This window comes from Isoptericola halotolerans, assembly GCF_003003075.1.
Classification (GTDB): Bacteria; Actinomycetota; Actinomycetes; order Actinomycetales; family Cellulomonadaceae; genus Isoptericola; species Isoptericola halotolerans_A.
On record NZ_PVTX01000001.1, the window covers coordinates 615,946 to 671,585 of the forward strand.

Consider the following 55,640-nt stretch of genomic DNA (forward strand, 5'->3'; position numbering starts at 1 on the left):
AGCACCTGTTCGAGGTGCGCGAGAGCGTCGAGGTGCTGGCCTTCCGGCTGGCCGCGCTGCGGCGTTCCGCGGCGGACCTCGCCGCGATGTCCGCCGCCGTCGACGCCGCCCGGGACGCCCTCGCCCGCCGGGACGACGCCGCGACGGCGGCGGCGAACGCCGGGTTCCACGCCGTGGTGGTCCAGGCGTGCGGCAACCCGCTGCTGCAGTCCATGCTGGCGCCGCTCGACGCCCGGGTGCGGTGGTTGTTCCACCTGACCAAGCGCCGGGACACGCGCGAGCAGTGCGAGGAGCACGCGGCGATGCTCGCGGCGATCGAGGCGCGGGACGCGGACGGCGTGGGCGCGCTCGCGCACGCGCACGTCGCCTCGGGACGGGAACCGAGCCTGGCCCTCGCCGAGACGTGGGCGTCCTCGCCGATCGACCCCGTCGCGGTGACGCGCACGCGCAACCGGGGGCGGCACGGCTCCTGACCCGGGCGCGCTCCTGACTCGGGCGCCGGCCGGACGGTCACGCAGCATTTACGGCCGCTTGATGCGTCGGAAACACTCGGCCAGCAGACTCCTCGATTAGTGGTATACCGCTAACTCGACCAGGAGGACACATGCGCACCAGCCGCCCCACCCCCGTCTCCGGCTCGTCCGACCGCCCCACCCGTCTCCGTGCCGCCGCCGGCGCCCTGATCGTCGGCGGGCTCCTGGCGGCCTGCAGCACCGGCACGGCCGACGCCGACACCGAGGCCGGCGACGACGCGGCCGCCACGGAGGAAGCACTGACGGTCGGGGTGTTCCTGCCGGGCTCCACCTCCGACACCGGGTTCATGGAGTCGGCCTACCTCGGCTACGAGCGCCTCGAGGAAGAGCTCGGTGACGAGGTCGAGCTGTCCTTCGTCGAGGAGGTGGCCTCCGCCGACTACGAGCAGACCCTCGTGCGCTTCGCCAGCTCCTCCGACCTGGTGATCTCCGTGGGTGGCCAGACGGACGCCGACCTGCGCAAGGTCGCCCCGCAGTTCCCCGACGTGAAGTTCGTCGAGATCGGCGGCCCCGCGGACGCCGAGCCCCTCGAGAACCTCGCCTACTACGACCCGCAGCAGGCCGAGGCGGAGTACCTGTCCGGAGCCGTCGCCGCGCTCTCCTCGGAGTCCGGCAAGGTCGGGTTCATCGGCGGCGTCGAGCTGCCCGCCATCGTCAACGCGTCGTCCGCGTTCGCCCGCGGCGCCGAGGCGGCCGTGCCCGGCACCGAGGTCGTCACCCCGCAGTACCTCGGCGACTTCAACGACCCGGCCAAGGCCAAGCAGGCCGCCGCCGCCAACTACGGCGTGGGGGTCGACGTGATCGGCCAGATCGTCAACCTCGGCAAGCAGGGCATCGAGCAGGCCGCGCAGGACGCCGGCGCCGCGATGATCGGCGGCCCGATCCCCGGCGAGTGCGCCGAGGGCAGCCCCTACGTCGGCTACGTCCGCACCGACATCGGCACCGAGGTCGAGCACGCCGTGCACTCCGTGCTCGACGGCACCTGGGAAGCCGCACAGGTGCCGTTCGGCCTGACGTCCGACCTCGGCGGCACCGAGTTCGTGCTGTGCAGCGAGGACCCGGAGACCGTCGCCGCCCTCGACGAGATCACCGCGTCGGTCGCCAGCGGTGAGGTCGCGCCCTACTGACCGGGGCCGACACCAGCACCCCCACGACACCGAGAGGAGCCCCCATGCCGACGACCCTCCCGCCGGCCCCGGCGGCGCACGACGTGCAGGACGGTGCGACGGCTGCGCCCGCCCTCGCACTGCGGAACGTGACCCGGGTCTTCGGCGCCCACACGGCGCTCGACGGCGTCGACCTCGAGATCGCCGGCGGGGAGGTGCACTGCGTGCTCGGCGAGAACGGCGCGGGCAAGTCCACGCTGTGCAACATCGTGTTCGGGTCGATGCCGCCCACGTCCGGGCAGGTGCTCCTGGGCGGGGAACGGTTCGCACCCGCCTCCCCGGCGGACGCGCTCGCCCGCGGCGTGGCGATGGTGCACCAGCACTTCTCGCTGGTGCCGACGCTCACCGTCGAGGAGAACATGCTGCTGGGTCGGGGCGTGCGTCGGCTGCGCCCCGACCGGGCAGGGCTGGCCGCGCGGCTCGCCGCGATCGCCGAGACGCTCGGCCTGCGGGTCGACCTCGACGCGCGGGCCGAGGACCTCAGCGTCGGGGCGCGCCAACGGGTCGAGATCGTCAAGGCGCTGCTCGACGACCCGAGGATCCTGCTGCTCGACGAGCCGACGGCGGTCCTCGGTCCCGAGGAGGTCGACAGCCTGCTGGCCACCTGCCGTCGCGTCGCGGCGGCGGGCACCGCCGTCGTGCTCGTCACCCACAAGCTCGGCGAGGTCATGCGGGTCGGCGACCGCGCCACCGTGCTCCGCGGCGGCCGGGTCGCCGGGAGCGGGCCGCTGGCCCGCGACGACGCTCCGGACCGCCCGGGCGGGCTCGGCGCCGCGGACCTCGTCGGTCTCATGGTCGGCCGAGACGCCTCGAGCCTCGACCCGGTGCTCGCCGCGAGCGTCGGCGTCGTCGGCCAGGGACCCGCACCGCAGGGCAGGCAGGAAGCAGCTCGGACCGCCGACCGGACCGTCGCCCAAACCTCCGTGAGGGACACGACCGACGGCCGGGACGCGGGGACGCCGCCCGTGCTCGTGGTGTCCGGGCTCTGCGTCGACGACGCCGACGGTGCCCGCCGGGTCGACGACGTCGACCTGGCGGTGCGGCCCGGCGAGATCGTCGGCATCGCCGGGGTGGAGGGCAACGGCCAGAGCGAGCTCGTGGCCGCGCTGTCCGGCGCGCTGCGACCGTCGCGAGGGACGGTCCGGCTCGGTGGCACCGACATCACCGGTGCGGGACCGCGCCGCCGCACCGCGCTCGGGCTCGGCGTCGTCCCCGAGGACCGCCACCACGAAGGGGTGGTGACCGGGCTCAGCGTCACCACCAACCTGCTGCTGGGCCGGCTGCGCCGGTTCCGCCGGTTCGGGCTCCTCGACCGCCGGGCGATGCAGGCCTCGGCGGCGGACCTGGCCCGGCGCTTCGACGTGCGCACCGCGAGCCTCGACGCCCCCGTGTCCTCCCTGTCCGGGGGCAACCAGCAGAAGGCCGTCCTCGCGCGCGAGCTCAGCCTCGACCCGCTGCGCTGCGTCGTCGCCGCCCAACCGACCCGGGGCCTCGACCTCGGCGCCGTGGACGACGTCGTGGGGCACCTGCGGGCCGCCGCCTCCGCCGGGGTCGGCGTGCTCGTCGTCTCGAGCGAGCTGTCCGAGCTGCTCGTGCTGTGCGACCGCGTCCACGTCGCCTACCGGGGAGGCCTGCGCGGTCCCGTCCCCACCGATGCACCCGACGCGCGCGACCGCGTCGCCCACCTCATGACGGGAGCTGCGGCATGACCGCCCCGACCTCCGCACCCGGTGCGGCCGCCGACGTCGTCGCCGGCTCGCCCGGCCGTGACGCACCAGCCGACACCGGACGCCCGCCGGGCGCGCAACGTTCCGGCGCCCCCACCACCGCGTGGCGCGACCGCCTGCTGGACGCCCGGCCCGTGCTCGTCCCCGTCGCGGCCGTCCTCGGCGCCCTGGGCGTCAGCACCGGCCTCGCCGCGCTCGCCGGGGCGACCCCCGTCGAGGCCGCGACAGCCCTGTGGGAGGGCATGGTCGGCACCCCGTACGCCATCGGCTCCTCCCTCAACGTCGCCGCCGTCCTGCTGCTCGTCGCCACCGGATTCCTCGTCGCGCACCGGGCCGGCCTGGTGAACGTCGGTGGCGAGGGGCAGATCGCGGTCGGTGCGGTCGCCGCCACCGCCGTCGGCACCACCCTGCCGCCCGCGGTCCCGGCCGCCGTCGCCCTGCCGCTGCTGCTGCTCGCCGCGGCGTTCGGCGGTGCCGCCTGGGCGTCGATCGCGGCGTGGCTCGCCGTCCGGCGGGGGGTCAGCGAGGTCATCACGACCCTGCTGCTGAACTTCGTCGGCGTCGCCGTGCTCGTGCTGTCCATCCACGAGGAGGCGCTGCTGCGCCAGCCCGTCACGAGCTCGGAGACGCTGCCGCAGTCCTCCCCGCTCGTGGACAGCGCCCACCTGCCGTTGCTCGGCCTGCCCGACTCGCCGGCGACGACGGCGGTCGTGCTGGCCCTGGCGGGCGCCGTCGCCGGCTCGCTCGTCCTGCGCCGCACCGCCACCGGTGTCCGGCTCGCCGCCGTCGGGATGTCGCGGCCCGCCGCGCTGCGCCTCGGGCTCCCGGTGGACCGGCTGCGCTTCTCCGCCCTCACCACGGCCGGTGCGGCGTCCGGCGTCGCCGGCGGCGTGCTCGTCGCCTCCGTGCCCTACGTGCTCGACGAAGGGCTCGCCTCCGGCTACGGGTTCTCCGGGCTGGTCGTCGGGCTGCTCGCCCGCGGCTCCTTCACCGCGGCCGTCGGCATCGCCACCGCCCTCGGGTTCCTCGTCTCGGGCGGGATCAACCTCCAGCTCGCGGCGGGCGTCCCGGCGTCGATCACCCAGATCGCCGAGAGCCTCATCATCCTCGGCGTCGCCGGGACCGCGATCTGGACCGTGCGCCGCACGGCCCGCCCCACCCGCACCCGGCCCTGGCGTCCGTGGCGGCGCCCGGCCACCCCCGACCGCACCGGCACGGAGGCCACCTCATGATCCCTACCCTCACGGACCTGCTCGTCGCGTCCGTCGCGCTGGCCGTCCCCGTGCTCGTCGCCGCCAGCGGTGAGCTCGTCGGCGAACGCGCCGGTGTCCTGACCATGAGCGTCGAGGGCATGATGCTCACCGGTGCGTTCGCGTCCGTGGTCGGCGCGACCGCCAGCGGGTCGGCCTTCTACGGGGTCCTGTGCGGCGCCGTCGCCGGTCTGCTCGTCGGGGTGCTGCAAGCCGTCCTGAGCGTCCTGCTCCGCGCCGACCAGATCGTCACCGGTCTCGCCGCCAACGCGCTGGCGCTCGCCGGCACCACCTTCGGTGCGCGGCTCCTGCTGGACCGCGGCACCACCGTCCCCGGCTTCGCCCGGATCGAGATCCCGTTGCTGGCGGACATCCCCGTGCTGGGCCCGGCCCTGTTCCGCCAGACCGGCCTGGCCTACGCGCTCGTCGCCGCCGTCGTCCTGCTGGCGATCGTGACCTCGCGCCGCACCGGCTGGGGCATCGCTGTCGACGCCGTCGGGCAGGACGCCGCCAGCGCGGACCGCTCCGGCGTCCCCGTGCTGCGGGTGCGATTCACCGCGGTGCTCGTCGTCGGGCTGCTGTCCGGCCTGGCCGGGACACAGCTCGCCCTGTCCGAGGTGCACACCTTCACGGACAACATGACGGCCGGGACCGGCTACCTCGCCGTCGTGGCCGTCATCGCGGGCAGCTGGCGTCCCGTCGGCGTCGCCGTCGCGGCCGTCGTGTTCGGCCTGGCCCAGGCGCTGCAGTTCACGCTGCCCGCGCTCGGGGTCGACGTGCCGTTCGCGCTGCTGGTCATGCTCCCGTACGTGCTGGCGCTGCTCGCCGTGGCGGGCTTCGTCAGCCACAGCCGGCCGCCCGCCGGTCTCAACACCGCGTTCGTGCGGCAGGGGCGGCTGGCGTGACGGCGTCCCGCACCGCGTCGCTCGCTGGTCTTCCCGTCACCGCTCGCACCGCCCGCCCCGCCCGCCCCGCCCGCACCGTCCGTCTCCTGGAGGTCCCGTGCCCCTCGTCCTGACCCGTTCCGACCTGATCGGGCTGGTGCAGCCCGCGGAGGTGGTCGACGCCGTCGAGCGGGCCTTCGCCGACCTGTCCGACGGCACGGCCGCGCAGGCCCCGCTCGCCGTCGCAGCGCTCGACGACGCCGCGCACTTCCTGCCGATGACGGCCGTCTCGCGGCGGGCCGGGCTCGCCGGGTCGAAGCTGCTCGCCGACGTCCCGGGCAACCGTGACCGCGGCCTGCCGGCGCAGCGGTCGGTCCTGGTGCTGGTGGACGCCGACGACGGCGGACCCGTGGCGGTGCTCGACGGCGGTCTGCCCACCCGGCTGCGCACCGCGGCGGCGAGCGCGGTCGCGACCCGGTGGCTCGCCCCGCCGTCGGCCCGGGTGCTCGGCCTGGTCGGCGCGGGTGGCCTCGCGCTGGAGCACGTCAGTGCGCTGGCCACGGTGCGGCCGCTGGAGCAGGTGCTCTTCTGGACGCGCTCCGACGCCACCGCGGCGACGTTCGCGGAGCGGACGGCGGCCCGTCACCCCGAGATCAAGGTGACGCGCGTGGGGTCGCCCGAGAGCGCCGTCGGGTCCGCCGACGTCGTGTGCACGCTGACGCCGTCGCGCGAGCCGGTGGTGCACGGGGAGTGGTTCCACCCGGGGATGCACGTCAACGTCGTGGGCGCGCCCCCGCGCCCGGACCACCGGGAGGTCGACGGCGCGGCGATGGCACGCTCGCGGGTCGTGGTGGACTCGGTGTCCACCGCCCTGGGGGAGTCCGGCGACGTGCTGCTGGCGATCGCGGACGGCGCCGTCGACGCCGCGGCCTGCCGGACGGAGCTCGGCGACGTGGTCACCGGGCGGGCATCCGGTCGCCGGGCGGCCGCGGAGATCACGGTGTTCAACTCGGTCGGCCTCGGGCTGCTGGACGTGGCCGTCGGGCGGTTGCTGCTCGACGCGGCCCGAGCCGCGGGCCGCGGTCTGACCGTCGACCTGTCGGCATGAGCGTGCCGACGTCCGCGGCGGACCGCGAGCACCTGGCCGAGGCCCTGCGGATCGCCCGGGAGACGCTCGCCGACGGCAACAAGCCGTTCGGCGCGGTGCTCGTGGCGGCCGACGGCCGGGTGCTCGCGACGGGTCGCAACACGGCGGCGCAGACCGGGGACCCGACCTCGCACGCCGAGCTCGACGCCGTGCGTGCGGTGGCCCCGGCCGATCGCGGGGCCGTCGTCGGCGCGACGATGTTCGCTTCCGGTGAGCCGTGCCCGATGTGCGCCGCGGCGCTCGTGTGGTCCGGCGTCGCCCGGATCGTCTTCGGCACCGCCGCGGCGGACATCCGTGCCGTGACTCCGGGGCCACCCGGGTTCCGGTTGCGCTGCGCCGAGGTGGTCGCGTCGTCCGACGCCACGATCGAGGTGGTCGGCCCGGCGCTGGGCGACGAGGGTCTGCAACCCTTTCGCGAGCTCCCCGCGAGGTAGTGCACCACCCGCCGAGGTAGTGCTCCGCGCGCCGAGGTAGTGCACGGCACGCCGAGGTAGTGCACCGCCCGCCGAGGTAGTGCACGGCACGCCGAGGTAGTGCACCACCCGCCGAGGTAGTCGACTGGTCCGCGAGGTAGTTGAGGCACGCGCGTGCCGGCCGTCGACGCCGCTACGTCGTCGTGCCGTGCTCCCAGGCATCGAGGCGCACCGTCCACGGCCAGGGCAGGGCCGCCTGCAGCGCCTCGCGCAGCCGCTCGCCCTCGGCGCGGTGCTCCGTCGCCACGGCGTCGTCGTCCCAGCCGTCGACCGGGTCGTAGTGCCCCTGGAACGTCGTCGCCCAGGCGTGGAGCCGGTTCCGGAGGTCGGCACCGAGTCCGGCCACGATGCGCGGCGGAACGTCCCACAGCGGCCGGTCGCAGGCGTACTCGTTCATCAGCCGAGCCTCGTACGGCGGCCGCGGCGCGGGCGTCGCGGCCGGGCCGTCGTCGGAGAACCTGGCGCGGACGGTGGGCGTACGGTCGACGTCCGCCGACCGCTTGTCGCCCGGGAAGTACAGCTGGCCGGACAGCGGGGCGTAGGCGAACCAGCCGGGTGACCGGTCCGTCTTCTCGCGCTCGGTGAGCGGACCGCCGCGGGCGTCGAGGCGGTCCAGCAGCGTCGCGAACACGTCGCCGGCGCGCAGGCCGTCGTGCTCGAACTCGTTGGTGACCCAGGCACGGGCGTTGCCGACGCGGTCGGCGGTGTCGAGGGACAGTCCGGCGTCGACGAACATGTCGTCGTGGTACACCGCCGCCTCGAGCGGGACCTCGTTCGCGGCCAGCACGTCGAGGTCGTAGAGGTCCCGCCAGTCGTCGCGGGCCGCGAGCGCCTCCGCAGCGGCCCGGAACGGACGCAGCGCGGCGACCTGGTCGAACATCCAGGGGTAGATCATCTCGCCCGTGAACAGCAACGGCCGGGCGTCGACGGCGAAGTCGGGGTCGCCGTCCCGCACCCGCTGCGCCGCCCACGCCGTCGGGCCGGTCGCGGCCTGGGCGTAGATCGACTCGTGCAGCACGGCGTACAGCGGGTTGGTCGCGAACCCGGTGGCGGCCTCCACCTCGGCGAGGAAGGTGTCGGTGAGCGTGTCGTCGGCGCCCGGTGCCGACGGGTCGTCGAACGCCTCGTCGACGATCCAGTGCACCCGCTCGAAACCCGGGCCCATCCCGAACGCCATGCCGAGCGTCTGGAAGCGCTCGACGCTCAGCAGGTCCCCGCCCGGCAGGCGCACGTCGCCGACGGCGATCCGGTCGGCGATCCGGGCGATGCGCCCGACGTCGTCCGGGTAGCGCTCGCGGTAGAGCGCGTTCTTGGCGACGACGCGCTCCTGCGTGCGTCCGTAGACCTCGTCCGCGCTCGCGGACAGGCCTGCCAGCCCGCCGGTGACGTACGACGCCGCGACGCCCTCGGGTGCGAGCGACAGGTACGTCAGGGTCAGGAATCCGCCGTAGGACTGCCCCAGCGTGGACCAGCGCCGCGCGCCGTAGACCTCGTGGCGGACGTGCTCGGCGTCGAGCACGATCGAGTCCGCACGGAAGTGGCTCAGGTACTCGGCCTGGGCCGCGCCGTCGCCGAGCCGCTGCAGCGCGCCCGCCCGGACCGCCGTCGACCGCCCCGTGCCCCGCTGGTCGAGCAGCACCACCCGGAACCGCTTCAAGGCCTCGCCGAGCCAGCCGTCCGGGCCGGTGGGCCGCGGGCCCTTGCCGCCCGGTCCGCCCTGGAGGAACACCAGCAGCGGCAGGTCCTCGCCGCGACGCCGGGGTGCGACCACCTCGCGCACGAACAGCGAGAGCGTGCGGTCGTCGTCGGGCGCGGACCAGTCGAGGGGGACCGTGAGGGTCCGGTCGGTGACGTGCGCGCCGGGGATCGTGTACTCGGAGGTCGAGGTGAGGCTCACCGCACCACCCTAGGTCGCCGTCACGCCGGTGGACGCCATCCGAGGATGCTCTCGAGCCCCTTCGCGGCCCGCGGCATCGCCCACCGGCCTACCGTGCGCAGGCCAAGGTCGCGCAGGCCCACGGCCACGGGCGAGCGCCACCGGGTGACGGCGCCGACGCGCGCGGAGGTGCGCGCGATCCTGCGGGTCCGGTCGCGGCGCTGGTCGGTGTAGGACGCCAGGGCAGCCTCGACCCGGTCGGGTCCCGCGGCGTCCACCGTGGCGGCCAGCACCACCGCGTCCTCGATCGCCTGGGCGCCGCCCTGCCCCAGGTTCGGGGTCATGGCGTGCGCCGCGTCCCCGACGAACGCCACGCGCCCGACGTCGTAGCGCGGCAGAGGGGTCCGCAGCCACCGCAGGTCGTGGTGCAGGACCTGCCCCGGCTCCAGGGCGCCGAGCAGCTGGTCGAGCGGGTCGTGCCACCCGGCGAACCGCCGGCGCAGCTCCGCGGCCTCGTCGTGCGAGCGGGTGCCCGGCGGCGCGGTGGCCGTGAGGTACCCGTAGACCCGCCCGTCGGCGAGCGGCATGAGGCCGACGACGGCGCCGCGCCCCCAGGTCTCCGCCAGCTCGACGGGGGCGGGCTCGGCGCTGACGAACCGCCACGCGGTCACGCCGGTGTACGCGGGGCCGGGATGGTCCGGGAAGAGCACCGCACGCATGGGGGAGTCGATGCCGTCCGCGGCGACGACGAGGTCGGCGTGCCAGGTGTGGTCACGGGTCGTGACCGTCGCGGTCTCGGTCGGGCCGCCGGCGACCACCCCGGTGACCTCGGCCCCGAGGCGGAGGGCCGCGCCCGGGAGCTCGTCGGTGAGCAGCGACACGAGCTGCGCGCGGTGCAGGAGCACGGTCGACCCGGCCCCTGCCATGGTGGTGTCACCGCGGACCAGCCAGGCGCCGTCGGGCCGGCGGATGCCGACCGCGCCCTGCAGGGACGCCAGCCCGTGCACGCGGTCCCCGGCCCCGACGGCCTCGAGCGCCCGCAGGGCGTTGGGGGCGAGCGCGATCCCCGCACCGACCGGCTCGAGCGATGCGGCCCGCTCGAGCACGCTCACGTCCCAGCCGCGGCGCCGCAGAGCGACCGCGGCGGTGAGGCCACCGATGCCGGCGCCGACGACGACGGCGCTCCTCGTCGTTGTCATGGTCCGATCATCGGGCACGGGCGGCGTGGGGTCGACGCCCGGTCGTGCGACCTTCGTGCCACGGTCGAGGGGACGCCGAGCGCGGCGTCCCCTCGACCGGTCGTGCTACTCGCCGGAGTCCTCGTCCACCCAGTCGAAGGTCTTCGTGACGGCCTTCTTCCACTGCCGGTAGAGGCGCTCGCGCTCGTCCTCGGGCATGGACGGGGTCCAGCGCTTGCCCTCGACCCAGTTCTCGGTGACGTCGGACTCGCCCTGCCAGAACCCGACCGCGATGCCGGCCGCGTAGGCGGCGCCCAGCGCCGTCGTCTCGGCGACCTCGGGGCGGACGACGTCGACGCCGAGCTGGTCGGCCTGGAACTGCATGAGCAGCTCGTTGGCCACCATGCCGCCGTCGACCTTGAGCTCGGTGAGGTCCACCCCCGAGTCCGCGTTCATCGCGTCCATGACCTCGCGGGTCTGGTACGCCGTGGCCTCGAGGGCCGCGCGGGCGATGTGGTTGCGGTCGACGTACCGGGTCAGGCCGACCAGCGCGCCGCGGGCGTCCGGGCGCCAGTACGGGGCGAACAGGCCGGAGAACGCCGGCACGAAGTACGCGCCGCCGTTGTTCTCGACCTTGCGCGCGTAGTACTCGACGTCCGGAGCGTCGGAGAACAGCCCGAGGTTGTCCCGGAGCCACTGGACCAGGGACCCGGTCACCGCGATGGACCCCTCGAGGGCGTAGACGGCGTCGGCGTCACCGATCTTGTAGCAGACCGTGGTGAGCAGCCCGTTCTCCGACGGCACCTTCTCGGTACCGGTGTTGAGCAGCATGAAGTTGCCGGTGCCGTACGTGTTCTTGGCGGTGCCGACCTCGAAGCACGCCTGCCCGAAGGTGGCGGCCTGCTGGTCGCCGAGGATGCCGGCGATCGGCACGCCGGGCACCATCCCGCGCGGACGGCCCCGGCCGTACACCTCGGACGAGGAGCGGATCTCGGGCAGCATCGACAGCGGGATGCCCATGTCGGCAGCGATGTCCTCACGCCAGCTCAGGGTGTCGAGGTCCATGAGCATGGTGCGCGAGGCGTTGGTGACGTCGGTGACGTGCACGCCGCCTTCGGTCCCGCCCGTCATGTTCCACAGCACCCACGTGTCGGTGTTGCCGAACAGCAGGTCCCCGCGCTCCGCGGCCTCGCGCGCCCCGTCGACGTTGTCGAGGATCCACTTGATCTTGGGCCCGGAGAAGTAGGTCGCCAGCGGCAGGCCGACGACCGACTTGTACTTGTCGGGGCCCTCGTCGCCGCCGAGCTCGTCGACGATCGCCTGGGTGCGGGTGTCCTGCCAGACGATCGCGTTGTACACCGGCTTGCCGGTGTTCTTGTCCCACACGACGGCGGTCTCGCGCTGGTTGGTGATGCCGACGGCCGCGAGGTCCTCGTGGGAGATGTTGCCGCGGGTCAGGGCCAGGCCCACGACCTCACGGACGTTGTTCCAGATCTGCTCGGCGTTGTGCTCCACCCAGCCGGCCCGGGGGAAGATCTGGTCGTGCTCGATCTGGCCCGTCGAGACGCTGCGGCCCGAGTGGTCGAAGATGATGGCACGCGAGCTCGTCGTGCCCTGGTCGATGGCGAGGACGTAGTCCGCCATGGTGTGCTCCTTTGCTTGACGTGTTCAGGGGAAGAGGCTGCGCGGCGGGTCAGCCGAAGGCCACCGCGGGGGCGAGCAGGCCACCGAGGACGCCGCCGACGATCGGGCCGAGGACGGGGACCCAGGAGTACCCCCAGTCGCTGGACCCCTTGCCCTTGATGGGCAGCAGGGCGTGCGCGATCCGCGGGCCGAGGTCACGTGCCGGGTTGATGGCGTACCCGGTGGGGCCACCGAGGCTGGCGCCGATGCCGACCACGATGAGGGCCACGGCGAGCGGTCCCATGTCACCCGGCCAGTTGCCGAACGACAGCACGAGGAAGACGAGGAAGAACGTGCCGACCACCTCGGTCACGAAGTTCCACCCGTAGGAGCGGATCTCCGGCCCGGTCGAGAAGACCGCGAGCTTGGTGGCGGGCGGCGCCTCCTCGTCGAAGTGCTTCTTGTAGGCGAGGAACGCCACGGCGGACCCGACGGCGGCGCCGGCCATCTGGGCCGAGATGTAGATGAACCCGTTCGCCGCGTTGACCGGGATGCCGGGGCCGAACTCGGAGGCGCCGCTGGCCCAGATCCCGAAGGTCACCGCCGGGTTGATGTGGGCACCGGAGCTGAAGGCCACGAACACACCGGCGAACACCGCGAGGCCCCAGCCGAAGTTGATCAGCAGCCAGCCACCGTTGAACCCCTTGGTCTTGGGCAGGATGACGTTGGCGACGACGCCGGCACCACCCAGCAGCAGGATCATCGTGCCGAGGAACTCGGTGATGAAGAGCTCACCTGACGACATTGTCGTACTCACCTTCTGTCGGACTTCGTTGTCGTGGCCCCGGCGGCGCCGGGGCCGTACGAGTGGGTGGAGAGGCCGCGCCGTGGCGGGCGGCCGGTCAGCTGCCGCGCAGCGGCTGCATGGGAGCCACGTCGGGAGCCTGGGCCCGTGCCTGCTCGGCGGACCCGTCGTCCGGCTGCCGCGCGGCGTCGTCCTCGGCGTCGGCGCGGGCCCGGTACGCCTCGATCTCGGCCTGCTTCTGCTCCTCGTCCCAGCCGAGCAGCGGTGCGACGATCTCGGCGATCTCGTCGAGGGCGGCCCGGCCCTTGTCGGCCACCTCGTAGACGAGGCGCGTGCGGCGCAGGAGCAGGTCCTCGAGGTGCAGGGCGCCCTCGTGGCTGACGGCGTAGTGGATCTCCGCGCGCAGGTACGCCGGGGCGTGCTCCAGCGGCCGGGCGAGCGACAGGTCCTCCTCGCAGAGGGTGACCAGCTCGCGCAGCGCCGAGCCGTAGCGGTGCAGCAGGTGGTCGAGCATCGCGGGGCTCCAGCGGTAGCGCTGCGACCAGGCCCGCGCCTGCCGTCGCACCGCGGAGAGCCCGACGGCCCCGACCAGGGGGATCTGGTGCGTGACCGACGGCAGCGCGTGCGCCCGCTGGCCGATCGCGAAGTCGACCGCGTCCTTGGCCATCACCCGGTAGGTGGTGAGCTTGCCGCCCGCGATGACGGTCAGGCCGGGGGCGGGGGACGCCACCGTGTGCTCACGGGACACCTTGGAGGAGCCGGTGCCCTCCTTGGTCCCGGGCTGCAGCAGGGGCCGCAGGCCGGCGTACGTGCCGATGATGTCCTCCCGGGTCAGCGGGTGGGCCAGCACGGCGTTCGCGTGGTCCAGCACGTAGTCGATGTCGGCGGCGGTGGCCACGGGGTGCACGGGGTCCTGCTCCCACGGCGTGTCGGTGGTGCCGATGATCCAGTAGCGCGACCACGGGATGATGAACAGCACCGACTTCTCGGTCTGCAGGATCAGACCCACCGTGCCCTTGATGCGCTCGCGCGGCACCACGATGTGGATGCCCTTGGAGGCGAGCACCCGCAGGCCGCCCTCGTCGCCGGCGAGCGCCTCGGTGTCCTCCGTCCACACGCCGGTCGCGTTGATCACGTGCCGGGCGCGGACGCTGATCTCGCGGCCCGTCTCCAGGTCGACGACGACGGCGCCGTTGACGGCGCCGGTGCCGCTCTTGGTCAGGGCCACCACCTGGGTGCGCGACGCGGCGTGGGCGCCGTAGTCGACGGCGGTGCGCACGAGCGTGCTCACGAGGCGCGAGTCGTCCACGGACGCGTCCCAGTACTGCACGGCGCCGATGGCGGCCTCGTGCGCCAGGTCGGGGAACTTCTGGGCGATCTGCCGGCGGCCGAGGTGGCGGTGGAGCGGCATGGCCCGGCGACCGGGCGCGATCGCGGCCAGGGTGTCGTAGAGGGCGATGCCGGCGCCGACGTAGGCCCGCTCCCACACCCGGTGCTCGAGGGGGTAGAGGAACGGCACGGGCTTGACCAGGTGCGGAGCGATCTGCTTGAGGAGGAGGTCGCGCTCGGTCAGGGCCTCGTGGACCAGCGAGAAGTCGAGCATCTGGAGGTAGCGCAGGCCGCCGTGGACGAGCTTGCTGGACCAGCTGGAGGTGCCGGCCGACCAGTCCTGCGCCTCGACGATCGCGGTGGACAGCCCGCGGGTGACGGCGTCCAGGGCGATGCCGGCGCCGGTGACGCCTCCGCCCACGACGAGCACGTCGAGCTCGGTGGCGGGTTCCTGCGAGCTCTCCAGGGCTGCCAGGGCCCGGGTGCGTGACTCTGCGGTGAGGCGGGAGGCCATCGGTCGTGCTCCTCTCGGTGGGGACGACACCAGAGCAGCACTGCGGGAACGTTCTCGCAACCTGGGTGCACGAACGTGCAAAAAGAAGGTTCCTGCGTCACCCTGGGAAGGTGACGGTCACCCGGGAACGCGACATGGTCATGGCCGCGACCATGTACTACCTCCAGGACATGAAGATGGAGTCGATCGCGCGGCACCTGCGCACGTCGCGGTCGACGGTGTCGCGGCTCCTCAAGCGCGCGCGGGACACCGGCGTCGTCGAGATCACGCTGCGCCCCGCCCACTCCCGGGCCCCCGGGCTCGGGCGCGAGCTGGTCTCGCGGTACGGCATCGAGGCGTACGTGGTGCCCGTGGCGGACTCGGCCGACGACGCCGAGCGGCTCGGCCAGGTCGCCCGCACCGCCGCGCGGCTCGTCTCGCGCTGGTACGACTCCGACATGGTGCTCGGCGTCGCCTGGGGTACGACCCTGGGGGCGGTGGCCCAGCACCTCACGCACAAGGCGACCCGCGGCTCCTCGGTGGTGCAGCTCAACGGCGCGGCCAACACCCGGACCTCCGGCGTGAGCTACGCGGGCGGCCTGATCGACCAGATCGGAGCGGCTTTCGAGGCCAACGTGCACCACTTCCCGGTACCGGCGTTCTTCGACTACGCCGAGACCCGCGCCGCCATGTGGCGCGAGCGGTCCGTGCGTCGCGTCCTCGACTTCCAGTCCCGCACGGACCTGGCCGTGTTCTCGGTCGGGGCGCTCACCGGGGTGCCGTCCCACGTGTACTCGGCGGGCTACCTGGACCCCGAGGACGTCGCCACGCTCGACCGCGCCGGGGTGGCCGGGGACGTGTGCACCGTGTTCCTGCGGCCCGACGGCACCTACCGCGACATCGCGATCAACGCGCGGGCGACCGGGCCGACGCCGGACCAGCTGCGCCGGATCCCGCGCCGGCTCTGCGTCGTGGCCGGGGACAACAAGGTGGGTCCGCTGCGGGCGGCGCTCGCGGCCGGCGTCGTGACCGACCTGGTGATCGACGAGATGACGGCCGTGCGGCTCGCCGACGCCGAGGGCATGCCCTGAACATTCGTGCGTGGCGGTCATAGGGTGGGCGCGTGCCCGAGAGCTTCGCGGTCCGCCCCGCACTGCCCGCCGACGTCCGCGACGTGCGCCGGCTGGTCGAGCCGTACGCCACCGAGCGGATCCTGCTCGCCAAGGAGATGGTCGGCTACTACGAGGCGGTCCAGGAGTTCGTCGTCGCCGACGGCGGGCCCGACCACGGGGTCATCGGCTGCGGCGCGCTGCACGTCATGTGGGAGGACGTCGCCGAGATCCGGACGCTGGCCGTCGACCCGTCCTGGACGGGACGCGGGGTCGGGCACGCGCTCGTCACCGAGCTCGTCGGACGGGCCCGCGCGATGGGCCTGCGCCGGCTGTTCTGCCTGACGTTCGAGGTGGGGTTCTTCGCCGCGCACGGCTTCCAGGAGATCCAGGGGACCCCGGTCTCGCACGAGGTCTACGCCGAGCTGTTGCGCTCCCACGACGACGGCGTCGCCGAGTTCCTCGACCTGGCCCGCGTGAAGCCGAACACTCTGGGCAACACCCGGATGCTGCTCGAGCTCTAGGGAATCATGCCGGCAGCAGGTAGCGCCCGGCGTCGTCGGTCTCCGCCAGGCCGTCCTCGACGAGCCCGGCCAGGCAGCGGTCGAGCTGCCCGGCCGGTCCGGCGTCGGCCAGCAGCGCCCGGGGCACGGGAGCGTCAGCGCCCCGCAGCGCCGCCATGACGCGGCCCCGCACCTGCCGGTCGGTGCCCTCCCAGGCCTGGGTCCGCCGTCGGGCAGCGTGCTCGTCGGCCGGGAACCCCGCGAGCCGCCAGGCGCACACCGCCCGCAGCGGGCACGCGTCGCAGCGCGGGGACCGCGCGGTGCAGACGAGCGCGCCGAGCTCCATCGAGGCGGCGGCCCAGGCGGCAGCCGCGGCGTCGTCATCGGGCACCAGGGAGGCCGCGAGGGCGCGCTCGGCCGCCGTGTACGACGGCGCGGGCAGCGCGACGCCGGTGACGGCCCGGGCCTGGACCCGGCGCACGTTCGTGTCCACGACGACGGACCGCCGCCCGAACGCGAACGCCCGCACCGCGCCGGCGGTGTACTCGCCGACGCCGGGCAGCGCGCGCAGCGACTCCTCGTCGGCGGGGACCTCGCCGTCGTGCCGCTCGACGACCGCCCGGGCGCAGTCCGCGAGACGCAGCGCACGGCGCGGGTAGCCGAGCCGGCCCCAGGCGCGCAGCACCTCCGCCGTGGGTGCGGCGGCGAGGTCCGCCGGGGTCGGCCAGCGCTGCATCCACGCGCGCCACACCGGCTCGACCCGGACCACGGGCGTCTGCTGCAGCATGACCTCGGAGACCAGCACGCCCCACGGCGTCCGGTCGGCGGCGCGCCACGGGAGGTCCCGGGCGGCGTCCTCGTACCACGCGGTGACCCGCTCGACCAGCTCCTGCACGGCAGCCATTGTGCCTGGTCCGCACCGGTGCCCGGGCACGCCGCCGACCCGGCGCGGCTGCGTGTCCCGGTACCCCGGACGACGTACCGTGGCGCCGGGAAGAGATGTCCAGGAGGCGGGGCGCAGTGGCGGCAGCGAAGGACCGGGGTCGAGCGGGCTCCTCCCGCGGGGGAGGGGCGTCGTCCTCGTCGCGGGCTTCGTCGTCGTCGCGTTCCTCGCAGCGCACGACGGCGGCCCGCGGGTCGGCGGGTTCGGCCTCGGCCGCACGCCAGCAGGGCGCCAGGAAGCCCGCGGCCTCGCAGCCCGCCGCAAAGAAGTCGGCCGCCACCAGCAAGCCCAGCACCAGCAAGACCACCGCCAAGAAGCCCGCACCGAAGAAGTCCGCGCCCACGAAGCCGGCCCCGAAGAAGTCCGCGCCGAGCAAGCCCGCGGCGAAGAAGCCGGCCCCGAAGGCGTCGTCCGGGCAGCGGTCGGGAGGCCGGCAGCAGCCCCGGACGTCCACGGGCTCGCGCAAGGCGGCACCGCAGGGGGGTGCGCGGCGGTCGTCGGCCGGTCGCTCGACCGGAGGTTCCTCCGCCCGCACGGTGACCACGAACGGTCTCGTCGCCCCCGGCTCCACGCCGCGCCCCCGGCAGCGGCCGGCACCTCGCCAGGCACCGCAGCGGCGGCCGAGGAAGCCGACGGCGGCCCAGCTCCGCCGTCGGCGCTCGCTGCGCAACGGCGCGCTCCTGGTGCTGCTCTGCGCCGGGCTCCTCGTCGGGCTGGGAACGGCCGCCGGCTACGGCATCGGCCGGGCGGTCGACGGCGTGCGCGACCTGTGGCCCGACCCGCGCCCGGACCTCACCGCGGACAAGGCGGCACCGCCTGAGCCGCTCAACCTCTCCGGGCCCGCCGACACCTGCACCGCGAGCGCCGTCGCCCTGGACCTCTCCGCGGGGGCGACCACGCTGGCCGACGGGGACGTCGTGCCGTTGACGCTGCGCGTGACCAACGAGGGCCGCATGCCGTGCCTGCTGGACGGCCGCTCCTCCAGCATGCAGGTGGTGGTGAGCGACGCCGAGGGGGAGCGGGTGTGGTCCTCCGCCGACTGCGGTGGTGGTGGCGGTGCCGACCTGCTGCTGGGGGTCGGTGACCCCTGGGACACGACGGTCCGCTGGAGCGGCTCGACGTCCGCTCCCGGGTGCGAGGGCAAGCGCGAGCGCGTGCCGGCCGGCGACTACACGGCCGAGATCGTCCTGGGCGACGTCCCCGAGGCGGCCGGGGAGCCGGTGACGCTGACGGTGGCGGAGCCGCCCGCGGAGGAACCTGCTCCCGAGGCGTCCGGGAAGGCGGACGAGCAGGCCGACGAGCCGACGGACGAGCAGGCCGACGGGCCGGCGGACGAGAAGAAGACCGAGAAGAAGGCCGACGAGACGGACCCGGCGGCCGAGGACCACGAGAAGAAGGACTGAGTCCTACACGTACCGCTCGAGGATGCTCGACTCCGCGAGGCGGGACAGGCCCTCGCGCACCGCGCGGGCCCGCTGGTCCCCGACGCCGTCGACGCCCATGAGGTCCTCCGCGCTCGCCGCGAGGAGCTTCTGCAGCCCGCCGAAGTGGGCGACCAGCCGGTCGATGATCGACGTCGGCAGGCGGGGCACCTTGGACAGCAGCCGGTACCCGTGCGGCGCGACCGCGGCGTCGAGCGCGACACCGCCACCGGGCAGGGCGAGGACGCGGGCGATCTGGGACAGGTCGAGCAGCTGCGCCGAGTCGAGCGCGGCCAGGTCCGCGTGGACGTCCTGGATGCTGCGGCCCGAGCGGTCCACGTCCACGTAGTCGCGCACGACGAAGTCCCGGTCGGCACCGATGCCGCCGAGCAGCTCGTCGAGCTGCAGGGCGAGGAGGCGGCCGTCGGTGCCGAGCTCGACGACGTAGCCGTCGATCTCGTCGGAGATCCGGCGGACCATCTCCAGGCGCTGCACCACGGCGCAGACGTCGCGGATCGTGACCAGGTCCTCGATCTCCAGCGCGGACAGGGTCCCGGAGACCTCGTCGAGCTGGGAGCGGTACCGCTCCAGCGTGGCGAGGGCCTGGTTGGCGCGGCCCAGGATCGTGTCCGAGTCCTCGAGGACGTGCCGCATCCCGCCGATGTAGATGGCGACGATGCGCATCGACTGGCTCACCGAGACGATCGGCAGGCCGGTCTGCTTGGCCACCCGTTCCGCGGTGCGGTGACGCGTGCCGGACTCGCTGGTCTCGATCGTCGGGTCCGGCAGGAGCTGCACCGCGGCACGGCGGATGCGGGTGGCGTCACGGTCGAGCACCACGGCGCCGTCCATCTTCGACAGCTCGCGCAGGCGGGTCGCCGAGAACTCGACGTCGAGCTCGAACCCGCCGGAGCAGATCTCCTCGACCGTCTTGTCCAGCCCGAGGACGATCAGCGCACCGGTGCGGCCCCGCAGGATCCGTTCCAGGCCGTCGCGCAGCTCGGTGCCGGGGGCGACGGCGGCGAGGGTCTCCCGCAGCAGGGCGTCGGGGTGCGCGTTGGAGGGAGCCACCTGGGCATTCTACGACGGATGGTCCCCGCGGCGCGGGGCCGTCCGCGCCGCGTCCCCCTGGGCCGCGAGCTCCACGGCCTCGGCGATGTGCCGGGCCTCGGCCAGGCGGAGCCCGGCCGGCGCCTTGGCGGCCGTACCGGCGGGGACGACGGCCCGGGTGAACCCGAGGCGTGCGGCCTCGGTGAGGCGGCGCTCCAGCCCGGTGACGGGGCGGATGTCACCGGCGAGACCGACCTCGCCGAGCGCGACGGTGCCCGCGGGCAGCGCGTCGCCGGTCCGGGCCGAGACGATGGCCAGGGCGGTGGCCAGGTCGGCGGCGGGCTCGGTGACCCGGGCGCCGCCGATGGTGGAGGCGTACACGTCGGAGTCGGCCAGCCGCAGGCCGGCGTGCCGGTGCAGCACGGCGAGGATCATGGCGAGCCGCTGCGACTCCACGCCGCTGGTGGCGCGGCGCGGGTTGGCCAGCGGTGAGGGCGCCACGAGCGACTGGATCTCCAGCGCGAGCGGGCGCCGGCCTTCCAACGTCACCGTGACGCAGGTGCCGGGGACGCCCGCGCCCAGGTGGGACAGGAACAACCCGCTCGGGTCGCTCAGCCCCACGATCCCGGACTCCGAGAGGTCGAAGCAGCCGACCTCGTCCGTGGGGCCGAACCGGTTCTTCACCGCGCGCACCATCCGGAGCCGCGAGTGCCGGTCGCCCTCGAACTGGCACACCACGTCGACCAGGTGCTCGAGGGTGCGCGGACCGGCGACGGTGCCGTCCTTCGTGACGTGGCCGACCAGGAGGACGGGCACCTGCCGTGCCTTCGCGGCGGCGATGAGGGCACCCGCGACCTCGCGCACCTGGCTGACGCCGCCCGGCGCCCCGTCGACCTCCGCGGACGCGATCGTCTGCACCGAGTCGACGACCAGCAGCGCAGGGTCCGCCGCCTCCAGGTGCCCGAGCACCGTCGCGAGGTCCGTCTCCGCCGCCAGCAGCAGGGTGTCGGCCAGCGCGCCGATCCGCTCGGCGCGCAGCCGCACCTGACCGGCCGATTCCTCGCCCGTCACGTAGAGCACCGGACGCGCCACGCCGTCCGCCCCCCGAGCCGCGTTCGAGGCGACGGAGAGCAGCAGCGTCGACTTGCCCACACCGGGCTCCCCGGCGAGCAGCACGACCGCTCCCGGGACGAGCCCGCCGCCGAGGACCCGGTCCAGCTCCTCCACACCCGTCGGGGTGGCACGGGCCGCGTCGACGTCGATCTCCGCGATCGGCCGGGCGGCCGAGCGCACCGGGTTGACCGCCGTCGTGCGCGGACCCGCCGAGGCCGGGCCCTCCTCGGCGACCGTGCCCCACTCCTGGCACTCGCCGCAGCGACCGACCCACTTCGCGGTGGTCCATCCGCACGCGCTGCAGCGGAAGGCCGGACGGGAGGACTTCGAGGCGCGCGTGCGCGCAGAGGTCGTGGAGCTCACGGACGTCACGCTAGGCGCCGCTACCGACACCGGGCGGCACCAGGCCGTAGGCTGCTGCGCGACGCCGCCGTCGGCAGCGCCGGAGGTGGCGGGAGCAACCAGGAGGACGTCGATGGTCGACCAGAGGCCCGGGTACATGTCCCCGGGATTCCGGACCCCGGGGGACAAGGTGCATCAGAGGAGCTCGCGGGCCGCCGCCGTCCGCCGCCGCAAGATCGGACTGGTCGTCGCGCTGGTGGTGATCGCCGCCGTCGCCGTCGTGACCGCGTTCGTGTGGCCCGGTTTCGCCCGCCAGGAGGCGGAGCCGCTGCCGGACGTCACCGTCACGGCCGCCCCGCCCACCCCGACGGCCGAGCCCGCCGACCTGCCCGAGGACGCCACCGAGCTCCTGTCCTCCATGCCGGGCTCCGTGCTGCAGCTCGTGCGTCTCGAGGCCGCCGAGGACACCGGGTTCGAGGAGGACACGGAGGCGGTCGAGGCGTGGGGCCTCACCTACGGCGACGGGTCCGACGGCGGCGCGGAGGTCGCGTTCCGGGTCGGGCAGTGGGCCGACGCCGACGCCGCCGGCGAGGTGCACGGTGCGCTCCTGGAGGCCGCGGGGGACACCACCGCCGAGGGCGACGTGACGGTCGGCGGCGAGGTCGTGGGCACGTACGCCGTGACCCCCGGCGAGCAGCCCGGCACGTCCGTCGTCACCTGGCGCAACGACACGGTCGTCCTCCAGGCGCGCGGTCCGGAGCAGCTCGTCCAGGACTTCTACCAGGCCTTCCCGCTGTGACAGGAGAGCACATGACCACGCAGATCGCCGGAACCAGGGTCGCGTTCCTCGGCACCGGCACCATGGCCGAGGCCGTCCTCGCGGGAGCCCTCGGCTCCGGGCTGGCGCCGTCCGACGTCGTCGCCACCGCCCGGCGGCCCGAGCGTGGCGCCGAGCTCGCCGAGCGGTACGGGGTGACCACGACGGCGGACAACGCCGAGGCCGTCACCGGGGCGCGCGTCGTCGTGGTCGGCGTCAAGCCGAAGGACGTCGCCGCGATGCTCGACGCCGTGGCGGGAGCCCTGGAGCCGGACGCCGTCGTCGTGAGCGTCGCCGTCGGGCTGCCGCTGTCGCTCTACGCGCGTCACCTGCCCGCGGGGCAGCCGGTGGTGCGGACCATGCCGAACACGCCCGCGCAGGTGGGTGCCGGGGTGACCGCCGTCGTCGCGGGCCCGACGACGGCGGAGGCGGACGTCGCGCTCGTCGAGGCGCTGCTCGCCGGCACCGGCGAGACCGTGCGGATCGCCGAGAAGGAGATCGACGCGTTCGGGGCGCTCGCCGGGTCGGGGCCCGCGTACGTGTTCTACGTCGTCGACGCGATGGCCGAGGCCGGGGTGCTCATGGGCCTGCCGCGCGACGTCGCGCGGCGGCTGGCCGTGCAGACCGTGCTCGGCTCCGGCCGGCTCCTCGCCGAGACGGGTGAGCACCCGGCGATCCTGCGCGAGAAGGTCTCCTCGCCCGGCGGCACCACCGTCCAGGCGCTCAAGCGGCTGGACGACGGCGGGGTGCGGTCCGCGTTCCTCAACGCCCTGGAGGCGGCGCGCGACCGGTCCCGCGAGCTGGCCGCCGAGCTCGGCTGAGGCGGGTCCCCGTGACCGATGACGACGCCCCCCGGCGCGGGCGGCGCCCGGCCGGTCAGGAGACGCGTGCCCAGGTGCTCGACGCGGCCCGGGCGGAGTTCCTCGAGCGCGGCTACGACGCGGTCTCGGTGCGGGGGGTCGCGCGGCGGGCGGGCGTGGACCCGGGCACGGTGCGGCACTGGTTCGCCGGCAAGCGGGAGCTGCTGACGGCCACGCTGGGCATCGCGCCCGTCGACCCGGCCGCGATGGTCCACCAGGTGCTGGCCGGACCGGTCGAGGGGCTGGGGGAGCGGCTGGTCCGGGGCGTGCTGGGGCTCTGGGACGGCGACGAGGGAGCGACGGTGCGGCTCGTGCTGCCGGCCGTGATGGCCGACCCGGGGCTGCGCGGCCTGCTGCCGGGCTTCCTGGGGGCGGAGGTCCTGGGCCCCATCGTCGAACGGCTCGGGGTGGCGGACGCCCGCCGGCGCAGCTCCCTGGTCGCCTCCCAGGTCGCCGGCCTGCTCCTCACGCGCTACCTGGTGCCGATCGACCCGCTCGCGTCGATGCCGGCGGACGAGGTCGCGCGCCTGGTCGGGCCGAACGTGCAGCGCTACCTCGCCGGGGATCTGGCCTGACCTCTTGCGCCGGCGGGCCGGCAGGAGCAGAATTCACCACATGGAGAAAAACTGGACCGGGCCGGCGCTGCGGACGCGCGGACTGGTCGTGGAGCGCGGCGGGCGCACGGTCGTCGACGGCCTCGACCTGGAGGTCCCCGCCGGGCAGGTGATCGGCCTCCTCGGCCCCTCCGGCTCCGGCAAGACCACGCTCATGCGTGCCCTCGTCGGCGTCCAGGACCACGTCGCGGGCGAGGTGACCGTGCTCGGCGAGCCCGCCGGGACCGCGGCGCTGCGACGGCGCGTCGGGTACGTGACGCAGGCCGCGTCCGTCTACACCGACCTCACCGTCGCCCAGAACCTGCGGTACTTCGCGCGGTTGTCCGGGCTGCCGCCGTCGGACGCTGAGGCCGCCGTCGCGGGGGCCGTCGCCACCGTGGACCTGGGCGGGCACGAGAGGCAGGTCGTCGGGACGCTGTCCGGCGGGGAGCGGTCCCGCGTGTCCCTCGCCGCCGCGCTGGTGGGCGACCCCGACGTGCTCGTCCTCGACGAGCCGACCGTCGGCCTCGACCCCGTGCTGCGCCGCGACCTGTGGGCCACGTTCCGCACGCTCGCCGCCGAGGGCCGCACCCTGCTGGTCTCCAGCCACGTCATGGACGAGGCCACGCAGTGCGACCGCCTGCTGCTCCTGCGCGACGGTGCGCTCGTCGCCGACACCACGCCGGACGAGCTCCTCGCCACCACGGGGGCACCCGACGCCGAGCGCGCGTTCCTCGTGCTCATCGACCGTGCGACCCAGGAGGCCCGATGATGCTCACCACCGCCGGGCGCGTGCTCGGTCAGCTGCGCGGCGACCGCCGCACCGTCGCGCTGATCCTCGTGCTGCCGTGCCTCCTGCTCGGGCTGATCGCCTGGATGTTCGAGGGCACGCCCGTGCTCGACCAGTTCGGGCCGCTGCTCGTCGGGATCTTCCCCCTCATCGTCATGTTCCTGGTCACGAGCGTCGCCACGCTGCGCGAACGGCAGTCCGGCACGCTGGAACGGCTCATGACCACGCCGGTGCGCAAGGGCGACCTCGTCGGCGGCTACGCGCTGGCGTTCGGCGGCCTCGCGCTCCTGCAGGCGCTCGTCGTGGTCGGCTTCGCGCTGCTCGTCGGGATGGACGTCGCCGGACCGCTCTGGCTGGTCGTGGTGGTCGCGCTGCTCAACGCGGTCCTGGGATGCTGCCTCGGCCTCGCCGCGTCCGCGCTCGCCCGCACCGAGTTCCAGGCCGTGCAGCTGATGCCCGCGACCATCTTCCCGCAGCTCATCGTGTGCGGGCTGCTCATGCCGCGCGACGAGATGCCCGAGGTGCTCGAGTGGATCTCGCGAGCCTTCCCGCTGACCTACGCGGTCGACGCCATGCAGCAGATCGCCGTGGGCGCCGAGTGGGCGGACGTCGCCGGGTCCGTCGGGGTGACGGCCGCCTTCATCGTGGGCGCCGTCGTGCTGGGCATCGTCACGCTGCGCCGTCGGACGCCGTGAGCCTCCCGCGCGGCGCCGCGGCGGGCAGGCCGCCGCGGCGCCGCCGGGCCGACGGCGTCAGGACCGCGCCGAGAACCGTTCCAGCAGGTCCGCGTGCCCGGAGCAGACCAGCAGGTCGTTGGCGCTGACGCGCGTCTCCGGGGTCGCGTAGGTGAAGTCGATGCCCGGGGACTTCACGCCGATGACCGTGACGCCGTACTTCTTGCGGATGTCCGACTGCGCCAGCGTGAAGCCCTGCATCTCGCGCGGGGGGCGCATCTTGACGATCGTGAACCCGTCCTCGACCTCGATGTAGTCGAGCATCTTGCCGCTCACCAGGTGCGCCACGCGCGAGCCCGCGTCCGACTCCGGGAAGACGACGTGGTGCGCGCCGATGCGCGTCAGGATGCGGCCGTGCTCCGCCGACACCGCCTTGGCCCAGATCTGCGGCGTGCCGAGGTCCACGAGGTTGCCCGTGATGAGCACCGACGCCTCCAGCTGGGTCCCCACGCCCACCACCACGACGCCGAAGTCCCGTGCGCCGAGCTGCTCGAGGGCCTCCGGGTTGGAGGCGTCCGCCTCCACGACCGGGAGCCGCCCGGACCACTGGGCCACCAGGCGGTCGTCGCTCTCCACCGCCAGGACGTCCTGGCCGAGCCGGTCGAGCGTCGTCGCGATGGACGAGCCGAACCGGCCGAGCCCGATGACGAGCACGCCGGCATCTCGCTCCGATGCCTTCTTGTCTGCCACGGTTTCCTCTCTCGTTCCCGTCACCCGGTCGCCCCGACCGGTCTCACCCGATCCTGCTGTCGGGTGAGCCTGCGGCTCCGCTGCGGGCGGTGCCTCGTGCCTCGGACCCACCCTCCGCTGCACCTCCGTCTCACCCGATCACGGGGCGCTCCTCGGGGAAGCGTACGACGCGCCGTCGGTCCCGCAGGGCGATCGCGCCGAGCACGGAGATCGTCCCCACACGACCGAGGTACATGAGTGCGCACAGGACGTACTTCCCGGCGTCGGGCAGGTCGCCGGTGATCCCGGTGGACAGGCCCACGGTGGCGAACGCCGAGATCACCTCGAACAGCACCTCCGACAGCGAGAAGTCCGTGATGCGCAGCAGCGCGATGCAGGCGCCCAGCACCATCGTGGCGCCGATGAACACCACGGCGATGGACAGCCGGAGCGTGTCGCGCGGGATGCGTCGGCCGAAGACGTCGATGTCCCGGTCGCCGCGGGCCTCGGCGAGGATCGCCAGGAGCATGACGGCCAGGGTGGTCACCTTGATGCCGCCGGCCGTCGACGCCGACCCGCCGCCCACGAACATCAGGGCGTCGGTGACCAGCCACGTCTCCGGGTTCATCGCGCCGGTGTCGACCGTGCTGAAGCCGCCGGAGCGCGGCATGATCGAGGCGAACGACGCGGACAGCAGCTTGGTCGCCAGGTCCTGGCCGCCGAGGGTGCGGGGGTTGGCCCACTCCATCGCCCCGATGATCACGAACCCCGCCGCGAACAGGGCGACGCTCGTGGTCACGGTGAGCTTCGTGTGCAGCGTCAGGTGGCGGTACCAGCGCCGGCCGTACCGGCGAGCCTGCAGGACGTTCGCCATGACCGGGAAGCCCAGCGCCCCGACGAAGACGCCCAGCCCGATCGGCACGACGACGAGCCAGTCGGACGTGTACACCGAGAGACCCTCGGTGGTCGGGACGAAGCCCGCGTTGTTGAACGCCGAGATGCCGTAGAAGACCGCGTGCCACAGCGCCGAGCCGAAGCTCTCGCCCAGCGCGAGGAACCGGGGGAGCAGGACCAGGGCGACCGTCGCCTCGATCGTCACCGACACCACGATGATGAGCCGGATGAGGTAGCCGACCTCGCCCAGGCTGCTGGTGCGCACCTTCGCCTCGGACGCCGTGAGCAGCTTCTGGGTCAGCCCGATGCGCCGCGAGACCGCCATGCCGAGCAGCGAGGCGAGCGTCATGACGCCGAGCCCGCCGATCTTGATGCCGACGAGGATCACCGCGTGGCCGTAGTCGGACCAGTAGCTGCCGGTGTCGACGACGACCAGCCCGGTGACGCAGACGGCGGACACCGCGGTGAACAGCGCGTCGACGAACCGCGCGCCGTCACCGGACGCCGTGGCCCACGGGGGCAGCAGCAGGATGGTGAAGAGCGCGATGACGGCACCGAACACGGTCATCGCGAGGCGCGCCGGGTACTCCCGCGCGGTGCGGTCCACCCACTCGCGCACCGTCGCACCGCGATCGCGCCACCTCGTCGCCACCGACCGGATCCTCCGTCGTCTCAACCGCCAGTCGTCGGGCCCAGCCTGCCACGGGTTCCGCTACGGTGACGGGATGTCCGTCGCCCGGCTGCTGTGGAGCCCCGAGCTCCTGACCTACGACTTCGGGCCCGGGCACCCGATGGCGCCCGCCCGGCTCGACCTCACCTTCCGGCTCGCCGACGCGTTCGGTCTGTTCGACGAACCCTCCCTCGAGGTCGTGCGCATCCCGCCGAGCACCGACGACCTCGTGCGCACGGTGCACGACGGCGACTACGTGGCGGCGGTCCGGCGTGCGGACCGCACGGGCGAGCCCGACCTGGTGCGCGGGCTCGGCACCGAGGACAACCCGGTCTTCGCCGGTATGCACGAGGCGGCCTCGCGACTCGTCAGCGCGTCGGTCGCCGCCGCCGAGGCGACGTGGACGGGTGCGGCGGAGCACGCCGTCAACATCGCGGGCGGGATGCACCACGCACGGCGTGCGGCCGCCTCCGGCTTCTGCCTCTACAACGACGCCGCGGCCGCGGTGCAGCGGTTGCTCGACCTGGGCGCCCGGCGGGTCGCCTACGTCGACCTGGACGCCCATCACGGCGACGGCGTCGAGTCGATCTTCTGGGACGACCCCCGGGTCCTGACGGTCTCCGTGCACCAGGACGGTCGCTCCCTCTTCCCGGGCACGGGCAACCCCGCGGACACCGGAGGCACGGCGGCCGACTGCACCGCGGTGAACGTCGCCCTGCCGCCCCGCACCGACTCGGCGCGCTGGCTGCGTGCCGTCGACGCCATCCTGCCGCTCGTGCTGCGGGAGTTCCGGCCGGATGCGATCGTGTCCCAGCACGGCACCGACGCCCACGGCAACGACCCGATGGCCGACCTGAACGTGGGGATCGACGCACAGCTGACGGCGGCGTCGTGGGTGCACGACCTCGCGCACGAGCTCTGCGAGGGGCGGTGGGTCGCACTCGGCGGCGGAGGGTACGCCGTCGTCGACGTGGTGCCGCTGGTGTGGACCGCGCTGGTGGCCCTGGCCGCCCACGTGCCGCTCGCCCCGGCGACCCCGCTGCCCGAGGTCTGGCGCACGGCGGCGGAGGAGATGTCAGGGCTGACCCCCGCGAGGGCGCTCGGCAAGGCCCCGGTGGTCTGGCGGCCGTGGAGCGAGGGGTACGACCCGTCCGACGCCGTGGACCGCGCCGTCCTGGCGACCCGGCGGCACGTCTTCCCCGGGCTGGGCCTGGACCCGTTCCTCGACTGAGCCGGGCGTGCGGCCGCGGCGGCGATTCGGGGCACGCGTCCGTGTCGGGTACTCTGGGAGACGGACTTTTTCGCGTTGGTCGGCAGTGCTTGGTCCCGGGAGTCTTCCAGGGAACAGGATCGTCGGGACCAACCGGCCTCCACCACCGATCAGCATTGTGAGGACCTCATGGGCTCCGTCATCAAGAAGCGCCGCAAGCGTATGGCGAAGAAGAAGCACCGCAAGCTGCTTCGCAAGACGCGTCACCAGCGTCGCAACAAGAAGTGACGCTCGGCCCGTCTGACGACGGGCCGCACGCACCGAGCCCGGACCTCGCCAGAGGTGCCGGGCTCCTTGCGTCCTGCGGGCGGTCTCGGCCGGCCGGCTCAGTACCGCCGGAGCCGCTTGCGCACGCTGCGCTGGGCGGCGCGCAGCACGAGGCCGAGCACCCAGGCCGCACCCGCCCGCGACGCCGTGCGCACGCCGCGTCCGGCCGCGCGCTGACCCCGGCCCCGGAACTCACGGATCGGCCAGCCGACCTCCTTCGCGTGCCGGCGTAGCCGCGCGTCGGGGTTGATGGGGCAGGGGTGGCCCACCGACCGCATCATCGGCAGGTCGTTGAGCGAGTCGCCGTACGCGTAGGAGGACTCCAGGTCGAGTCCTTCGCGCTCGGCGAGCTCCCGCACGGCCGCCCCCTTGGCCTCGCCGTGCATGAGGTCGCCCACCAGCGCGCCGGTGTAGTAGCCGTCGGAGTGCTCGGCGATCGTGCCCAGGCAGCCCGTCGCCCCGAGCCGGCGCGCGATGAGTCCGCCGATCTCCACGGGCGTCGCCGTGACCAGCCAGACCTCGTCGCCTGCCGCCAGGTGCTCGTCCAGGAGGCGCTTGGTCCCGGGGAAGATGCGCAGCTCCAGGACCGTGTCGTACACCTCCTCGCCCACGGCGGTGATCTCCGCGACGGACCGTCCGGCGATGAGGGACAGCGCCCGCGACCGGACCGTCTCGATCTGGGACCGCGACTCGCCGAACACCAGATACTTCGCCTGGATCCAGGCGAAGCGCAGCAGGTCGGAGGTGCCGAAGAACTTCCGCTGGTACAAGGCCCTGGCCAGGTGGAACGCGCTGGCGCCGCGGATGATCGTGTTGTCGACGTCGAAGAACGCTGCCGCCGTCGGTCCGGCCGGGGGTGCAGCATGAGACGACATGCCGCCCACTGTAGTAGCGCCGATACGCTGTGCTCGTGAGCAGGCCTGCGATCCGACCAGACGCGACGTCCAGGGTCGTCGTGTACAGCAGGGCGGACTGCCACCTGTGCGACGAGGCACGGGCGGTGGTCGCCGCGGTGTGCGCGGAGGCGGGGGAGACCTGGCAGGAGATCGACATCGATGCCGAGCCCGCTCTGGTGGAGCGGTACGGCGAGTACGTGCCCGTCGTCGAGGTGGACGGCGTGCAGCAGGGGTTCTGGCGGGTGGACGCGGCACGGTTGGCGCGTCGGCTCGCACGGCCCCCGGGAGGGAAGAAGAAGACGTGATCGAGATCGGTGAGGTGACGGTGCCCGCGGCGACGGTGGCGCGGCTTCCGTTCTACCTGCGTGCACTGCGCGACCTGACGCGCGAGGGTGTGGCGACGACGTCGTCGTCCGACCTGGCGGAACGGTCCGGCGTCGGCTCCGCGCAGCTCCGCAAGGACCTGTCCTACCTGGGGTCGTTCGGCACCCGGGGCGTGGGGTACGAGGTCGAGTCCCTGTCGTCGTACATCGCCGCCGCGCTGGGCCTCGGCTCGGAGCACCGGCTGGCGATCGTGGGCGTCGGGAACCTGGGCCACGCGCTGGCCAACTACTCGGGCTACGCGGCGCGCGGGTTCCAGGTGGTGGCGCTGCTCGACGCCGACCCCGCCGTCGTCGGCGGCCGGGCGGCCGGGATCGAGGTCGAGCACGTCGACCACCTGGAGCGGATCATCGTGGAGCGGCACGTCTCGATGGTGGTGCTGGCGACGCCCGGACCGCCCGCCCAGGGGATCGCCGAGCGGGTCGTGTCGGCGGGCGTGCGCGAGATCCTGTCGTTCGCCCCGGTGGCGCTGCACCTGCCCGACGACGTGGTGGTGCGCAGCGTGGACGTGGCGGGGGAGCTGCAGATCCTGGCGTTCCACGCGGCGGCGCGCCACGCCAACGGTGTCGCGGCACCCGGCGCGGACGTCCCGGCGTCCTGACCCGGCCGCAGGGCCCTATCGCGCACGCCGAGGTAGTGCCGCGCACGCCCAGGTAGTGCCGCGCACGCCGAGGTAGTGCCGCGCACGCCGAGGTAGTAGCTACCAGCGCGAGGTAGTAGCTGCCAGCGCGAGGTAGCAGCGCTCGGGCCGCGGTCGTGGGGACGACGGCGCCCCGACGCCGGGCGCACGGCCTGGCGTCGGGGCGCACCGCCCCACGGCGGGATCAGTTCTGCGAGATCGCCGACACGTCGAGCGCGATCTTCACCTTGTCGCCCACGAGGAAGCCGCCGGTCTCCAGCGTGGCGTTCCAGGTGAGGTCGAAGTCCCGGCGGGAGATCTCGAGCTCGGACTCGAAGCCGGCGCGGTCGTTGCCGAACGGGTCCTTGGCGGTGCCGGCGAACTCGGTGGGCAGGTCGACGGTCTTGGTCACACCGTTGATGGTCAGGTCACCGGTGATCACGTAGGCGTCGCCGTCCACGGAGATGTTCTTGGACGCGAAGGACCAGACGGGCTTCTCCTCGGCGTGCCAGAAGTCGGCGCTCTTGAGGTGGCCGTCGCGGTTCTCGTCGCCGGTGTTCACCGACGCGGCGTCGAGCTCGGCGGACACCGAGGTGGAGTCGAGGTCGTCACCCACGGTGATGGTGCCCGTGGTGATGCCGATGGTGCCGCGGACCTTCGAGATGCCCGCGTGGCGGACGGTGAAGGACGCGGTGGAGTGCGCGGCGTCGATGACGTAGGTGCCGGTGGTCAGGCCCGTGGGCAGCGGCGTAGCCATGGAAGTGCTCCTCGTGTTGGCGGTTCCGAACGTGGTGCGGACGCAGGAGGCGGGACCGCCGTCGGCGATCCTGACTCCATCGGAATGCATGAACCGGGGTGGTGCGCGGACTATTCCCCGGCCCCGCGGCACGCGTCGACCGGCGGCGTGAGGCTGGTCACGGCATGGCTGTGGCGCTGCTGGGGAGCACCTGAGGACGCTCCCGATCTGGGACACTGGGGGCCATGGCCACCACCACCGTCCATCTCCTGCGGCACGGCGAGGTCCACAACCCCGACGGCATCCTGTACGGACGCATCGCCGGGTACCGCCTGTCCGAGCTCGGCCAGCGGATGGCCCGGCGCGTCGCCGACCACCTGTCCGAGGGTGACCGGGACGTCGTCGCCGTCGTCGCGAGCCCGCTGCAGCGCGCCCAGGAGACGGCCGCGCCCGTGGCCACCGCGTTCGGCCTCGAGCTCGCCACCGACGACCGGCTCATCGAGGCCGGCAACAGCTTCGAGGGCACCTCGATCGGCAAGCACCCCGGCCAGCTCGCGCACCCGCGGTACTGGACCCGGCTGTGGAACCCGCTGCGGCCGTCGTGGGGGGAGAGCTACGCCGACCAGGTCGTCCGGATGCGTGCCGCCGTCGACGACGCGCGCCGCGCCCACCTCGGCCACGAGGTCGTGCTCGTCAGCCACCAGCTGCCCGTCTGGGCGACCCGGCGGTCGTTCGAGGGACGCACCCTGGCGCACGACCCGCGCCGGCGCGAGTGCGCCCTCGCGTCCCTGACCTCCCTGACCTTCGACGACGACCGGTTCGTCTCGCTGCACTACACCGAGCCCGCCGGCGCCCTGCTGGCCGGTGCCGACCCGGTGCCGGGCGCCTGATGGCACGCCGTCCCGCCACCCGCCGGGCTGCAGCGACCACCGTCCTGGTCGCCACGGCCGGGCTGCTCGCCGGCTGCGGCGCGGCCGACTCCGGCGCGAGCGACGTCGTCGGCCAGGGCTTCGTCTCCGGCGATGGCTCCGTGCAGCAGTGGGAGCCGGGCGAGCGCGGCGACGCCGTCGTGGTCGAGGGCACGTCCTTCGAGGGCGACGAGGTCTCCACCGCCGACTGGAGCGGCGACGTCGTCGTGCTCAACACCTGGTACGCGGGCTGCGCCCCCTGCCGCGCCGAGGCCCCCGACCTCGTGGCGCTCGCGAACGACCGCGCGGACGACGGCGTGCACCTGCTCGGCATCAACACCGAGGACGACGCCGGCACCGCCCTGGCGTTCCAGCGCACCTTCGAGGTGCCGTACCCGTCGATCGAGGACCGCAGCGGCCAGGTCGTGGCCGGGCTCTCCGGCGTCGTGCCGCTGCAGGCCGTGCCGTCCACCGTGGTGCTCGACGGCGAGGGCAGGGTGGCCGCGCGGGTCGTCGGCCAGGTCGCGGGCTCCACGCTGGAGGGCATCGTCGACGACGTGCTCGCGGACGGGAGCGCCTGAGGTGGGTGAGGCCTTCGCCACCACGGCCGTGAGCGGCTCGCTGCTGCTCGCGGTCCTGGTCGCGCTGCTCGCCGGCCTGGTGTCGTTCGCCTCGCCGTGCGTCCTGCCGCTCGTGCCCGGCTACGTGGGCTACGTCGGAGGCCTGGCCGCGGCCCACGCGGGCCCGGCCGGCACGGCGCCCGGGGGCACGGCGCCCGGGGGCACGGCGTCCGGGACGACGACGGCGGCGCCGGCGCGCGCACCCGGCCGGGGCCGCGTCGTGGCCGGGGTGGCCCTGTTCGTGCTGGGGTTCACGGTGGTGTTCGTGGCCCTCATGGCGGCCGCCGGAGCCGTGGGCTCGTACCTGGTGCGGTACGAGGACGTGCTCGTCCGGGTGCTGGGCCTCGTCGTGATCCTCATGGGCGTGGCGTTCCTGGGCGGTATCGGGTTCCTGCAGCGCGAGCGCCGGCTGCACGTCAGCCCGCGGGCCGGCCTGTGGGGTGCGCCGCTGCTGGGCGTCGTCTTCGGTCTCGGCTGGACCCCGTGCCTCGGCCCGACGCTGGCCGCGGTGCAGTCCCTCGCGCTCAACGAGGCGTCCGCGGGCCGCGGGGTCGTGCTCGGCATCGCGTACTGCGTCGGGCTCGGCGTGCCGTTCCTGCTGGTGGCCCTGGGGCTGCAGTCCTCCGAGCGCATGCTCGGGTTCCTGCGCCGGCACCGGCTGGCGATCATGCGGTGCGGCGGAGGCCTGCTGGTCCTCATCGGCCTCGCGATGGTCACGGGCGTGTGGGGCACGCTGACCAGCACCTTGCAGAGCTGGATCAGCGGATACACGACGGTGGTGTGATGAGCGAACGGACCTACCGTCCCGAGGGCATCGCGGACGAGTTCACCCAGGGCACGCGCGGCGGCGAGAGCGAGGCCGGCGCGGCGCCGTCGGGCACGCCCAGGGCGCCCCGGATCGGCTGGCGCGGCATGCTGCGCTGGGTCTGGCGCCAGCTCACCAGCATGCGGGTCGCGCTGATGCTGCTCATGCTGCTCGCCGTCGCGGCCGTACCGGGGTCGATCCTGCCCCAGCGCAGCCAGGACCCCGCCGCGGTGGTGGAGTACCTCGGGGAGCACCCGACCACGGGCGAGTGGCTCGACCGGTTCGGGTTCTTCGAGGTCTACTCCTCGCCCTGGTTCTCCGCGATCTACCTGCTGCTGTTCGTCTCGCTGGTGGGCTGCATCGTGCCGCGCACCGTGGCGCACGCGCGGGCGGTCCGGCACCGGCCGCCGCGCACGCCGGCCCGGTTCGCGCGCTTCCCCGCCCGGGCGGCCGGGACCACGTCGGCCACGCCGCAGGAGGTGACCGACGCCGTCGCCGCGCACCTGCGGGGCCGACGGCGGTGGCTGCCCACGTTCCGCGTCGACACCGGCACCGAGGAGGCGCGCGAGGCGCGCGGCAAGCTCCCCGCCCGACCGGCCGCCGCCACCGTCGCGGCCGAGCGCGGCTACCTGCGCGAGACCGGCAACCTGCTGTTCCACCTGGCGCTGCTCGGGCTCGTCGTCGCGGTCGGCGTCGGGCAGATGCTGCACTACCGCGGCCAGGCGATCATCACCGAGGGCCGGGGGTTCGCCAACGCGGTCGTGGACTACGACACGTTCGAGAGCGGGGCCTGGTTCCAGCCGGAGTCGCTGGTGCCGTTCTCGATGACGCTGGACTCGTTCACCTCCGAGTTCGCGACCGACACCGTCGCGTTCGCCCAGTCCCGCGACTTCACGGCGGCCGTGACGGTGACCGAGCCGGACGGCTCGACCTCCGCCGAGACCATCAAGGTCAACCACCCGCTCGTGATCGACGGGTCCAAGGTCTACCTGCAGGGCAACGGGTACGCGCCGGACATCACGGTGCGCGACGCCGAGGGGGAGGTCGCGTTCTCCGGTCGCGTGCCGTTCCTGCCGGAGGACCAGGTGTACACCTCACGGGGCGTGGTGAAGGTGCCCGACGTCTCCCCGGGGCTCGACCAGGTGGGCCTCATCGGGTACTTCCTGCCCACGGCCGTCATCGAGGCGGACGGGTCGGCCCGGTCGGTGTTCCCCCTGCCGGAGGACCCGCTGCTGATCCTCGAGGTGTACCGCGGGGACCTGGGCCTGGACGACGGCGTGCCCCAGAACGTGTACCGGCTCGACACGGCGAACCTCACGCCGTCGGTGGACGACGACGGCGAGCGCGTCCAGCTCCTGCTCGAGCCGGGCGACACCGTCGAGCTGCCCGACGGGCTGGGGACCGTGTCCCTCGGCGAGGACGTGCCGAGGTTCGTCGCGCTCGACCTGCGGCACGACCCGTCGCTCGGCTGGGTGCTGGCGTTCGCGCTCACGGCCCTCGTCGGCCTGACCGGTTCGCTGTTCCTGCCGCGCCGCCGCGTCTGGGTGCGATCATGGACGCACGACGGCGTCACCCACGTCGAGGTCGCGGGCCTCGCCCGCGGTGACGACCTGGGGCTGCAGCCCGAGGTGGACCGGACGCTGGCGGCCGTCCCCGACCTGACCGCCGGGCCCGCTGATCCTGGCTCCGGATCCGGCTCTGACTCCGGTGCCGGCTCCGGTGCCGCACCGACGCACGACCCCGAGAGAGGCTGACCATGGAGATCGCCGAGCTGAGCGACCTGCTCGTCTGGGCTGCCGCGACCGCGCTGACGGTCGCGATGATCGCGTTCGCCGTCGACCTGGGCCGGCGCACCGACGAGCGCGTCGGCGCCCGCGCCACGGCGGACGTCCCGGCCACCGTGGGTGCCGGGTCGGACGACCCGCGGGTGCCGGCGAGCGGGACCGACGGGCCCGGGCCGCACGGCGGGCCGGAGCCGCGCCGTCGGGCCGCCGGCATCGCGATGTCCACGACGTGGCTCGGCACGGCGATGCTGCTGCTGGCGATCGTCATGCGCGGCGTGGCCGCCGGTCGCACGCCGTGGGCCAACATGTACGAGTTCACGATGGTCGGCTCGTTCATCGCCCTCGTGGTGTTCCTCCTGCTCAACCTGCGCCGCGACGCGCGGTTCCTCGGCGCGTTCGTCACCGGGCTGGTCATCCTGTTCCTCGTGGTGGGGCTGAACTCCTTCCACGTCGCGGCGACCGGCGTGCAGCCCGCCCTGCAGAACTACTGGCTGGTGCTGCACGTCGGGGTGGCGATCGGCGCGACGGGCATCTTCACGGTCTCGTTCGTGATGTCGGCGCTGCAGCTGCTGCGCGACTCCCGCGACGCCGGATCGCCGTTCCTGACGCGTCCGGGCTTCCGCTGGCTGGACCGCACCCCGGAGCCGACGACCCTGGAGTCGATGTCGTTCCGCCTCAACGCGATCGGCTTCGTGGCGTGGACCTTCACCGTCATCGGGGGAGCGATCTGGGCGGAGGACGCCTGGGGCCGCTACTGGGGCTGGGACCCCAAGGAGGTCTGGAGCTTCGTCATCTGGGTCGTGTACGCGGCCTACCTGCACGCCCGCACCACGCGCGGCTGGTCGGGGCGCCGGGCCGCCTGGTTCGTCGTCGTCGGCTACGCCTGCGTGCTGTTCAACTTCACCGGCGTGAACCTCATCTTCAACGGCAAGCACTCCTACTCGGGCATCAGCTGACGCCGAGGTAGTGGCGCCCCCGCCGAGGTAGTAGCGCTCGTCGCGAGGTAGCGCGCCACCCGCCGAGGTAGTAGCGCGCTCGCCGAGGTAGGGCGACGTTCGGCGAGGTAGTGGGCCAGGCGCCGAGGTAGTACCGAACGCGCCGCGGTAGTGGCGCTCGCCCCGAGGTAGCAGCGATCGCCCCGAGGTAGTGCCCGACGGCGTGGGGTAGCGCCGGGCGGGAACGTCGAAGCCGGGTGTCGGGTCCCGTGCACGGTCGTCAGTCCCGAAGTGGAGGGCGCCCTGCGCCCGTGAACGCGACCGTGCACGGGACCCGACACCCGGCGGAACCCGACCCACCCCGCACTACCTCGACCCGCGAGGTACTACCTCGGCACGAGCGCTACTACCTCGCGCAACCCCGCACTACCTCGGCGAGGCGCGGACTACTTCGGGGGGTCGTCGTCGCGCTCGCGGCGCTCCTGACGGCGCTTCTCCTGCTCGAGCCGCCACAGGAAGTCGGGGTCGTCGTCGGGCGCGACCGGACCGGACGGGCGGCGCGGGCCGCGACCGGGACGTGCTCCCCGGCCACCGGAACCTCCACGCCGGCGCGACATCTTGGTGGCGATCCAGACGATTGGCCCGAAGATGGGCAGCAGGACGATGATGACGACCCAGAGCCACGCGGGCAGGCCGCCGCGGTCTTCCTCCTCCGACCCGGCGAGGTCGGCAAGGCTGTAGACCAACAGGCCGACGACGACGAGGCCCACCAGTACGCGGAACATTCCTCCAGCCTAGTTCGCCCTGCGGCCGCAACCGAATCGCGCGGTCCGGGGCCGACGTCGCGCGGCCGTATCCTGGATCCGTGCCTCTCGTGACCTACACCGTGCTGCGCCTCCTGGTCTTCGTCGCCGCCCTCGGCGCCGGGTATCTGGTGGGGCTGCGCAGCTGGCTGCTGCTGCTCGTGGGGATCGTGGTGGCGTTCGCGGTGTCGTACATCCTGCTGGCGAAGCAGAAGGACGCGGCCGCACGGTGGATGGCGGAGCGTGCGGAGCGCCGCCGCTCCGGCGAGGAGGGCCTGGGGAAGGTCATCGACGAGGACGCCGCCGCCGAGGACTCCGCGTTCGACACGGACGGGCGCTCCGGCACCGAGCACCCGGACGTCGACCGGTCCGGCAACGAGCGGTAGCGCCCGGAGCCCCGCCGGGGACGCTCAGAGCGCCAGGCCGAGCCCCAGCAGCACCCCGTAGGCGAGCTCGAACATCCCGGTGCCGGCGAGCACCGGCACCAGTGCCCGGCCCCGCGCTCCGGCGATCACCGGGATCACCAGCAGCACGGCCGGCAGGAGCAGCACCGTCACGAGGAAGGCCCACGGGTTCCAGGCGGCGCACGCCAGGGCGAGCAGCACGGGCACCACGATCCACAGCGCGTAGACCCGCCGCGCGCGATGGTCGCCGAGCCGCACCGCCAGGGTGCGTTTGCCCGCGACGACGTCGGTCGGGATGTCCCGGATGTTGTTGACCATGAGCAGCGCGCACGCGATCAGTCCCACCCCGACGGCGCCGAGCAGCGCGGGCCACGTGATCCGGTCCGCCTGGGTGTAGGTGGTCCCGAGGGTGGCGACGAGCCCGAAGAAGACGAACACCCCGACCTCGCCGAGCCCTGCGTACCCGTACGGCCGCTTGCCGCCGGTGTAGTACCAGCCGGCGAGCATCGAGACGGCGCCGACGGCGATCAGCCACCAGTGCCCGCTCACGGCGCACAGTGCCAGCCCGAGGACCCCCGCGACCCCGAACGCCCCGAACGCCGCCGCCTTGACCTGCCCCGGCCGGGCGGTCCCGGAGGCGGTGAGGCGTAGCGGGCCCACCCGGTCCAGGTCGGTGCCCCGCACGCCGTCGGAGTAGTCGTTGGCGTAGTTGACGCCGATCTGCAGCGCGAGCGCGACGCCGAGGGCGAGCACGGCGGGCAGCCAGGCGAACGCGTCGACCTGCGCGGCGGCGCCGGTGCCGATCGCCACCGGCGCGGCGGCGGCGGGCAGGGTGCGGGGCCGCGCTCCGGCGACCCACTCGGCCGTGGTGGCCATGCGTGCTCCTCTCAGTCGCGCGCCGCGTGGGCGCGCACCAGGTCGACGACGGCGGCACGGTCGACCTTCCCGGGCCCGCGCAGCGGCAGGGCCTCCACCCGCAGGATGCGGCGGGGTGCGGCGGCCGGCCCGAGTCTAGCGGCGACCGCGGACCGCACTCGCGCCAGCTGTGCGCGATCTCCCCACTCCTCAGCCGCTGTGGGTGCACGACGCGCCGTCGAGCCGCTCGGTCCCACGGCGCGTCGTGCACCCACAGCGGCTGTGAGGACGGCCACCAGCTCCTGGCCCCACTCGTCGTGCGGCACGCCGACGACGCACACCTCGGCGGCCAGCAGCTCGCCGAGCACCGCCTCGACCGCGGCCGGCGCGACGTTCACCCCGCCCGTGACCACGACGTCGTCCGCGCGGCCGACCACCCGGAGCACGCCGCCGTCGACCGCGCCGAGGTCGCTGGTGCGGAACCAGCGCCCGTCCGGGCCGTCGACGAACGCCGCTGCCGTGGCGACGTCGTCCCCGAGGTAGCCGGTCGCGAGCACCGGACCGGCGATCTCCACGACGCCGGCCTCCTCGTCGACGGGAGCGAGGCGGACCCGCACGCCCGGCAGCGGGACGCCGTCGTAGACGCAGCCGCCGGCCGTCTCGGACATGCCGTACGTGCGCACCACGGGGACGCCGGCGTCGCGGGCGCGCTCCAGCAGCCGGGGCGGGGTCGCGGCACCGCCGAGCAGGACGGCGCCGCACCGGGCGAGCGCGTCGAGCGCGGCCGGTGCACCGCCGTCGGCCGCCTCGACGACGCGGTGCAGCTGGGTGGGCACGAGCGAGACGTGCACCGGGTCGTCACCGGCCAGCGGTCCGGCGAGCAGGTCGGCCAGGCCGCCCGGGGTGAACGGGCCGCCGCCCGCGGCGGTCAGCGGCGTGCCGGCCAGCAGCGACCGGGCGATCACCTGCATGCCCGCCACGTGCGTGGCCGGCAGCGTGAGGACCCAGCGGCCGGGGGCGCCGAGCCGGTCCGCGGTCGCGGCGGCCGACGCCCGCAGGGCCGCGGCGCTCAGCGCGACCTCGCGCGGCGTCCCCGTCGAACCGGAGGTCCGCACGACCAGCGCGGTGCCCGACGGCGGCACGTGCGCCGTGAGGCGGGGCAGCGGGGCGACGGGTGGGCCGCCGTCCAGCGCACGGCGCATGCCGTCCACGAGCGCGGCGAGGTCGGGGGTGCTCACGGCCTCACGATAGGCCGCGTCCGGCGTCGGCCCGCACGGCCGGTGCGCCGCCCCGCTCGCACCCGGCCCCGCTCGCACCCGGCCCTGCTCGCACCCCCCGCGCTGGCCGACCCCGCCGGACGGGATACGGGCCTCCCGTGCACCCGTGGTGCATCCTGTGGGGACGAGGAGGTGCCATGACGCTCAGGAGAGCAGCGTCCGCGGTGCTGGCGGCGTCGTTGGCGCTCGCCGCCGCCGGGTGCGCACCAGGGACGGACCCGCAGAGCGCCCCGCGGGTCACGGTGGCCCCGGTCGTGTCGCGGGCGAAGATCGCCCCGCCCGCCGTCGTCGTCCCCGAGCCGGAGCCGGAGCCCGAACCGCCGCGCTGGCCGTTGACGGGCGTGCGGACGGGCACCACGAAGGTCCCCGAGCGGCCCGCGGTCGCCGTGAAGATCGAGAACTCCGCCGCGTCGCGGCCGCACACCGGGCTGCACCGCGCGGACGTCGTGTGGGAGCAGGTCGTCGAGGGTGGCATCAGCCGGTTCGTCGCGGTGTACCACTCGACCTACCCGCGCCAGGTCGGTCCGGTGCGCTCCGTGCGCCCGATGGACCCCGCGACGGTGGCGCCCCTGCGGGGCATCCTCGCCGCGTCCGGCGGGCAGCCGCCGTTCCTGCGGGCGGTCGAGAGGTCCGGCACGCAGCTGCTGACCAACGACGACGGCGACCGCGGGTTCTGGCGCAGCAGCTCGCGTGCCGCGCCGCACAACGTCTACGGGAACGTCAAGACGTTCGCGCGGGAGGCCGACCGCAAGCGCGCCGAACCGCCGAAGGCCGAGTTCGAGCACGCGACGAAGCGCCGGGACGCCACGGCCCGGGCCGAGGGGAAGAAGGGTCGGACGGCGGACGTGCGGCTCTCCCCGGCGCAGCGCACCACGTGGACGTGGGCCGGGGGGGCCTACCGGCGCAGCGACGACGGCAGGGCGTCGATGTCCTCGGGCAAGCGCGTCACGGCACGCAACGTGCTGCTGCTGAAGGTCGACGTCACCAGCACCGGCTACCGGGACCCGAGCGGCGCCTCCGTCCCGAAGGCGGAGCTCGTCGACCGGGGCAGGGGGATGCTCCTGGGCGGGGGCCGGGCCGTGCCGGTCACGTGGTCCAAGAAGGGGACCAAGGCGCCGCTGCGGCTATCGCTGCGCGGTGGCGGTGACGTGCTGCTCGAACCGGGGAACACGTGGGTCGAGCTGGTGCCGCGGGGCTCCGGCTCGTGGGACGTGTCGTGAGGGAGCGTCGATGACCGTACGGTTCGCGCGGCGGGCGGCGCCGGGTGCGCTCGCCCTGATCGCGCTGCTCGTGACCGCCTGCGGTGGTGATCCGGAGCCGGCACCGACGACGACGGTCCCGGCCGCCGTCGAGGCGCAGAAGGCCGCGCCGCCCACGCCTGACGCGCCGATCGTGTGGCCCCTGACCGGCGTCGAGACGGACGAGGTGGCCGCCCGCCCGGCGCTCGCGGTCAAGATCGAGAACGACCCGGTCGTGCGCCCGCAGACCGGGCTCGACGCCGCCGACATGGTCTGGGAACAGGTCATCGAGGGCGGCGTCACCCGGTTCGTGGCCGTCTACCACTCGCGGGTGCCGGACGCGGTCGAGCCGGTCCGCTCGGTGCGCCCGATGGACCCGGCGATCGTGGCGCCGCTGGACGGGATCCTCGCCTACTCCGGCGCGCAGCAGCCGTTCATCGACGACGTCCGCGCCGCGGGCACGCAGTCGGTGATCATGGACGCCGGCGATCCCGGGTTCCGCCGCGACCCCGGCGCCGCTGCCCCGCACAACGTGATCGGCGACCCGCAGGCGTTCCTGGCGCAGGCCGACGGCGAGCGCACCGCACCCCCGCCGGCCCAGTTCGCGTTCGCCGCCGAGGGCAGGAGCACGGCCGTGGCCGACGGCGCGGAGCGGTCCTCGCTGGACGTCCACCTGTCGCCGCGCCAGACCGCCGGATGGGACTGGGACGCCGACGCCGGTGCCTGGCTGCGCCGCGAGGGTGCCGACCCGTCGATGGCGGCGTCGGGGGAGCGGCACGCCGCGGCGAACGTGGTGGTGCTGGAGGTGGAGGTGGTGGACACGAGCTTCAAGGACCCGGCGGGCGCGCCGGTGCCGGAGACGCAGCTCGTCGGCTCGGGAACGGCCTTCGTGGCGAGCGGCGGCAGGGTCCTCGAGGCCGAGTGGTCCAAGGAGTCCGTGCGCGACCCGGTCGAGCTCGTGGCGGGCGGCGAGCCCGTCGAGCTGGAGCCGGGCGCGACCTGGGTCGAGCTGCTGCCGACGTCCGGCGGGCTGGACGTCAACCCCTGACGGCGCTCAGAAGGCGTACGGGAAGCCCGACCAGTCGGGGTCGCGCTTGGCGAGGAACGCGTCCCGACCCTCGACGGCCTCGTCGGTCATGTAGGCGAGCCGCGTCGCCTCCCCGGCGAACACCTGCTGGCCCATGAGCCCGTCGTCGGCCAGGTTGAACGCGAACTTGAGCATGCGCACCGCCTGCGGGGACTTCCCGGCGATGGTCCGCGCGTACTCCACGGCGAGGCCTTCCAGGTCCTCGTGGTCCGCGACCTCGTTGACGGCGCCCCAGCGCTCGGCGTCGTCCGCCGAGTACTCCCGCGCGAGGAAGAAGATCTCCCGCGCCCGCTTCTGCCCGACCTGGCGCGCCAGGTAGGCCGAGCCGTACCCGCCGTCGAACGATCCGACGTCGGCGTCGGTCTGCTTGAACTTCCCGTGCTGGCGGCAGGCGATCGAGAGGTCGGCCACGACGTGCAGCGAGTGCCCGCCCCCGGCGGCCCAGCCGTCGACGACGGCGATCACCACCTTGGGCATGGTGCGGACGAGGCGCTGGACCTCCAGGATGTGCAGGCGTCCGGCGCGGGCCGGGTCCACGTGGTCGGCCGTGTCGGCGCCGTCGACGGGCCGCCCCGCGCCGTCGGCCGTCGTGTACTGGTAGCCGGAGCGGCCACGGATGCGCTGGTCCCCGCCGGAGCAGAACGCCCAGCCGCCGTCCTTGGGGGACGGCCCGTTGCCGGTGAGCAGCACGGTCCCGACGTCGGAGGTCATGCGGGCGTGGTCCAGCACCCGGTACAGCTCGTCGACGGTGTGCGGACGGAACGCGTTGCGCACCTCGGGCCGGTCGAACGCGACCCGGACGACCGGCAGGTCGCGCACGACGGCGCCCGCTGCGTCGCGTTCCACGCCCCGGTGGTACGTGAGGTCCGTCAGGTCGTCGAACCCGGCGACGGTGCGCCACCGGGAGGCGTCGAACGTCGCGGAGACGGGTGTGGGAAGGTCGCTGGTGCTCACGCGGGCCAGCGTAGTGCGCCCCGTCGACCGCCGGCCCGGGGTGACTCATTCTGCACAGTGCAGTCCAGCCGGGCTGCACAGTGCAGCACGGATGGCCTGCGACGCCGATCGGCTCCTCGCAGACCTGAACACCTTCGGCCTTCTCTTCGAGTCGTTGGTGGTCCGAGACCTGCGCGCCTACGCCGATGCCCGGGACGCACGGGTCTTCCACTACCGCGACTCCGACAACCTCGAGATCGACGCGGTGGCGCGTCTGACGCTCACAGGTGGATGGTCACGTCGCCCTCGTCGCGCAGGGTGGCCACGATGCCGTCGACGGCCGCGGCCTGCTGCTCGCCCACGGCCTGCTGCGCGAGCTGGTCGCGGACGTCCTCGAACGGCGGGATCTCGGCCTGCGAGGCACCCTCGCCACCCTGGGACCCCATCTGCTCGACGAGGGTGTCGTACTGCTCGCGCAGCTCGTCCTCGCTCGGCTCCTCGATGTCCGCCTCGGCCTCGATGTAGGCGTTGACCTGGAACTGGGCGGCCGCGTCCTCGCGCACCTCGTCCTCCGAGATGCCCTGCTCGCCGAGGGCGGCGACCACCTCGTCCGCGGACTGCAGCCCGTTCTGCGCCGCGATGCCCTCGAGCGTGGTCTCGATGTCCTCGTCGGTAGCCTCGATGCCGGCCTCCGTGGCCGCCTGCGTCAGCAGCCGGTTGCCCACCAGCTGCTCGGCGACCTGCTGCTTGAGGGCGTCCTGGTCGACCTCCTGGCCGGTGGTCTGCTGCGACATCGCCGCCTGCTGCAGCTGGCCCTCGTAGGCGGTGACGAACTCCGCACGCTCGACGTCCTCGCCGTTGACCTCGGCGACGACGTCGGGCACGTCCTCGAGGTCCGGCTCGGGGGCGCCGGCGCCCGCCTCGGGGGAGGCCTCGGCGCTCGGGCTGCTCGGGGGGTTCTGGCCGTCGGTCTCGGACGTGCAGCCGGCGAGCGCGACGACCGCGGCCACTGAGAGCGCGACGAGCGGGCGCTTGATCGACATGGTCACTCCTCGTGATGGGTGCTGGTTCACCGACCGTATCCACACGAACCTGGGAACGAGTCGACCGGGCGATCAGGTGACGTTCAGGAACGGGTGCAGTGCGCCTGCCGCCCGGGCGTGCTCGGGCTCTTGCAAGGCGTGCCGAGCATCCGCGCGCGTCGTCCTGAAAATCTGCACACGCGGGAGGCACCATGGACGCATGGACACGATGCCACCTCGAGACACCGAGGTCGCCGACCCGGACGAGGTCGTCGACGAGCTCATCGCCTACGACGCCGCCGCCCTGCGCCGTGCGACCGCCACGACCCAGGCCGTCCCGGTGGTGCCGGCACGATCGCCGGGCCGCTGGGTGCACGGCAGGCTGCCCGACGAGTTCACCGACTGACGCGGTGCCCGCGGCCGCGCGTCACGGCCCGCTCGTCCTACCCTGAGGGCGTGCCCGCCATCCTCTCCGCGACGAGGCAGGACCGGTTCGTCTGGTCGTCCCCGCTGCGCACCCGGTTCCGCCACCTCGACGTCCGCGACGGCGTGCTCCTGCGCGGCGAGGCCGGCTGGGGCGAGCTGAGCCCGTTCTGGGACTACGACGACGGCGAGTCGGCCGCGTGGCTGCGCGCGGCCCGGGAGGCCGCGGACCACCCGTTCCCCGCGCCGGTCCGCGACCGGGTCCCCGTCAACGTGACCGTGCCGGCCGTCGGTCCGGAGCGCGCCCGGGAGATCGTCCTGGCCTCCGGTGGGTGCCGCACGGCCAAGGTCAAGGTCGCGCAGCGCACCGTCGGTGCGGGCGGCACCCCAGGACCGGTCGAGCCGGTCGACGCCGAGATCGCACGCGTGGAGGCGGTCCGCGCCGCGTTCGACGACGCCGGGATGCCCGACGCCGCGATCCGCGTGGACGCCAACGGGGCCTGGACGCTCGACGAGGCGCTGCGGCGCGTCCCGCTGCTGGACGCCGCAGCCCGCGGCCTGGAGTACGTCGAGCAGCCGTGCGCCACGGTGCCCGAGCTGGCTGCGGTCCGCCGCGGCACCGACGTGCCCGTCGCCGCCGACGAGTCGATCCGTCGCGCCGCCGACCCGCTGCGGGTGGTGCGCGAGGACGCCGCGGACGTCGTCGTGCTCAAGGTGCAGCCGCTCGGCGGGGTGCGGGCCTGCCTGGAGCTCGCCGAGCAGGTGGGGCTGCCGGTCGTCGTGTCCTCCGCGCTCGAGTCGTCCGTGGGGCTGGCGGCCGGTGTGGCGCTCGCGGCGGCGCTGCCCGAGCTGCCGCACGCCTGCGGGCTGGCCACCTCTCAGCTTCTCGTGCACGACGTCACCGACCAGCCGCTGCTGCCCGTCGACGGCGCGCTGCCGGTGCGGCGGGTGGCCCCGGACGCGGACGCCCTGGCCGCGGCCACGGCGTCCCCGGAGCTGCGGGACCGGTGGTTCGCGCGGCACGACCGGTTGGCCGCCCTGCTCGCGACGGGGCGTGCCGCGTGACCGGGGTGCCGCCGTCGGGCAGCCCCGCGGTGGAGGCCGCCCGCGCCCTGGTGGCGGACCTGGTCGCCCAGGGCGTGCGCGACGTGGTGCTGGCCCCCGGGTCCCGCTCGGCCCCGCTCGCCTACGCGCTCGCCGAGGCCGACGCGCGCGGCGACGTCGTCCTGCACGTCCGGATCGACGAGCGCTCGGCCGGCTTCCTGGCGCTCGGGCTGTCGCGCGGGTCGGCCCTCGGTCCAAGGTCCGACGGCGGCACCCCGGCGGCGCGACCGGTCGCCGTGGTCACGACGTCGGGCACCGCCGTGGCGAACCTGCACCCCGCGGTGCTCGAGGCGCACCACTCCGGCGTGCCCCTCGTGCTCCTGACCGCCGACCGGCCGCACGAGCTGCGCGGCACCGGCGCCTCCCAGACCACCGACCAGGTCGGGATCTTCGGGACGGCGGTGCGCGCCGCCGTCGACGTCCCGGCGCCCGACGGCCGGGCCGGGGAGGTGCGTGACCTGCTCGCCGTCGTGCGGCGCACGGTGGCCGCGGCGCGCGGCGCACGAGACCTGCATCCCGGACCGGTCCACCTCGACCTGGCCTACCGGGACCCGCTGCACCCCGCGGACGACGGGACCGGTCCGGTTGCTGGCTCCGCCGGGTCCGAGGCCACGCCGGTCGCCGAGTCCCGCCGTACGGTCGAGGTCGTGCCGCCCGTCGCCGGTCCGGGCGCCGACCCGGCGCTGCCCGGCGACCGGGCGCGCACGCTCGTCGTGGCGGGCGACGGTGCCGGACCCGCCGCGCGGCGGCTGAGCGAGGCGCAGGGCTGGCCGTTGCTCGCCGAACCCTCCTCGGGCAGCGCCGACGGACCGCTCGGCGTCGTCGCCTACCGGTCGGTGCTCGGAGCCGCCGGTCTCGCGGACGACGTCGAGCACGTCGTGGTCCTCGGGCACCCCACGCTCTCGCGGCCCGTGCAGCGCCTGCTGGCCCGCCCCGACGTCGCGGTCACCGTCGTCGCACCGGGCGGCGGCCCGTGGCCCGACGCCGCCCGCAACGCGACCCGCGTGGTCGGCGCCCTGCACGAGCGATGGTTCGCCCCCACCCGCGACGGCGGGGCCTTCGCCGCGCGGTGGCGGGCGGCGAGCGACGCCGCGGCCGCCGTCGTGGCGGCCGCCACGACGGACGAGGCCGTGCAGGGCGGTCTGCGCACCGCGCCGCACGCGGCGCTCGCCGTCGCGCGCGCCGTCGTCGCCGTCAGCGGTGCCGACGACGTCCTCGTGGTGGGTGCGTCGAACCCGGTGCGCGACCTCGACCTCGTGCTCGGCCTCGATTCGGGACCCGCGCCGACCGTGCTCGCCAACCGCGGCCTGGCCGGGATCGACGGCACGGTGTCCACCGCGACGGGCGTCGCGGTCGAGGCCGGCCGTGCGGGCCGGCGTGCGCGGGCGCTGGTCGGCGACCTGACGTTCCTGCACGACGTGGGCGGCCTGCTGCGGGGGCCGGGCGAGCCCGCCGTGGACCTCGACGTGATCGTGGTGAACGACGACGGCGGCTCGATCTTCGCGACGCTCGAGCACGGGGCGCTCGCGGCGACCGGCCCGGCCGCGGGGGCGACCTTCGAGCGGGTGTTCGGCACCCCGCACGGGGCGCACCTCGCGCAGCTCTGCGCGGGCTACGGCGTGGACCATCAGCTGGTCGACGACGTCGCGTCGCTGCGGCACGTCCTGGCCGGGCCGTCGCACGGGGTCCGGGTGATCGAGGTGCCCGTGGCCCGCGCCGCCCGACTCGAGGAGTCCCGCGACCTCACCGCCCGCATCCACGCCGAGGTAGGGCGAACCCTCGCGAGGTAGTGCGTCGCCTCGCGAGGTAGTGCGTCGCCTCGCGAGGTAGTGGCTCGCCCCGCGAGGTAGTGCGTGGCGCCGCGAGGTAGTGCCGAACCCGCCGAGGTAGTAGACGCCTGACCTGCGGCGATGCGGATTACCAGGGAGTTCACAGGTTCACCCAAGGGGTGCTCCAGGAACACGGTGTTCCCTGGTACCAGGACATCGAGGGAGAGGGCACATGAGCACCGACAACACGTCACCGCAGCGGCCGTCCGACGGCGAGCACCCGATCGAGCAGCCCACCGAGCCGCAGCCGCGGTTCCAGCAGTCGCACCAGCAGCCGCAGCAGGGTCAGACCGAGCGGCCCCGGTCCGCAGACTTCGCGCACCCGTCCGCGCACCAGCCGCCGTACCGCGCCGCGGACCCCCGGGCGCCCTACGGCGGCGGCACGCCGTCGTACCAGCCCGGCTCCCAGCAGCCCGGTCCGCACGGTGCGCAGTACCGGCACGCCCCGCAGTACCAGCACCCGGCGCAGTACCAGCACACCCAGCACCCGCAGGCCGGTCACCCGCAGGGCAACCAGTCCGGGGCGCCGCGCCAGCGGTCGGTGTGGGTCCCCGTGGTGGCCGCGGCGGCGGGTGCCGCCGTGCTGGCGAGCGGAGCGACGTACGCGCTCACCGGCCCCCTGGCCGACGACACCGCCGCGTCCTCGCTCGCCGAGGTCGGCGCCCCGGAGCAGTCCGAGGCGGCTCCCGTGGCGAGCTCGAGCGACCAGAACCCCGACTGGCAGGCCGTCACCGCCGCCGTCGCGCCGTCCGTCGTCGCGATCCAGGTCGCCGGCCAGTCCGGCGGGTCCGAGGGCTCCGGCGTCGTCCTCGACGCCGAGGGGCACGTCCTGACCAACAACCACGTGGTCGCCGGCGGGTCCGAGGGGACGGTCCAGGTCACGCTCAGCGACGGACGCCTGTACGAGGCGACGATCGTGGGCACCGACCCGACCACCGACCTCGCCGTCGTCCAGCTCGAGGACGCCCCGGACGACCTGGAGCCCGCCACGTTCGGCGACTCGGACGCCGTGCAGGTGGGCGACTCCGTGCTGGCCGTCGGCAACCCGCTGGGCCTGGCGAACACCGCCACGACCGGCATCGTCTCGGCCCTCGATCGGCCGGTGGCCGCGTCGGGCGAGGGTGGCAGCGAGGTCGTCGTGACCAACGCGATCCAGATCGACGCCGCGATCAACCCCGGCAACTCCGGCGGGCCGCTGTTCGACGCGCAGGGCCGCGTCGTCGGCATCACGTCGTCGATCGCCACGCTCTCGGGCGGTGCGAACCAGTCCGGCTCGATCGGCCTCGGCTTCGCGATCCCGGTCAACCTCGGGACCAGCGTCGCCGACCAGCTCATCGAGGACGGCACCGCGGAGCACGCGTTCCTCGGTGTGGCGCTCGGCGACGCGACGGCGACGGCCGACGACGTCACCCGCCGCGGGGCCGAGATCGGTGAGGTCACCGAGGGCTCGCCCGCCGCCGAGGCCGGTCTCCAGGCCGGCGACGTGATCGTCGCGGTGGACGAGGACTCGGTGAACGGCGCGGAGTCGCTCACCGCGTACGTCCGCGAGCGCACGGCCGGCGACCAGGCCACCATCACCTATGTCCGGGACGGGCAGACGCAGACGGTGGACGTCACGTTCGCCGTGCGCGAGGAGACGACCGGCTCGGGGTCGCAGGGTGGCCAGGGCGAGCAGCCGGGCGCTCCCGGCCAGGGCCAGGACGGGCAGGGCTCCGGCGACGGCACCGGTCAGGGCGGCGAGTCCTCCGACCCGACGCAGCCCGACAACATCCCCGGCTGGCTGCGCGAGATGTTCGGCGACTGACCCGACAGACTCCCGCGGCGGTGCGGCGTGCCCCCCCTTCGTCCACGCGACGCCGCCGCGGGCACCGTCGGACGCAGTCGGTCCGTGCGGTCACCTGCGGCCGGTCCGGCACCTCGTGTGCCGGGCCGGCCGCATCGTCGTGCCGGCTCGCTGTGCCGTATCGCCGTGCCGGGGCCGTCAGGCGGCGCCGAGCGCCCAGGACATCGGCACCAGCTTCGCCTCGGACTCGGCCAGCTCCGCCTGCGGGTCGGACGCCGCCACGATCCCGCAGCCGGCGAAGAGCCGCACGTGGCGCGGGTCGTCGCCGAGCTCCGCGGACCGCAGCGCGATGCCCCACTCGCCGTCGCCGTCGGCGCCCACCCAGCCGACCGGACCGGCGTAGCGGGCGCGGTCCATGCCCTCGATCTCCCGGATGAGGTCGCGAGCGGCCACGGTCGGGGTCCCGCACACCGCCGCGGACGGGTGCAGGGCCGCCGCGAGCGTCAGCGAGCTCGCCCGGGCGCCCGGGTCGAGCACGGCCGTGACGTCGGACGCGAGGTGCATGACGTTCGGCAGGTGGAGCACGAACGGCGCGTCCGGCACGTTCATCGAGGAGCAGAACGGCTCGAGGGCGTGCGCCACCGAGCTGACGGCGAACTCGTGCTCCTCCAGGTCCTTCGACGAGCGGGCGAGCTGGGCGGCGTGCAGCAGGGCGTCGTCGTCGCTCATCCCCGGCTCGCGACGGATGGTGCCGGCCAGCACGCGGGACGTGACGAGCCCCTTCTCGCTGCGGACGAGCAGCTCGGGCGTGGCCCCCACCATGCCGCCCACGGAGAAGGTCCAGCACGAGGAGTAGCCGTCGGCGAGACGGCGCAGCACCCAGCGCGGGTCCACGGGCCGTTCCGCGGTGGCGAGCACCTCGCGCGCCAGGACGACCTTCTCGAGCTCGCCGGCCTGGATGCGCTCGACCCCCTCGGCGACGACGGCGGGCCAGTCGCGGGCGGCCACGGCGCCGTCGGCGAGGGTCACCCGCCCGGGGTCGGTGACCGGTTCGCGCACGGTCCGGGCCAGCGCCGCGGGACCGGGGGCGTCCAGCTGGTCCGCGGGAGCGATCGTCGTCATCCACGACACGTCGCCCCGCCGTCCGACGACGACCCGCGGCACGACGAGCGAGCCCTCCGGGCGGGCGCCGTCGAAGTGGTCGCCCGTGCCGCCGTCGTCGAACGCGAAGGTGCCGAACGCCACGGGACCCGTGCCGGGCAGGCCGACCTCGTCCCGGACGACGGCGCGGGCGAGCGTCGCACGCCAGGCGGCCTCGGCGTCGGCGAACCGGCCGGGTCCGAACGTGTCGAGCCTCAGCGCCTCGCCCCAGCCGACCAGGCCGTCGCCGCGGCGCACCCACGTCAGGGGCCGGGTGTCGGGCAGCAGGTCGACCAGTGCCGTGAGGTCGGCGGGGAGAGGGTCGATGCGCGTGGTGCGCACGACCAGCGGCTGGGGCTCGATGGCGTGCGAGCGGCTGCCGGAGGACGCGCCCGACGGCGGTACCGGCGCCGGGTGGGGCGTGGCGGACATCGGGCCCAGGATACGCCGACGCGCGCCCGTGGCACCCGGGTGCCGGGGTCCCGGGCGACCGCGCGGGGCAGACGTGGCACGATGGCCGACGTGTCCCGCGCCAGCCTGGAGAAGAACCCTGCCGAGGTCGCGTCGATGTTCGACGGGATCGCCCGGCGGTACGACGTGACGAACGACCTGATCTCGCTCGGGCAGGACCGCCGGTGGCGGCGAGCCACCGTCGCGGCGGTCGGCGCGCACCCCGGTGAGCGCGTGCTCGACCTGGCGGCCGGGACGGGGACCTCCAGCGAGCCGTTCGCGGACGCCGGCGCCGTCGTCGTCCCCTCGGACTTCTCGTTCGGGATGCTCCAGGTCGGCAAGTCGCGTCGCGGCGACCTGCCGTTCGTGGCCGGGGACGCCACGCGGCTGCCGTTCGCGGACGCGGCGTTCGACGCGGTGACGATCAGCTTCGGTCTGCGCAACGTCGTCGACACCTCGGCCGCGCTGGCCGAGATGCTGCGGGTGGTGCGGCCGGGCGGCCGCATCGTCATCTGCGAGTTCTCGCACCCGACGTGGGCGCCGTTCCGGCAGGTCTACCTCGAGTACCTCATGCGGGCGCTGCCGGCCGTGGCGGCCGCGGTGACGCGGGACAAGGGCTCGTACGAGTACCTGGCGGAGTCGATCCGCGCCTGGCCCGACCAGGAGGCGCTGGGCCGGCTGATGCTGGCCGCCGGGTGGTCCCGCGTGGGCTACCGGAACCTGTCGGGCGGCATCGTCGCCCTGCACCGCGCCGTCCGTCCCTGAGGGCCCGCACCCCGACGGTGCGCCGAACGTCGTCGAACGTCGTCGCGCGTCGAACGTCGTCGCGCGTCGAACGTCGTGGCCTGCCGAACGTCGAGGTCCGGACCGCTTTGGCCTACCAAAGCGGTCCGGACCTCGACGTTCGGCGGGTGGTGGCGTCAGCTCTTGGTGAACTCGCTGACCTTCTCCTGGACGCGCGGGTCGTTCCACGTCTCGGTGGCCCACCCCTTGGCCTGGTCGAGGGTCGAGCGACCCTTCTCCGTGCCGAGGAAGTAGCCCAGCGCGGCGCCGATGACGAGTGCGGTCGTTGCCTTCATGGTGCGGTGCCTCCTGGTGGCAGATGCGGGTCGGACGGTGCGCTGATGCGGTTCGACCGTATGCCGCGACCTGCCTCGACGCCACCCTGGGCCCGAGGGAAGGTTCACCTTCCTACACATCTGCCGAGGATCGTGACTAGAGTGACGCGCAGTACGTTGTGACTGAGTTCACAAGACGTCCCCGGCAACGGAGTCGGGGTCTCTCGTCCAGGGAGGTGAGGCAGTGCGAGCATCGCATCGCGACGACGCCGACGTGATCGTCGTGGGCGCCGGGCCGGCCGGTGCCTCGACCGCGCACTGGTGCGCCTCCGCCGGCCTCGACGTGCTCCTCCTGGACAAGGCGTCCTTCCCGCGCGACAAGATCTGCGGCGACGGCCTGACGCCGCGCGCCGTGGCCGAGCTCGCCCGGATGGGCGTCGACACGCGGCCCGACGACGGCTGGATCCGCAACGAGGGTCTGCGCGTGGTCGCCGGCGGGCGGTCCTGGGAGCTCGCCTGGCCCGAGCTGACCACCTACCCCGGCTACGGGATGGCCCGCGCCCGCACGTCGCTCGACCACCGGCTGGTCCAGCACGCGCAGGCCTCCGGCGCCAAGCTCGTCGAGCGCACGCGGGTCGCCGGCGCGCTGACCGACGAGCGCAGCGACCGCGTCGTGGGCGTGACGGCGCAGCCTCTCGACGGGCGTGGCCGCGCCGACGGCCCCGTGACCACGTACCGCGCTCCCGTCGTCGTCGCCGCCGACGGCGTGTCCTCGCGGTTCGCGACCACGCTCGGCATCACGCGCCGTGACGACCGCCCCCTGGGCACCGCCGTGCGCACCTACTTCCGCACCGAGCACGCGGGCGGGGTCACCTCGCGCCACGAGGACCCCTTCATGGAGTCCCACCTCGAGCTGTGGGACGGCGCGCCGGGGGAGTCGAACCTCCTGCCCGGCTACGGCTGGATCTTCGCCCTCGGCGACGGCACGGCGAACGTGGGTCTCGGCGCGGTCAGCTCCACCCCGGCCCGCCAGTCCGCCACCGGGCACGACTACCGCGCGCTGATGGCCGCGTGGATGCGCAACACCCCGAGCGAGTGGGGCTTCACCCCCGACAACCAGGTCGGTCCGGTGCGGGGTGCCGCACTGCCGATGGGGTTCAACCGGTCGCCGATGTACGCGGACGGCACGCTGCTGGTGGGTGACTCCGCCGGGATGGTCAGCCCGTTCAACGGCGAAGGCATCGCCTACGCGCTCCAGGCCGGGCGGGTGGCCGCCGACGCGATCGCGCAGGCCCGCACCCGGACCACCGACGACGCGCGCGAGCGCACCCTGGCCACCTACACCGACCGCATGCGTGCCGACCTGGGCGGCTACTACACGCTCGGGCGCTGGTTCGTGCGGCTCATCGAGCACCCCGCGGTGATGCGGCTGTGCGTGCGGTACGGGCTGCCACGGCGGGTCGTCATGCAGTTCGTCCTCAAGCTGCTCTCGGACTGCTACGAGCCCCGCGGCGGTGACTGGGTCGACCGGGTCATCGCCGGGCTCACCAGGGTGGTCCCGAATGCGTGAGGTCCAGGAGCCCCCGCAGAGGGACGCCGAGGGACGACGTGTGCCGGAGCGCGGCACCGGAGAGCTCGCGCGGAGGAGCGTGGCATGAGACCCGACGTGGCACGAGGGAGTGACACCGACGTGATCGATCCAGGCGAGGAGATCCGATGAGCAACCCGTACGTCCCGGTGCTGGTCCTCATGGGGATCGCGGCCGTGCTCGCGCTCGGCGGGGTGGCGGCGAGCGCCGTCATCGGGCCCAAGCGGTACAACCGCGCCAAGCTGGACGCGTACGAGTGCGGCATCGAGCCGACCCCGCTCGCGATGGGTGGCGGCCGCCTGCCGATCAAGTACTACCTGGTGGCGATGACGTTCATCGTCTTCGACATCGAGGTGGTCTTCCTCTACCCGTGGGCCGTGGACTTCGCCGTCCTGGCCGGGTTCGGGCTGGCGGCGATGCTCGTCTTCCTGGTGCTGATCACCGTGCCGTTCGTCTACGAGTGGCGGCGCGGCGGGTTCGACTGGGTCTGACAGGAAGTTCGGCAAGGGTGCCGCTGCGGTGGCACCGACGCTCCGCGAAGGAGGAGACATGGGGCTGGAGGAATCGCCGTCGGGCTTCCTGCTCACGACGATCGAGGACCTCGCGGGCTACCTGCGCAAGGCGTCCGTGTGGCCGGTGACGTTCGGTCTGGCGTGCTGCGCCATCGAGATGATGGCGGCCGGTGCGTCGCGGTTCGACCTGTCCCGGTTCGGCATGGAGGTGTTCCGGGCGTCACCGCGCCAGGCCGACCTGATGATCGTGGCCGGGCGCGTCAGCCAGAAGATGGCGCCCGTCGTCCGGCAGGTCTACGACCAGATGAGCGAGCCCAAGTGGGTGCTGTCGATGGGTGTGTGCGCGTCCAGCGGCGGCATGTTCAACAACTACGCGATCGTGCAGGGCGTCGACCACATCCTGCCCGTCGACATCTACCTGCCGGGCTGCCCGCCGCGCCCCGAGATGCTGATCAACGCGATCCTGGCGCTGCACCAGCAGATCCAGGACGCGCCGCTCGGCGTGAACCGGGTCGAGGCGGCGAAGGCCGCCGAGGCGGCGGCGCTCGAGGCGACGCCCACCTCCCGGATGATCGGCCTGCTGCGATGACGCCGGACGAGGGGCGCGAGGTCGCCCGCGGCGGTCACGACCTGCCGGAGCCGACGGCGGAGCTCGTCGCCGAGCGCACGGGCATGTTCGGCGCGCACGGCACGGGCGACACCTCCGGCTACGGCGGGCTGGTGCGCACGGTCACGATGCCGCCGGCCGCCGCCCGCCCCTACGGGAGCTGGTTCGACGAGGCCGTCGACGTGCTCGCGGAGGTCCTCGGCGAGCAGGGTGTCACGTTCGGCGACGCGGTCGAGCGGGTCACGGTCTTCGACCCGCGCCGGCGGGACGACGTCGACCCGGGCACGGACCCGAGCGACGACGCCGAGCTGACCCTGTACGTCGCCCGCGAGCACCTCGTGCCGGTCTGCCAGGTGCTGCGCGACGACCAGGACCTGCGCTTCGAGCTCTCCCTCGGGGTGTCGGGGGTCCACTACCCCGAGGACGCCGGGCGCGAGCTGCACGCCGTCTACCACCTGACGTCGGTGACGCACGCGCGCCGGCTGCGCCTCGAGGTCACGTGCCCGGACGCGGACCCGCACATCCCGACGACCACCGGCGTCTACCCGACGAACGACTGGCACGAGCGTGAGACGTGGGACTTCTTCGGGATCGTGTTCGACGGCCATCCCGGCCTGGCCCGCATCGAGATGCCGGACGACTGGCCGGGTCACCCGCAGCGCAAGGACTACCCGCTCGGCGGGATCCCCGTGGAGTACAAGGGCGCCACGGTGCCGCCGCCGGACACGAGGAGGCAGTACTCATGACCGCGCCTGCCCATGACAGCCCGCCCGCCCCGCACGCGGCGCGCTCGACGCGCCCGCCGAGCGAGGACTACGGGCCCAGCGTGCCGGGCTTCGAGGCGTCCGGCGGCGACTGGGACGAGATCGCGCGGGAGGCGATCGGCGAGGAGCGGATCGTCGTCAACATGGGGCCGCAGCACCCGTCCACCCACGGCGTGCTGCGCCTCATGCTCGAGATCGACGGCGAGACGGTGACCGAGGCCCGCTGCGGCATCGGGTACCTGCACACCGGCATCGAGAAGAACATGGAGTTCCGCACCTGGACGCAGGGCACCACGTTCTGCACCCGGATGGACTACCTCGCGCCGCTGTTCCAGGAGACCGCCTACTGTCTCGGCACGGAGCGGCTGCTGGGCATCACCGACGACGTGCCGGAGCGCGCGAGCGTGATCCGGGTGCTCATGATGGAGCTCAACCGCGTCGCCTCCCACCTGGTCTGCCTCGGCACGGGCGGCAACGAGATGGGCGCGACGACGGTCATGACGATCGGGTTCACCGCCCGCGAGGAGATCCTGCGGCTCTTCGAGGCGAT

General features: G+C 74.2%; 55 protein-coding genes and 2 pseudogenes (2 of these 57 only partly in view). 38 read left to right on the top strand and 19 right to left on the bottom strand.

Annotated elements, in window-relative coordinates; all coding sequences use genetic code 11:
* The 7 genes from BCL65_RS02900 to BCL65_RS02930 form a co-directional block, all read left to right on the top strand.
* Positions 1–473: the 3' portion of a GntR family transcriptional regulator gene (locus tag BCL65_RS02900; protein ID WP_207767674.1), read on the top strand. The gene continues 256 nt to the left of window position 1, outside the view; only the last 473 of its 729 coding nucleotides appear in the window; its start codon lies beyond the left edge, outside the window; the stop codon is at positions 471–473.
* Positions 474–604: 131 nt separating this feature from the next.
* The gene (locus BCL65_RS02905; protein ID WP_106264929.1) at positions 605–1,660 is read left to right on the top strand and encodes a BMP family protein; all 1,056 of its coding nucleotides are present in this window, start codon (positions 605–607) and stop codon (positions 1,658–1,660) included.
* 44 nt (positions 1,661–1,704) lie between these two features.
* On the top strand, positions 1,705–3,408 hold the full coding sequence (locus BCL65_RS02910; RefSeq protein ID WP_106264930.1) for an ABC transporter ATP-binding protein: 1,704 nt from the start codon (positions 1,705–1,707) through the stop codon (positions 3,406–3,408).
* Positions 3,405–4,658: an ABC transporter permease gene (locus BCL65_RS02915; RefSeq protein ID WP_106264932.1), complete on the top strand. Its 1,254-nt coding sequence runs from the start codon at positions 3,405–3,407 to the stop codon at positions 4,656–4,658. The genes BCL65_RS02910 and BCL65_RS02915 overlap by 4 nt, the downstream gene beginning before the upstream one ends.
* Positions 4,655–5,581 carry an ABC transporter permease gene (locus BCL65_RS02920; protein WP_106264934.1) on the top strand — a complete coding sequence of 309 codons (927 nt, stop codon included), beginning with the start codon at positions 4,655–4,657 and terminating at the stop codon, positions 5,579–5,581. The genes BCL65_RS02915 and BCL65_RS02920 overlap by 4 nt, the downstream gene beginning before the upstream one ends.
* A 97-nt stretch (positions 5,582–5,678) precedes the next feature.
* Entirely contained in the window at positions 5,679–6,668 is a 990-nt protein-coding gene (locus BCL65_RS02925; RefSeq protein ID WP_106264936.1) for an ornithine cyclodeaminase family protein, read from the top strand.
* Positions 6,665–7,141: a nucleoside deaminase gene (locus BCL65_RS02930; RefSeq protein WP_106264938.1), complete on the top strand. Its 477-nt coding sequence runs from the start codon at positions 6,665–6,667 to the stop codon at positions 7,139–7,141. Before BCL65_RS02925 ends, BCL65_RS02930 begins: the two co-directional genes overlap by 4 nt.
* A 172-nt stretch (positions 7,142–7,313) precedes the next feature.
* Here BCL65_RS02930 and BCL65_RS02935 read toward each other — a convergent pair whose 3' ends face one another.
* The 5 genes from BCL65_RS02935 to BCL65_RS02955 form a co-directional block, all read right to left on the bottom strand.
* Positions 7,314–9,077 (bottom strand): alpha/beta fold hydrolase, encoded by a 1,764-nt coding sequence (locus tag BCL65_RS02935; RefSeq protein WP_243400806.1) that lies wholly within the window; start codon positions 9,075–9,077, stop codon positions 7,314–7,316.
* A gap of 20 nt (positions 9,078–9,097) precedes the next feature.
* Positions 9,098–10,255: an FAD-dependent monooxygenase gene (locus tag BCL65_RS02940; protein WP_106264940.1), complete on the bottom strand. Its 1,158-nt coding sequence runs from the start codon at positions 10,253–10,255 to the stop codon at positions 9,098–9,100.
* A 105-nt stretch (positions 10,256–10,360) separates the two neighbouring features.
* On the bottom strand, positions 10,361–11,878 hold the full coding sequence (gene glpK / locus BCL65_RS02945) for a glycerol kinase GlpK (protein WP_106264942.1): 1,518 nt from the start codon (positions 11,876–11,878) through the stop codon (positions 10,361–10,363).
* 49 nt (positions 11,879–11,927) lie between these two features.
* Positions 11,928–12,662 (bottom strand): MIP/aquaporin family protein, encoded by a 735-nt coding sequence (locus BCL65_RS02950; protein ID WP_106264944.1) that lies wholly within the window; start codon positions 12,660–12,662, stop codon positions 11,928–11,930.
* A gap of 97 nt (positions 12,663–12,759) precedes the next feature.
* Positions 12,760–14,505, bottom strand: a complete 1,746-nt coding sequence (locus BCL65_RS02955; RefSeq protein WP_106264945.1) for a glycerol-3-phosphate dehydrogenase/oxidase — start codon at positions 14,503–14,505, stop codon at positions 12,760–12,762.
* Positions 14,506–14,615: 110 nt separating this feature from the next.
* On the opposite strand from BCL65_RS02955, the gene BCL65_RS02960 reads away from it, so the two are divergent.
* Positions 14,616–15,575 (top strand): sugar-binding transcriptional regulator, encoded by a 960-nt coding sequence (locus tag BCL65_RS02960; protein ID WP_106264947.1) that lies wholly within the window; start codon positions 14,616–14,618, stop codon positions 15,573–15,575.
* 32 nt (positions 15,576–15,607) lie between these two features.
* Positions 15,608–16,117 carry an amino-acid N-acetyltransferase gene (locus tag BCL65_RS02965; RefSeq protein ID WP_106264949.1) on the top strand — a complete coding sequence of 170 codons (510 nt, stop codon included), beginning with the start codon at positions 15,608–15,610 and terminating at the stop codon, positions 16,115–16,117.
* 4 nt (positions 16,118–16,121) lie between these two features.
* Here the strand turns inward: BCL65_RS02965 and BCL65_RS02970 are convergent, their stop codons facing one another.
* Positions 16,122–17,000: an A/G-specific adenine glycosylase gene (locus BCL65_RS02970; RefSeq protein WP_106264951.1), complete on the bottom strand. Its 879-nt coding sequence runs from the start codon at positions 16,998–17,000 to the stop codon at positions 16,122–16,124.
* 116 nt (positions 17,001–17,116) lie between these two features.
* Between BCL65_RS02970 and BCL65_RS02975 the strand changes: the two genes are divergently transcribed.
* The gene (locus BCL65_RS02975) at positions 17,117–18,442 is read left to right on the top strand and encodes a hypothetical protein (protein ID WP_106264953.1); all 1,326 of its coding nucleotides are present in this window, start codon (positions 17,117–17,119) and stop codon (positions 18,440–18,442) included.
* 3 nt (positions 18,443–18,445) lie between these two features.
* Here BCL65_RS02975 and disA read toward each other — a convergent pair whose 3' ends face one another.
* Positions 18,446–19,531, bottom strand: coding sequence for a DNA integrity scanning diadenylate cyclase DisA (gene disA / locus BCL65_RS02980; RefSeq protein WP_106264955.1), 1,086 nt, complete (start codon positions 19,529–19,531; stop codon positions 18,446–18,448).
* Positions 19,532–19,540: 9 nt separating this feature from the next.
* Positions 19,541–20,986 (bottom strand): DNA repair protein RadA, encoded by a 1,446-nt coding sequence (radA, locus tag BCL65_RS02985; RefSeq protein WP_243400808.1) that lies wholly within the window; start codon positions 20,984–20,986, stop codon positions 19,541–19,543.
* A 169-nt stretch (positions 20,987–21,155) separates the two neighbouring features.
* Here radA and BCL65_RS02990 point away from each other — a divergent pair, with 169 nt between their 5' ends.
* From BCL65_RS02990 to BCL65_RS03010, 5 genes and pseudogenes are all read left to right on the top strand, one after another.
* Entirely contained in the window at positions 21,156–21,764 is a 609-nt protein-coding gene (locus tag BCL65_RS02990; RefSeq protein ID WP_125206483.1) for a hypothetical protein, read from the top strand.
* A gap of 11 nt (positions 21,765–21,775) precedes the next feature.
* A complete protein-coding gene (proC, locus tag BCL65_RS02995) occupies positions 21,776–22,603 on the top strand; it encodes a pyrroline-5-carboxylate reductase (RefSeq protein WP_106264959.1) in 828 nt (275 codons plus the stop codon).
* A gap of 11 nt (positions 22,604–22,614) precedes the next feature.
* Positions 22,615–23,217, top strand: coding sequence for a TetR/AcrR family transcriptional regulator (locus tag BCL65_RS03000; RefSeq protein ID WP_106264961.1), 603 nt, complete (start codon positions 22,615–22,617; stop codon positions 23,215–23,217).
* A 40-nt stretch (positions 23,218–23,257) separates the two neighbouring features.
* Positions 23,258–23,767: pseudogene (locus tag BCL65_RS03005) on the top strand (ABC transporter ATP-binding protein); the annotation flags it as partial.
* Positions 23,768–24,003: 236 nt separating this feature from the next.
* Positions 24,004–24,720, top strand: a complete 717-nt coding sequence (locus BCL65_RS03010; protein WP_106264964.1) for an ABC transporter permease — start codon at positions 24,004–24,006, stop codon at positions 24,718–24,720.
* A gap of 57 nt (positions 24,721–24,777) precedes the next feature.
* Here BCL65_RS03010 and BCL65_RS03015 read toward each other — a convergent pair whose 3' ends face one another.
* Both BCL65_RS03015 and BCL65_RS03020 read right to left on the bottom strand, forming a co-directional pair.
* On the bottom strand, positions 24,778–25,449 hold the full coding sequence (locus BCL65_RS03015) for a potassium channel family protein (protein ID WP_106264966.1): 672 nt from the start codon (positions 25,447–25,449) through the stop codon (positions 24,778–24,780).
* Positions 25,450–25,579: 130 nt separating this feature from the next.
* Positions 25,580–26,974, bottom strand: a complete 1,395-nt coding sequence (locus BCL65_RS03020) for a TrkH family potassium uptake protein (protein ID WP_243400809.1) — start codon at positions 26,972–26,974, stop codon at positions 25,580–25,582.
* A 73-nt stretch (positions 26,975–27,047) separates the two neighbouring features.
* Here BCL65_RS03020 and BCL65_RS03025 point away from each other — a divergent pair, with 73 nt between their 5' ends.
* A complete protein-coding gene (locus BCL65_RS03025; RefSeq protein ID WP_106264968.1) occupies positions 27,048–28,223 on the top strand; it encodes an acetoin utilization protein AcuC in 1,176 nt (391 codons plus the stop codon).
* Between the two features lie 168 nt (positions 28,224–28,391).
* Positions 28,392–28,490, top strand: coding sequence for a 30S ribosomal protein bS22 (locus BCL65_RS03030; RefSeq protein ID WP_003792170.1), 99 nt, complete (start codon positions 28,392–28,394; stop codon positions 28,488–28,490).
* Between the two features lie 98 nt (positions 28,491–28,588).
* On the opposite strand, the gene BCL65_RS03035 is transcribed toward BCL65_RS03030, so the two are convergent.
* The gene (locus BCL65_RS03035) at positions 28,589–29,404 is read right to left on the bottom strand and encodes an HAD family hydrolase (RefSeq protein ID WP_106264970.1); all 816 of its coding nucleotides are present in this window, start codon (positions 29,402–29,404) and stop codon (positions 28,589–28,591) included.
* 35 nt (positions 29,405–29,439) lie between these two features.
* Here BCL65_RS03035 and BCL65_RS03040 point away from each other — a divergent pair, with 35 nt between their 5' ends.
* Together BCL65_RS03040 and BCL65_RS03045 are read left to right on the top strand one after the other, a co-directional pair.
* Entirely contained in the window at positions 29,440–29,730 is a 291-nt protein-coding gene (locus tag BCL65_RS03040) for a glutaredoxin family protein (protein ID WP_243400810.1), read from the top strand.
* Entirely contained in the window at positions 29,727–30,407 is a 681-nt protein-coding gene (locus tag BCL65_RS03045) for a redox-sensing transcriptional repressor Rex (protein WP_106264971.1), read from the top strand. The genes BCL65_RS03040 and BCL65_RS03045 overlap by 4 nt, the downstream gene beginning before the upstream one ends.
* Positions 30,408–30,630: 223 nt before the next feature.
* Here the strand turns inward: BCL65_RS03045 and BCL65_RS03050 are convergent, their stop codons facing one another.
* Positions 30,631–31,182, bottom strand: a complete 552-nt coding sequence (locus BCL65_RS03050) for a YceI family protein (RefSeq protein WP_106264973.1) — start codon at positions 31,180–31,182, stop codon at positions 30,631–30,633.
* A 224-nt stretch (positions 31,183–31,406) separates the two neighbouring features.
* Between BCL65_RS03050 and BCL65_RS03055 the strand changes: the two genes are divergently transcribed.
* The 5 genes from BCL65_RS03055 to ccsB are packed head-to-tail and all read left to right on the top strand — an operon-like array spanning position 31,407 to position 36,234.
* Positions 31,407–32,051, top strand: a complete 645-nt coding sequence (locus BCL65_RS03055; protein ID WP_106264975.1) for a histidine phosphatase family protein — start codon at positions 31,407–31,409, stop codon at positions 32,049–32,051.
* Positions 32,048–32,650, top strand: coding sequence for a TlpA family protein disulfide reductase (locus tag BCL65_RS03060; RefSeq protein ID WP_374956668.1), 603 nt, complete (start codon positions 32,048–32,050; stop codon positions 32,648–32,650). The genes BCL65_RS03055 and BCL65_RS03060 overlap by 4 nt, the downstream gene beginning before the upstream one ends.
* Position 32,651: 1 nt before the next feature.
* Entirely contained in the window at positions 32,652–33,473 is an 822-nt protein-coding gene (locus BCL65_RS03065; protein ID WP_106264978.1) for a cytochrome c biogenesis CcdA family protein, read from the top strand.
* Positions 33,473–35,248, top strand: a complete 1,776-nt coding sequence (gene resB / locus BCL65_RS03070; protein WP_106264980.1) for a cytochrome c biogenesis protein ResB — start codon at positions 33,473–33,475, stop codon at positions 35,246–35,248. The genes BCL65_RS03065 and resB overlap by 1 nt, the downstream gene beginning before the upstream one ends.
* A 2-nt stretch (positions 35,249–35,250) precedes the next feature.
* A complete protein-coding gene (gene ccsB / locus BCL65_RS03075; protein ID WP_106264982.1) occupies positions 35,251–36,234 on the top strand; it encodes a c-type cytochrome biogenesis protein CcsB in 984 nt (327 codons plus the stop codon).
* A 425-nt stretch (positions 36,235–36,659) separates the two neighbouring features.
* Here ccsB and BCL65_RS03080 read toward each other — a convergent pair whose 3' ends face one another.
* Entirely contained in the window at positions 36,660–36,998 is a 339-nt protein-coding gene (locus tag BCL65_RS03080; protein WP_106264984.1) for a PLDc N-terminal domain-containing protein, read from the bottom strand.
* An 80-nt stretch (positions 36,999–37,078) separates the two neighbouring features.
* On the opposite strand from BCL65_RS03080, the gene BCL65_RS03085 reads away from it, so the two are divergent.
* Positions 37,079–37,402: a DUF4229 domain-containing protein gene (locus tag BCL65_RS03085; RefSeq protein ID WP_106264986.1), complete on the top strand. Its 324-nt coding sequence runs from the start codon at positions 37,079–37,081 to the stop codon at positions 37,400–37,402.
* A 24-nt stretch (positions 37,403–37,426) separates the two neighbouring features.
* Here BCL65_RS03085 and BCL65_RS03090 read toward each other — a convergent pair whose 3' ends face one another.
* A complete protein-coding gene (locus BCL65_RS03090) occupies positions 37,427–38,296 on the bottom strand; it encodes a 1,4-dihydroxy-2-naphthoate polyprenyltransferase (protein ID WP_106264988.1) in 870 nt (289 codons plus the stop codon).
* Between the two features lie 11 nt (positions 38,297–38,307).
* On the bottom strand, positions 38,308–39,513 hold the full coding sequence (locus BCL65_RS03095) for an AMP-binding protein (protein ID WP_243400811.1): 1,206 nt from the start codon (positions 39,511–39,513) through the stop codon (positions 38,308–38,310).
* Positions 39,514–39,689: 176 nt separating this feature from the next.
* On the opposite strand from BCL65_RS03095, the gene BCL65_RS03100 reads away from it, so the two are divergent.
* Positions 39,690–40,772 carry a DUF3048 domain-containing protein gene (locus tag BCL65_RS03100; protein WP_106264989.1) on the top strand — a complete coding sequence of 361 codons (1,083 nt, stop codon included), beginning with the start codon at positions 39,690–39,692 and terminating at the stop codon, positions 40,770–40,772.
* 10 nt (positions 40,773–40,782) lie between these two features.
* Positions 40,783–41,838, top strand: coding sequence for a DUF3048 domain-containing protein (locus BCL65_RS03105; RefSeq protein ID WP_106264991.1), 1,056 nt, complete (start codon positions 40,783–40,785; stop codon positions 41,836–41,838).
* A gap of 6 nt (positions 41,839–41,844) precedes the next feature.
* Here the strand turns inward: BCL65_RS03105 and BCL65_RS03110 are convergent, their stop codons facing one another.
* Positions 41,845–42,831, bottom strand: coding sequence for a 1,4-dihydroxy-2-naphthoyl-CoA synthase (locus tag BCL65_RS03110; protein ID WP_106264993.1), 987 nt, complete (start codon positions 42,829–42,831; stop codon positions 41,845–41,847).
* A gap of 91 nt (positions 42,832–42,922) precedes the next feature.
* Between BCL65_RS03110 and BCL65_RS03115 the strand changes: the two are divergent.
* Positions 42,923–43,072, top strand: a pseudogene (locus BCL65_RS03115) (DUF4143 domain-containing protein); the annotation flags it as partial.
* Positions 43,073–43,091: 19 nt separating this feature from the next.
* Here BCL65_RS03115 and BCL65_RS03120 read toward each other — a convergent pair.
* Positions 43,092–43,853: a SurA N-terminal domain-containing protein gene (locus tag BCL65_RS03120; RefSeq protein ID WP_106264995.1), complete on the bottom strand. Its 762-nt coding sequence runs from the start codon at positions 43,851–43,853 to the stop codon at positions 43,092–43,094.
* Between the two features lie 199 nt (positions 43,854–44,052).
* On the opposite strand from BCL65_RS03120, the gene BCL65_RS03125 reads away from it, so the two are divergent.
* From BCL65_RS03125 to BCL65_RS03140, 4 genes are all read left to right on the top strand, one after another.
* The gene (locus BCL65_RS03125) at positions 44,053–44,238 is read left to right on the top strand and encodes a hypothetical protein (RefSeq protein ID WP_106264997.1); all 186 of its coding nucleotides are present in this window, start codon (positions 44,053–44,055) and stop codon (positions 44,236–44,238) included.
* Positions 44,239–44,288: 50 nt separating this feature from the next.
* On the top strand, positions 44,289–45,320 hold the full coding sequence (locus tag BCL65_RS03130; RefSeq protein ID WP_106264999.1) for an o-succinylbenzoate synthase: 1,032 nt from the start codon (positions 44,289–44,291) through the stop codon (positions 45,318–45,320).
* A gap of 5 nt (positions 45,321–45,325) precedes the next feature.
* On the top strand, positions 45,326–47,149 hold the full coding sequence (gene menD / locus BCL65_RS03135; protein WP_106265227.1) for a 2-succinyl-5-enolpyruvyl-6-hydroxy-3-cyclohexene-1-carboxylic-acid synthase: 1,824 nt from the start codon (positions 45,326–45,328) through the stop codon (positions 47,147–47,149).
* A gap of 211 nt (positions 47,150–47,360) precedes the next feature.
* A complete protein-coding gene (locus tag BCL65_RS03140) occupies positions 47,361–48,992 on the top strand; it encodes a S1C family serine protease (RefSeq protein ID WP_106265001.1) in 1,632 nt (543 codons plus the stop codon).
* Between the two features lie 177 nt (positions 48,993–49,169).
* Here the strand turns inward: BCL65_RS03140 and BCL65_RS03145 are convergent, their stop codons facing one another.
* The gene (locus tag BCL65_RS03145) at positions 49,170–50,543 is read right to left on the bottom strand and encodes an isochorismate synthase (RefSeq protein WP_106265003.1); all 1,374 of its coding nucleotides are present in this window, start codon (positions 50,541–50,543) and stop codon (positions 49,170–49,172) included.
* A gap of 90 nt (positions 50,544–50,633) precedes the next feature.
* Here BCL65_RS03145 and BCL65_RS03150 point away from each other — a divergent pair, with 90 nt between their 5' ends.
* Positions 50,634–51,326 carry a demethylmenaquinone methyltransferase gene (locus tag BCL65_RS03150; RefSeq protein WP_106265229.1) on the top strand — a complete coding sequence of 231 codons (693 nt, stop codon included), beginning with the start codon at positions 50,634–50,636 and terminating at the stop codon, positions 51,324–51,326.
* 155 nt (positions 51,327–51,481) lie between these two features.
* On the opposite strand, the gene BCL65_RS17910 is transcribed toward BCL65_RS03150, so the two are convergent.
* Positions 51,482–51,640 carry a hypothetical protein gene (locus tag BCL65_RS17910; protein WP_165799945.1) on the bottom strand — a complete coding sequence of 53 codons (159 nt, stop codon included), beginning with the start codon at positions 51,638–51,640 and terminating at the stop codon, positions 51,482–51,484.
* 223 nt (positions 51,641–51,863) lie between these two features.
* Between BCL65_RS17910 and BCL65_RS03155 the strand changes: the two genes are divergently transcribed.
* From BCL65_RS03155 to BCL65_RS03175, 5 genes are all read left to right on the top strand, one after another.
* On the top strand, positions 51,864–53,189 hold the full coding sequence (locus BCL65_RS03155) for a geranylgeranyl reductase family protein (RefSeq protein WP_106265005.1): 1,326 nt from the start codon (positions 51,864–51,866) through the stop codon (positions 53,187–53,189).
* A 146-nt stretch (positions 53,190–53,335) separates the two neighbouring features.
* Complete coding sequence (locus BCL65_RS03160; RefSeq protein ID WP_106265007.1) at positions 53,336–53,698, top strand: NADH-quinone oxidoreductase subunit A; 363 nt, start codon at positions 53,336–53,338, stop codon at positions 53,696–53,698.
* A 58-nt stretch (positions 53,699–53,756) separates the two neighbouring features.
* Positions 53,757–54,308 carry a NuoB/complex I 20 kDa subunit family protein gene (locus BCL65_RS03165; protein WP_106265009.1) on the top strand — a complete coding sequence of 184 codons (552 nt, stop codon included), beginning with the start codon at positions 53,757–53,759 and terminating at the stop codon, positions 54,306–54,308.
* Positions 54,305–55,072, top strand: a complete 768-nt coding sequence (locus tag BCL65_RS03170) for an NADH-quinone oxidoreductase subunit C (protein ID WP_106265011.1) — start codon at positions 54,305–54,307, stop codon at positions 55,070–55,072. Before BCL65_RS03165 ends, BCL65_RS03170 begins: the two co-directional genes overlap by 4 nt.
* Positions 55,069–55,640, top strand: the 5' end (the start) of a protein-coding gene (locus tag BCL65_RS03175; protein WP_106265013.1) for an NADH-quinone oxidoreductase subunit D. It continues 799 nt past the right edge of the window; the window shows 572 of its 1,371 coding nt (coding positions 1–572); the start codon lies at positions 55,069–55,071; its stop codon lies beyond the right edge, outside the window. The genes BCL65_RS03170 and BCL65_RS03175 overlap by 4 nt, the downstream gene beginning before the upstream one ends.

Bases quoted from the DNA above. Each gene is read 5' to 3' on its own strand.
- BCL65_RS02905 (WP_106264929.1), top strand. From the start codon at position 605: ATGCGCACCAGCCGCCCCACCCCCGTCTCCGGCTCGTCCGACCGCCCC.
- BCL65_RS02910 (WP_106264930.1), top strand. From the start codon at position 1,705: ATGCCGACGACCCTCCCGCCGGCCCCGGCGGCGCACGACGTGCAGGAC.
- BCL65_RS02915 (WP_106264932.1), top strand. From the start codon at position 3,405: ATGACCGCCCCGACCTCCGCACCCGGTGCGGCCGCCGACGTCGTCGCC.
- BCL65_RS02920 (WP_106264934.1), top strand. From the start codon at position 4,655: ATGATCCCTACCCTCACGGACCTGCTCGTCGCGTCCGTCGCGCTGGCC.
- BCL65_RS02930 (WP_106264938.1), top strand. From the start codon at position 6,665: ATGAGCGTGCCGACGTCCGCGGCGGACCGCGAGCACCTGGCCGAGGCC.
- BCL65_RS02940 (WP_106264940.1), bottom strand. From the start codon at position 10,255: ATGACAACGACGAGGAGCGCCGTCGTCGTCGGCGCCGGCATCGGTGGC.
- glpK (WP_106264942.1), bottom strand. From the start codon at position 11,878: ATGGCGGACTACGTCCTCGCCATCGACCAGGGCACGACGAGCTCGCGT.
- BCL65_RS02950 (WP_106264944.1), bottom strand. From the start codon at position 12,662: ATGTCGTCAGGTGAGCTCTTCATCACCGAGTTCCTCGGCACGATGATC.
- BCL65_RS02955 (WP_106264945.1), bottom strand. From the start codon at position 14,505: ATGGCCTCCCGCCTCACCGCAGAGTCACGCACCCGGGCCCTGGCAGCC.
- BCL65_RS02970 (WP_106264951.1), bottom strand. From the start codon at position 17,000: ATGGCTGCCGTGCAGGAGCTGGTCGAGCGGGTCACCGCGTGGTACGAG.
- proC (WP_106264959.1), top strand. From the start codon at position 21,776: ATGACCACGCAGATCGCCGGAACCAGGGTCGCGTTCCTCGGCACCGGC.
- BCL65_RS03010 (WP_106264964.1), top strand. From the start codon at position 24,004: ATGATGCTCACCACCGCCGGGCGCGTGCTCGGTCAGCTGCGCGGCGAC.
- BCL65_RS03025 (WP_106264968.1), top strand. From the start codon at position 27,048: ATGTCCGTCGCCCGGCTGCTGTGGAGCCCCGAGCTCCTGACCTACGAC.
- BCL65_RS03030 (WP_003792170.1), top strand. From the start codon at position 28,392: ATGGGCTCCGTCATCAAGAAGCGCCGCAAGCGTATGGCGAAGAAGAAG.
- BCL65_RS03035 (WP_106264970.1), bottom strand. From the start codon at position 29,404: ATGTCGTCTCATGCTGCACCCCCGGCCGGACCGACGGCGGCAGCGTTC.
- BCL65_RS03050 (WP_106264973.1), bottom strand. From the start codon at position 31,182: ATGGCTACGCCGCTGCCCACGGGCCTGACCACCGGCACCTACGTCATC.
- BCL65_RS03055 (WP_106264975.1), top strand. From the start codon at position 31,407: ATGGCCACCACCACCGTCCATCTCCTGCGGCACGGCGAGGTCCACAAC.
- resB (WP_106264980.1), top strand. From the start codon at position 33,473: ATGAGCGAACGGACCTACCGTCCCGAGGGCATCGCGGACGAGTTCACC.
- ccsB (WP_106264982.1), top strand. From the start codon at position 35,251: ATGGAGATCGCCGAGCTGAGCGACCTGCTCGTCTGGGCTGCCGCGACC.
- BCL65_RS03080 (WP_106264984.1), bottom strand. From the start codon at position 36,998: ATGTTCCGCGTACTGGTGGGCCTCGTCGTCGTCGGCCTGTTGGTCTAC.
- BCL65_RS03090 (WP_106264988.1), bottom strand. From the start codon at position 38,296: ATGGCCACCACGGCCGAGTGGGTCGCCGGAGCGCGGCCCCGCACCCTG.
- BCL65_RS03100 (WP_106264989.1), top strand. From the start codon at position 39,690: ATGACGCTCAGGAGAGCAGCGTCCGCGGTGCTGGCGGCGTCGTTGGCG.
- BCL65_RS03105 (WP_106264991.1), top strand. From the start codon at position 40,783: ATGACCGTACGGTTCGCGCGGCGGGCGGCGCCGGGTGCGCTCGCCCTG.
- BCL65_RS03120 (WP_106264995.1), bottom strand. From the start codon at position 43,853: ATGTCGATCAAGCGCCCGCTCGTCGCGCTCTCAGTGGCCGCGGTCGTC.
- BCL65_RS03125 (WP_106264997.1), top strand. From the start codon at position 44,053: ATGGACACGATGCCACCTCGAGACACCGAGGTCGCCGACCCGGACGAG.
- BCL65_RS03140 (WP_106265001.1), top strand. From the start codon at position 47,361: ATGAGCACCGACAACACGTCACCGCAGCGGCCGTCCGACGGCGAGCAC.
- BCL65_RS03145 (WP_106265003.1), bottom strand. From the start codon at position 50,543: ATGTCCGCCACGCCCCACCCGGCGCCGGTACCGCCGTCGGGCGCGTCC.
- BCL65_RS17910 (WP_165799945.1), bottom strand. From the start codon at position 51,640: ATGAAGGCAACGACCGCACTCGTCATCGGCGCCGCGCTGGGCTACTTC.
- BCL65_RS03160 (WP_106265007.1), top strand. From the start codon at position 53,336: ATGAGCAACCCGTACGTCCCGGTGCTGGTCCTCATGGGGATCGCGGCC.
- BCL65_RS03165 (WP_106265009.1), top strand. From the start codon at position 53,757: ATGGGGCTGGAGGAATCGCCGTCGGGCTTCCTGCTCACGACGATCGAG.
- BCL65_RS03170 (WP_106265011.1), top strand. From the start codon at position 54,305: ATGACGCCGGACGAGGGGCGCGAGGTCGCCCGCGGCGGTCACGACCTG.